Origin of the sequence: Saccharibacter floricola DSM 15669, from assembly GCF_000378165.1 — a bacterium.
GTDB lineage: Bacteria > Pseudomonadota > Alphaproteobacteria > Acetobacterales > Acetobacteraceae > Saccharibacter > Saccharibacter floricola.
In genome coordinates, this window is sequence record NZ_KB899335.1 from 1 (window position 1) to 57,671 (window position 57,671).

At 52.1% G+C, this 57,671-nt stretch carries 52 protein-coding genes, 1 other RNA gene and 1 pseudogene (1 of these 54 running past the window's edge); 24 read left to right on the plus strand and 30 right to left on the minus strand.

The annotated features are described in order from the left end of the window. Positions 1-20: 20 nt before the first annotated feature. A pseudogene (locus tag F457_RS14195) lies at positions 21-226 on the minus strand (transposase); the annotation flags it as partial. A gap of 181 nt (positions 227-407) precedes the next feature. Beyond that, on the minus strand, positions 408-719 hold the full coding sequence (locus tag F457_RS0103330) for a hypothetical protein (protein WP_018979715.1): 312 nt from the start codon (positions 717-719) through the stop codon (positions 408-410). A 66-nt stretch (positions 720-785) separates the two neighbouring features. Between F457_RS0103330 and F457_RS0103335 the strand changes: the two genes are divergently transcribed. Further along, complete coding sequence (locus F457_RS0103335; protein ID WP_018979716.1) at positions 786-1,457, plus strand: tyrosine-protein phosphatase; 672 nt, start codon at positions 786-788, stop codon at positions 1,455-1,457. Here F457_RS0103335 and F457_RS12060 read toward each other — a convergent pair. From F457_RS12060 to F457_RS0103380, 9 genes are all read right to left on the minus strand, one after another. Beyond that, positions 1,454-1,900, minus strand: a complete 447-nt coding sequence (locus F457_RS12060; protein ID WP_018979717.1) for a helix-turn-helix domain-containing protein — start codon at positions 1,898-1,900, stop codon at positions 1,454-1,456. The two genes, F457_RS0103335 and F457_RS12060, sit on opposite strands and share 4 nt — an antisense overlap. Before the next feature lie 99 nt (positions 1,901-1,999). Continuing rightward, positions 2,000-3,532 (minus strand): apolipoprotein N-acyltransferase, encoded by a 1,533-nt coding sequence (gene lnt / locus F457_RS0103345; protein WP_018979718.1) that lies wholly within the window; start codon positions 3,530-3,532, stop codon positions 2,000-2,002. Positions 3,533-3,541: 9 nt separating this feature from the next. Beyond that, the gene (locus F457_RS0103350; protein WP_026294142.1) at positions 3,542-4,372 is read right to left on the minus strand and encodes a GNAT family N-acetyltransferase; all 831 of its coding nucleotides are present in this window, start codon (positions 4,370-4,372) and stop codon (positions 3,542-3,544) included. 138 nt (positions 4,373-4,510) lie between these two features. Then, entirely contained in the window at positions 4,511-5,029 is a 519-nt protein-coding gene (locus F457_RS0103355) for a Fur family transcriptional regulator (protein WP_018979720.1), read from the minus strand. Positions 5,030-5,126: 97 nt separating this feature from the next. Continuing rightward, positions 5,127-5,534 (minus strand): MucR family transcriptional regulator, encoded by a 408-nt coding sequence (locus tag F457_RS0103360; RefSeq protein ID WP_018979721.1) that lies wholly within the window; start codon positions 5,532-5,534, stop codon positions 5,127-5,129. A gap of 330 nt (positions 5,535-5,864) precedes the next feature. Next, complete coding sequence (gene rimI / locus F457_RS0103365; RefSeq protein ID WP_018979722.1) at positions 5,865-6,329, minus strand: ribosomal protein S18-alanine N-acetyltransferase; 465 nt, start codon at positions 6,327-6,329, stop codon at positions 5,865-5,867. After that, positions 6,326-6,988, minus strand: a complete 663-nt coding sequence (gene tsaB, locus F457_RS0103370; protein WP_018979723.1) for a tRNA (adenosine(37)-N6)-threonylcarbamoyltransferase complex dimerization subunit type 1 TsaB — start codon at positions 6,986-6,988, stop codon at positions 6,326-6,328. The genes rimI and tsaB overlap by 4 nt, the downstream gene beginning before the upstream one ends. Then, a complete protein-coding gene (locus F457_RS0103375; RefSeq protein WP_026294145.1) occupies positions 6,988-7,578 on the minus strand; it encodes a malonic semialdehyde reductase in 591 nt (196 codons plus the stop codon). Before F457_RS0103375 ends, tsaB begins: the two co-directional genes overlap by 1 nt. 10 nt (positions 7,579-7,588) lie before the next feature. Then, the gene (locus tag F457_RS0103380) at positions 7,589-8,152 is read right to left on the minus strand and encodes a NifU family protein (protein WP_018979725.1); all 564 of its coding nucleotides are present in this window, start codon (positions 8,150-8,152) and stop codon (positions 7,589-7,591) included. 280 nt (positions 8,153-8,432) lie between these two features. Between F457_RS0103380 and fbaA the strand changes: the two genes are divergently transcribed. Beyond that, a complete protein-coding gene (gene fbaA / locus F457_RS0103385) occupies positions 8,433-9,533 on the plus strand; it encodes a class II fructose-bisphosphate aldolase (RefSeq protein WP_026294146.1) in 1,101 nt (366 codons plus the stop codon). Here the strand turns inward: fbaA and F457_RS12065 are convergent. Both F457_RS12065 and thyX read right to left on the minus strand, forming a co-directional pair. Further along, entirely contained in the window at positions 9,530-9,823 is a 294-nt protein-coding gene (locus F457_RS12065; RefSeq protein ID WP_156809337.1) for a hypothetical protein, read from the minus strand. The genes fbaA and F457_RS12065 overlap by 4 nt on opposite strands. 28 nt (positions 9,824-9,851) lie before the next feature. Then, positions 9,852-10,766, minus strand: a complete 915-nt coding sequence (thyX, locus tag F457_RS0103395; RefSeq protein ID WP_018979728.1) for an FAD-dependent thymidylate synthase — start codon at positions 10,764-10,766, stop codon at positions 9,852-9,854. 82 nt (positions 10,767-10,848) lie between these two features. Here thyX and ssrA point away from each other — a divergent pair. From ssrA to F457_RS0103405, 3 genes are all read left to right on the plus strand, one after another. Beyond that, positions 10,849-11,166, plus strand: a transfer-messenger RNA (tmRNA) gene (ssrA, locus tag F457_RS13505). 124 nt (positions 11,167-11,290) lie between these two features. Further along, positions 11,291-11,866 (plus strand): SspB family protein, encoded by a 576-nt coding sequence (locus tag F457_RS0103400; RefSeq protein WP_018979729.1) that lies wholly within the window; start codon positions 11,291-11,293, stop codon positions 11,864-11,866. A gap of 12 nt (positions 11,867-11,878) precedes the next feature. Next, the gene (locus F457_RS0103405) at positions 11,879-12,973 is read left to right on the plus strand and encodes an AbrB family transcriptional regulator (RefSeq protein ID WP_018979730.1); all 1,095 of its coding nucleotides are present in this window, start codon (positions 11,879-11,881) and stop codon (positions 12,971-12,973) included. 50 nt (positions 12,974-13,023) lie between these two features. On the opposite strand, the gene F457_RS0103410 is transcribed toward F457_RS0103405, so the two are convergent. Then, a complete protein-coding gene (locus F457_RS0103410; RefSeq protein ID WP_018979731.1) occupies positions 13,024-13,890 on the minus strand; it encodes a glycosyltransferase family protein in 867 nt (288 codons plus the stop codon). 88 nt (positions 13,891-13,978) lie between these two features. Further along, positions 13,979-14,197 carry a hypothetical protein gene (locus F457_RS0103415; RefSeq protein ID WP_018979732.1) on the minus strand — a complete coding sequence of 73 codons (219 nt, stop codon included), beginning with the start codon at positions 14,195-14,197 and terminating at the stop codon, positions 13,979-13,981. A gap of 521 nt (positions 14,198-14,718) precedes the next feature. Between F457_RS0103415 and F457_RS0103425 the strand changes: the two genes are divergently transcribed. After that, positions 14,719-15,864, plus strand: coding sequence for a transglycosylase SLT domain-containing protein (locus F457_RS0103425; RefSeq protein ID WP_018979734.1), 1,146 nt, complete (start codon positions 14,719-14,721; stop codon positions 15,862-15,864). A gap of 55 nt (positions 15,865-15,919) precedes the next feature. Next, positions 15,920-16,486, plus strand: a complete 567-nt coding sequence (locus tag F457_RS0103430) for a DUF1643 domain-containing protein (protein WP_018979735.1) — start codon at positions 15,920-15,922, stop codon at positions 16,484-16,486. On the opposite strand, the gene dld is transcribed toward F457_RS0103430, so the two are convergent. The 9 genes from dld to F457_RS0103475 form a co-directional block, all read right to left on the minus strand. Beyond that, positions 16,483-18,177 carry a D-lactate dehydrogenase gene (gene dld, locus F457_RS0103435; RefSeq protein ID WP_245539100.1) on the minus strand — a complete coding sequence of 565 codons (1,695 nt, stop codon included), beginning with the start codon at positions 18,175-18,177 and terminating at the stop codon, positions 16,483-16,485. The genes F457_RS0103430 and dld overlap by 4 nt on opposite strands. A gap of 65 nt (positions 18,178-18,242) precedes the next feature. Continuing rightward, positions 18,243-20,147 (minus strand): DNA mismatch repair endonuclease MutL, encoded by a 1,905-nt coding sequence (gene mutL, locus F457_RS0103440; protein WP_018979737.1) that lies wholly within the window; start codon positions 20,145-20,147, stop codon positions 18,243-18,245. A 37-nt stretch (positions 20,148-20,184) separates the two neighbouring features. Next, on the minus strand, positions 20,185-20,736 hold the full coding sequence (locus F457_RS0103445; protein WP_018979738.1) for a DUF3035 domain-containing protein: 552 nt from the start codon (positions 20,734-20,736) through the stop codon (positions 20,185-20,187). Between the two features lie 69 nt (positions 20,737-20,805). Next, entirely contained in the window at positions 20,806-21,303 is a 498-nt protein-coding gene (lspA, locus tag F457_RS0103450; RefSeq protein ID WP_018979739.1) for a signal peptidase II, read from the minus strand. Beyond that, on the minus strand, positions 21,303-24,155 hold the full coding sequence (gene ileS, locus F457_RS0103455; protein ID WP_018979740.1) for an isoleucine--tRNA ligase: 2,853 nt from the start codon (positions 24,153-24,155) through the stop codon (positions 21,303-21,305). The genes lspA and ileS overlap by 1 nt, the downstream gene beginning before the upstream one ends. A 75-nt stretch (positions 24,156-24,230) precedes the next feature. Then, on the minus strand, positions 24,231-25,166 hold the full coding sequence (locus tag F457_RS0103460; protein WP_018979741.1) for a bifunctional riboflavin kinase/FAD synthetase: 936 nt from the start codon (positions 25,164-25,166) through the stop codon (positions 24,231-24,233). A 29-nt stretch (positions 25,167-25,195) separates the two neighbouring features. Next, positions 25,196-25,459 (minus strand): twin-arginine translocase TatA/TatE family subunit, encoded by a 264-nt coding sequence (locus F457_RS0103465; protein ID WP_018979742.1) that lies wholly within the window; start codon positions 25,457-25,459, stop codon positions 25,196-25,198. Positions 25,460-25,546: 87 nt separating this feature from the next. Beyond that, positions 25,547-26,014: a CHAP domain-containing protein gene (locus tag F457_RS0103470; protein ID WP_245539101.1), complete on the minus strand. Its 468-nt coding sequence runs from the start codon at positions 26,012-26,014 to the stop codon at positions 25,547-25,549. 300 nt (positions 26,015-26,314) lie between these two features. After that, positions 26,315-26,920 carry a regulatory protein RecX gene (locus F457_RS0103475; protein WP_018979744.1) on the minus strand — a complete coding sequence of 202 codons (606 nt, stop codon included), beginning with the start codon at positions 26,918-26,920 and terminating at the stop codon, positions 26,315-26,317. A 64-nt stretch (positions 26,921-26,984) separates the two neighbouring features. Between F457_RS0103475 and F457_RS0103480 the strand changes: the two genes are divergently transcribed. The 15 genes from F457_RS0103480 (at position 26,985) to F457_RS0103555 (ending at position 48,688) form a co-directional block, all read left to right on the plus strand. Then, the gene (locus F457_RS0103480) at positions 26,985-28,583 is read left to right on the plus strand and encodes a D-aminopeptidase (RefSeq protein WP_018979745.1); all 1,599 of its coding nucleotides are present in this window, start codon (positions 26,985-26,987) and stop codon (positions 28,581-28,583) included. Positions 28,584-28,768: 185 nt separating this feature from the next. Next, on the plus strand, positions 28,769-29,959 hold the full coding sequence (locus tag F457_RS12070; protein WP_018979747.1) for an aspartate aminotransferase family protein: 1,191 nt from the start codon (positions 28,769-28,771) through the stop codon (positions 29,957-29,959). Beyond that, a complete protein-coding gene (argF, locus tag F457_RS0103495) occupies positions 29,956-30,909 on the plus strand; it encodes an ornithine carbamoyltransferase (RefSeq protein WP_018979748.1) in 954 nt (317 codons plus the stop codon). Before F457_RS12070 ends, argF begins: the two co-directional genes overlap by 4 nt. 112 nt (positions 30,910-31,021) lie before the next feature. Beyond that, the gene (gene hslO / locus F457_RS0103500; protein ID WP_026294150.1) at positions 31,022-31,978 is read left to right on the plus strand and encodes an Hsp33 family molecular chaperone HslO; all 957 of its coding nucleotides are present in this window, start codon (positions 31,022-31,024) and stop codon (positions 31,976-31,978) included. Further along, on the plus strand, positions 31,975-33,132 hold the full coding sequence (locus F457_RS14070) for a hypothetical protein (RefSeq protein WP_018979750.1): 1,158 nt from the start codon (positions 31,975-31,977) through the stop codon (positions 33,130-33,132). Before hslO ends, F457_RS14070 begins: the two co-directional genes overlap by 4 nt. Next, positions 33,129-33,905 carry a hypothetical protein gene (locus tag F457_RS12075; protein ID WP_018979751.1) on the plus strand — a complete coding sequence of 259 codons (777 nt, stop codon included), beginning with the start codon at positions 33,129-33,131 and terminating at the stop codon, positions 33,903-33,905. Before F457_RS14070 ends, F457_RS12075 begins: the two co-directional genes overlap by 4 nt. 120 nt (positions 33,906-34,025) lie before the next feature. After that, complete coding sequence (locus tag F457_RS0103515; RefSeq protein WP_051081288.1) at positions 34,026-34,748, plus strand: gluconate 2-dehydrogenase subunit 3 family protein; 723 nt, start codon at positions 34,026-34,028, stop codon at positions 34,746-34,748. 1 nt (position 34,749) lies between these two features. Beyond that, on the plus strand, positions 34,750-36,546 hold the full coding sequence (locus F457_RS0103520; RefSeq protein WP_018979753.1) for a GMC family oxidoreductase: 1,797 nt from the start codon (positions 34,750-34,752) through the stop codon (positions 36,544-36,546). Then, the gene (locus F457_RS0103525) at positions 36,546-37,850 is read left to right on the plus strand and encodes a c-type cytochrome (RefSeq protein ID WP_018979754.1); all 1,305 of its coding nucleotides are present in this window, start codon (positions 36,546-36,548) and stop codon (positions 37,848-37,850) included. Before F457_RS0103520 ends, F457_RS0103525 begins: the two co-directional genes overlap by 1 nt. A gap of 158 nt (positions 37,851-38,008) precedes the next feature. After that, on the plus strand, positions 38,009-41,182 hold the full coding sequence (locus F457_RS0103530) for an efflux RND transporter permease subunit (RefSeq protein ID WP_018979755.1): 3,174 nt from the start codon (positions 38,009-38,011) through the stop codon (positions 41,180-41,182). Further along, on the plus strand, positions 41,182-42,381 hold the full coding sequence (locus tag F457_RS0103535) for an efflux RND transporter periplasmic adaptor subunit (RefSeq protein ID WP_018979756.1): 1,200 nt from the start codon (positions 41,182-41,184) through the stop codon (positions 42,379-42,381). The genes F457_RS0103530 and F457_RS0103535 overlap by 1 nt, the downstream gene beginning before the upstream one ends. A 3-nt stretch (positions 42,382-42,384) precedes the next feature. Then, positions 42,385-44,010, plus strand: a complete 1,626-nt coding sequence (locus tag F457_RS0103540; RefSeq protein WP_018979757.1) for an efflux transporter outer membrane subunit — start codon at positions 42,385-42,387, stop codon at positions 44,008-44,010. Between the two features lie 123 nt (positions 44,011-44,133). Continuing rightward, positions 44,134-44,625, plus strand: coding sequence for a GNAT family N-acetyltransferase (locus F457_RS0103545; protein ID WP_026294152.1), 492 nt, complete (start codon positions 44,134-44,136; stop codon positions 44,623-44,625). An 11-nt stretch (positions 44,626-44,636) separates the two neighbouring features. Beyond that, complete coding sequence (locus F457_RS0103550; protein ID WP_018979759.1) at positions 44,637-46,100, plus strand: ArnT family glycosyltransferase; 1,464 nt, start codon at positions 44,637-44,639, stop codon at positions 46,098-46,100. A gap of 221 nt (positions 46,101-46,321) precedes the next feature. Further along, positions 46,322-48,688, plus strand: a complete 2,367-nt coding sequence (locus F457_RS0103555) for a TonB-dependent receptor (RefSeq protein ID WP_245539103.1) — start codon at positions 46,322-46,324, stop codon at positions 48,686-48,688. Between the two features lie 78 nt (positions 48,689-48,766). On the opposite strand, the gene F457_RS0103560 is transcribed toward F457_RS0103555, so the two are convergent. The 3 genes from F457_RS0103560 to F457_RS0103570 all read right to left on the minus strand — a co-directional run bounded on the left by F457_RS0103560 (position 48,767) and on the right by F457_RS0103570 (position 52,072). Beyond that, entirely contained in the window at positions 48,767-50,155 is a 1,389-nt protein-coding gene (locus F457_RS0103560; RefSeq protein ID WP_018979761.1) for an NAD-dependent succinate-semialdehyde dehydrogenase, read from the minus strand. A gap of 78 nt (positions 50,156-50,233) precedes the next feature. Next, positions 50,234-51,391 (minus strand): iron-containing alcohol dehydrogenase, encoded by a 1,158-nt coding sequence (locus F457_RS0103565; protein ID WP_018979762.1) that lies wholly within the window; start codon positions 51,389-51,391, stop codon positions 50,234-50,236. An 84-nt stretch (positions 51,392-51,475) separates the two neighbouring features. Continuing rightward, entirely contained in the window at positions 51,476-52,072 is a 597-nt protein-coding gene (locus F457_RS0103570; protein WP_018979763.1) for a TetR/AcrR family transcriptional regulator, read from the minus strand. A gap of 142 nt (positions 52,073-52,214) precedes the next feature. On the opposite strand from F457_RS0103570, the gene F457_RS0103575 reads away from it, so the two are divergent. Then, entirely contained in the window at positions 52,215-53,543 is a 1,329-nt protein-coding gene (locus F457_RS0103575; RefSeq protein WP_018979764.1) for an alpha/beta hydrolase, read from the plus strand. 66 nt (positions 53,544-53,609) lie between these two features. Here the strand turns inward: F457_RS0103575 and F457_RS0103580 are convergent, their stop codons facing one another. Together F457_RS0103580 and F457_RS0103585 are read right to left on the minus strand one after the other, a co-directional pair. Beyond that, positions 53,610-55,073, minus strand: coding sequence for a mannitol dehydrogenase family protein (locus F457_RS0103580; RefSeq protein WP_018979765.1), 1,464 nt, complete (start codon positions 55,071-55,073; stop codon positions 53,610-53,612). A 102-nt stretch (positions 55,074-55,175) separates the two neighbouring features. Continuing rightward, positions 55,176-55,913, minus strand: a complete 738-nt coding sequence (locus tag F457_RS0103585; protein WP_018979766.1) for an HAD family hydrolase — start codon at positions 55,911-55,913, stop codon at positions 55,176-55,178. Positions 55,914-56,149: 236 nt separating this feature from the next. On the opposite strand from F457_RS0103585, the gene F457_RS0103590 reads away from it, so the two are divergent. Beyond that, positions 56,150-56,827 carry a DUF421 domain-containing protein gene (locus F457_RS0103590; RefSeq protein ID WP_026294154.1) on the plus strand — a complete coding sequence of 226 codons (678 nt, stop codon included), beginning with the start codon at positions 56,150-56,152 and terminating at the stop codon, positions 56,825-56,827. Here F457_RS0103590 and F457_RS0103595 read toward each other — a convergent pair. After that, positions 56,824-57,671 carry the 3' portion of a LysR family transcriptional regulator gene (locus F457_RS0103595; RefSeq protein WP_018979768.1) on the minus strand. The gene runs 76 nt beyond the window's last position, so only the last 848 of its 924 coding nucleotides appear in the window; the start codon falls outside the window, past its right edge; its stop codon occupies positions 56,824-56,826. The two genes, F457_RS0103590 and F457_RS0103595, sit on opposite strands and share 4 nt — an antisense overlap.

Here is a 57,671-nt window from a genome sequence, read left to right on the forward strand (position 1 = left end):
AACCACCAATAGACGGCCTACCAGGGATCAAAATGAACCGAAAGCATCTCCTCCCATACACAGCCAAGGCAGACAAGAGTGCACAGCGCATTCATGATCTCAGGGGAATCGATCGGTCGTTTGCGTCCCTGCCGCTTCGCTTCAGGCATCAAGGGCGCTTACGCTCCCATTATTCATCAGTCACGTCAGACGGATAACGCTTCGTCTTGCGGGTGATTTCGACCACTCAGCCTTCCTGCTCTGGCGGCCACACCCATAACGTGAACCACGTAAGAAACAGTTTGAAAGCCCACCAAAGCGAATTCCCAAAAGGGCTCTCAGTGAATATGCCAAATCGCCTCGAAAGGCATCTTCTAAACGACGTCTTTTTAAAGAAGCAGAACGCACATCACACACACTTCCTCCCATTATTTACCGTAAGAAGCCTCTGTATCGGTAAGCGATGGATACGCTGGTGGGGGGCCATTCTCTCCACTCCCCCGGATAGGGCGCTGAACCGCTGCAGCTGCTGGCTCTGGTAACGGCGGAATACCGGGAGGCATTATAAAATGCGGCCCTTGAAGCGCGAATTCAGGATGTTTGCGCTGCACGGAAAAAGGTTTACGTGGATATTTCTCTGTCATATCCGCATGTGGCCCTTTAAAAGAAGCACTATCCATAGCACACCCTCCACCTGCCAGCGGAAGCATCATGCAGAATGTTACAACAGAGCGTTTCATAACATCGTCCTGTAGCATATTCTGCAAGAGATGAATGTCTCTAAAGCACCATGAAAAGAAAACACCATGTTCAAGGGTACTCTAACCTCTCCTCAAAAGCGCCTTCACGCTTGGTACGATAGCCTGTTTCATGATCACGCGATTTTTCGCCTTACCTGGACCAATCTCACCCCTGTGGTGGCAGGAAAGATATGGCGTTGCAATCACCCTACCCCAGCACGCCTGCGACATTTGCACAAAAAACTTCATTTAGAATCTGTCATTAATCTCCGCGGGCACCGTCAATGTGGCTCAGACGCTCTGGCGCGCCATACCTGCCAGTCCCTCAATCTTCCTTATATTGATATGGCATTTGAGAGCCGCAACGCACCGCATAAAGACCGTATTCTTCGTTTTTACGACATCTACCAAAAGCTTAATGGTCCCACCCTCCTTCATTGTAAATCAGGAGCAGACCGCACAGGGCTTGCTAGCGGTCTCATTATTCTCTTTGAGGGGGGATGTACCCAAGAAGCCCTAAAGCAGCTCCATTGGCGCTTTTTACATTTCAAAGGATCGCGTACCGGCGTACTGGACGCTTTTTTCTTGCTCTATCAACAAGAAGCAGAAGGGAAAATCCCTTTCATAGACTGGGTGCGCTCTCATTATGATGAAGACGGCCTCCGTACGGCATTCCGAAAAGACCGTGCCACGACGCTCCTCAGCTCCTTATCCACCAATGTGGGAAAGTTTGGTTAATCCCCTTTAGAAGAGACACCTGCAATCTTTTCAACCAAATCAAAAGCATCGCGGCGTACTTTCCCATCGGTAATCCGATAATAAGCCCGCACAAGACGGACCGTCTCGGGGCGCATCAATAGCTTCAAATCAGCGGCATCATACGATAAGCCGGCATCCTCCTCCGTCGCCGAAAAAGCTTCTTGCGTTTCAGATAACCCTACAGTCTCTGAAGCAACAGGGTCACCAAAACCCTCAAAGAAAAAATTAATCGGCACCTGCAAAAAACAGGCAACTTGATAGAGCCTCACCGCCGCCATACGGTTTTTACCATGCTCGTATTTCTGCACTTGCTGAAACGTAATGCCTAAAGCGGCCGCAAGCTTCTCCTGCGACAACTTCCGTGCCTTCCGCAAAAGGCGCATCCGTTTACCAATCTGAACATCAGTTAATGATGTGGGCATTCTTTATAGCCTTACTCGATAAGGATCACACACATTCCACAACCATATAACAACCTACGCTAATGGTTAATTTACTATTTATTAAATTTTAAGGCGCCATCAAGGGAAGTCTCGTTTAAAAACACCTCTACTCTTAGAAAGAAAAGAGAATGAGATCAGAAAAAAAGAAACAATCACCACGCCTACATTACTGTAACGAGAGAATAATGTGGGAGGAAGGGGGGAAGAAATGGATTGAAGAATCGTTTGCTCTCTACCCCAAACTGTTCTTTTCTCTTCATGGCCAACAGCATTATAAGTTGCTGAAACGCCACGATTATTTGCAAAAATTACAGGTAATCCCTCCTCAACAGCCCGCATTCGCCCTGTCGCCAAATGCTGACGCGGCCCCGCACTATTCCCATACCACGCATCGTTAGAGATCGTGACGAGCCAATGTGGCCGCTCCCCAGGCGCCACCACAGCTCCTGAAAAAATAATCTCATAACACACCATCGGCCCGACACGCCCAATATGGGGAAGGTCCCATGTCTTAAGCCCATCACCGGGAGTCAAAACGGCTGGAAGAATATTAAACGGAATAATCCACGGCTGATATTCCCCAAAAGGTACCAAGCGACTCTTGTCATAAATCGCTTCAAGGGCTCCACCAGCTCCCACAGCTTCTAGGCTATTATACCAATGCCCATCTGCACGACGATCAGACCCCACGAGAACAGGTGCCCCTTGGGCAGCATCTGAAATCATGCGTCGTGCAAGCTCATCCTCATCCAAAATCCCCGGGAACGCCGATTCAGGCCATACCACAACAACCGAACGTCCTTCAGCCCGCGCCTGAGGTAAGGCTTTCTGCACGCCTTCTGTTGTCTGCGTCAGATAAGATTGGAAATTATGCAGCGCGTCACCACGACCAAGTACATCGTCTTCAGAAACATTACCTTGCACTAAGACCAAATAAGGGTTGGTAACAGCCTCTGGTCGCACATGATCAAGGCGCCAAACCCCAAAGCTGCACCACAGCACTCCCCCAATACACACAACTAAAGCTGCTCGCCGTCCGTGCCATAACGCCAAAGAAGCCAAAACAAGCGCGAGGCCTAAACCATTCACCCCAACGATACTGGCCGGTTGAATAAGCACATCGCCGATAAAACCTGGCACCTCTAGAGCACTTCCTAACGGGTTCCATGGGAAACCTGAAAAAAAGAAGACGCGGCTCATATCCGCTAACGTCCAAGCCGCAGAAAATAAGAAAATGCGTGGCCAACCAGAAGGCACCAAACGACATGCCACCGCTGGAACAGCGATAAGCGGCGCGATAATAAGAGCCACCCCAGGAGCCGCAAAAGGCACCACCCACCAGAACTCATGCACCCGCGTTAAGATCGCACAGGTGAGCCAATAAAGCCCGGCTGTGTGGAACCCCATACCAAACAAAAAACCCCACAATGCTGCCCATCGCATTGTAGGGGCTTGAGACGCTGTTTTGTACAAGACAATAAGCGCGAACGGTAAAATCGGGAAAGCATAAACCGGCGGCAATGAAAGCGCCGCTGCCGCCCCTGCACACAGCACCAATAACGCCGTTTTCCAGCCTGTAGCTGAAAAAAGGCGTTTAAAATCAGCGGTCATAGGGTCGTCTTAATCCAGAGCATCTCGTAAACGACGCTCATAATGGCGATAATATTTATCGGCAAGAAGCTCACTTTTCACCAATACCGCAACATCAGTCGTGTTGAATTGCTCATCAACGACAGCGCCGTCCCCAACATAACCTCCCAACCGGAGATAGCCCTTAATGAGGGGAGGAAGTTTGCTAAGACAAGCCCGCCGATCGAGGTGCAACGGGTCAGTGCGCTGCATCTCCACATAACGTTCGGGCAAAGCCTTTACCCGTAGAGCAGGTGGCGCCAAATGATTATAATAAAGCCACGTCAGCTCATCACCCAAAGCATCTGGTGATGTGCCATGTAAGCTTGCACAGCCAAACAACACATCAATGTGATGAAGGAAGATATAAGAGGCAATCCCACGCCACAAAAGCTGCATCACCGCGCGCCCACGATATTCAGGCGCAACGCATGAGCGACCAACTTCTAAAATCCGACCCGGAAATTCAGTCAGGCACGAAATGTCATATTCCGCAGATGAATAGAAACCACCTGTTTTCGCAGCCACATCAGAACGCAACAGACGATACGTCCCTACCACACCCTCCGCACCGGATGAACGGGCATGGTCAATCACCAACAAATGATCCGCCGCCTCATCGAAAGGGTCAACGTCACGACGCGTCCTCAGGGCTTTTTCATCAGGACGCGCGCCCATTTCCTCAAAGAAGACACGGTAACGCAGAGCCTGCGCGGCATCACGCTCTGCTTCCGTCGTCGCAAGACGCACACCGAGGCTCCCTCCCCTTAACTCCTGAAATCCGCCATCACGGTTCAGAGAGAGGGTCGCCAAAGTTTCCATTTGTTTCCGCGCCGTTTCACTACTCCTGAGCTGAACACCCGCCCCTGCTTCAGGAAGAGTAGACACCACATCATTTGAAAACTTTGGCACAGTCTCACCGGTCATTCATGATCATCCTTCGTCTGGAGACGATATGGCCTATACGGACTTCTTACCCTCTGAGGAGGTATTCTTTCCTTCATCCGCGGTCGCACCTTTCTCAGCACGACCAAACAGCTCTGCTCTATGAGAAACTAGATCAAACCCCAGCTTCTTTGCAATCTGCGACAAGAGCGAGACGAGCTCTTCATTCTCAAACTCGATGACACGTCCACTATCAATGTCAATGAGATGATAATGACAGCCGTTTTCACTCGCCTCATACCGCGCGCGCCCACCGCCAAAATCGCGGCGTTCCAGAATCCCGCGTTCTTCCAGCAAACGAACCGTCCGATAAACAGTCGCCACCGAAATGCGGTTATCAAGAGCCGACGCCCGCCGATAGAGCTCCTCCACATCAGGATGATCATCGGCCTCAGAGAGAACATGGGCAATCACACGGCGCTGACCCGTCATCTTCAGCCCGCTTTTGACACAAAGACGCGCAATGGGAGAATCTCCCACCACACTCTTAGAGGAAGAGCGAGGACGCTCCGTATTTTTTGTGCTTACCACCATAGCTGAGGACTTATCCGATCAAGAACCGACTTGTCCAACCCCAAAAACACACAAGAACCATATTTTCCAGCTCAGTGGTGCTCTTGGGGCCAGATCATCAATCTTCGCGGCGACGTCCCAAACCGATTCGACGAGCCAAAGAAGAACGATGGCTTGCGTAATTTGGTGCCACCATAGGATATTCTGCTGGAAGCCCCCAGCGCTCACGGTATTCTTGTGGCGTCATGTTGTACGCTGTTTTCAAATGGCGCCGTAGAAGCTTCAACTTCTTCCCATCTTCCAGGCAGATAATGTAATCTGGGAAAACGGACTTACGCGGCGGCACCGCTGGAACAGGTTTCTCTGGTGCTGCCTCTGCAGGGGCTCCTGCACCAGAAAGGGCTGCATGCACAGACCGAACGAGTTCTGGTAGTGCATCAGAAGGGACATCATGGCTGCTCACATAAGCGGTAACGATCTGCGCTGTCAGCTGCCGTAGCCCCGGGAAGTCAGACTCTGTCGACATATAGTAACTATCTCCACATATTTTATATATTTCTCTATCCGATGTAGTTAGATAACTACAAGAAAAAAACCCTCATTCTACCTATAAAATGAAAAAATAGGTCTCTCATGACAGATAACATACTGAACTTCCTTGATATATCTCACTTATCGTGCCCTCTCAGCAGTGTTCATGTACGATTACGACTTGATAAAATCCCTAATAATAGCTTTTTAACGATCTCACTTCATGGAAAAGAAACTTATAATAGTATTAGGTCTCTCCTATCAGCACTTCATTATCCTATTATTCAAATCAAAGAGCCCTCAGAAGGACGTCAAAATTACTTTGTTACGGTGAAGAAAACCTAAGCACGCGCGCATCCTCTCCGTTAGGATAATAGCGCTTTCGAGACCCTACTTGAGTAAAACCTAGTGATGAATACAGATGAAACGCTTTGTTATTCGTCACCTTAACTTCAAGAAAAATAACGGCATTTTCTAAAAGAACCTGCGCCATAAACTCTACCATAAGCGCACGGCCTATTCCCCGCCCTCGTCTTTGTGGATGCACCCCTAATGTTAAGACCTCATACTCTCCAGCCACATAATGAACGAGCAAAAGGCCAATGAGGGCTTCGCCCATATATGCCCCCCATCCTGATGTCCCGCTCATAGACAAAAGCTGTGCAAAGGCCTCTTCACTCCACTGCTCCTCCCCTAAGAAACAGTCTTTATGAAGCTTTGCCAAACAAGACGAGGCGTCTTGCTCAAACGGTACAATATCAACATGCAGGCCTGTGACCGCGCGGCTCATCGCTGAGGGGCTGGGCGCAACCCACCAGCTGGCAACTTCGCTTCAGGAGGATCAATATAAAGCGGCATAAGAGACCTCTCTTCCGCCGATAACGCCGCTCTTAAAATACCAACAGCACTTGGCGCGACACAATCCACAATCTCAGGGCCGCTTGTGTCTTCATGCCATCGTGAAAACTCAGCCACATGATCCACACCCGACACAGCGTCCCCCGCAAGAGCAGACCATGGGCGTTCTTGTGCTTCTGTGACTGTAAGAGCATACGGCGCCCCTTCGGCAGGATCGACGAACACACGCCCACGTCGGGCCAAACACATCACCGTTACGTCAGCTCGCTGCACCGTCTCCCGCACCGCGTCACCCAAGCACACGCCAACACGCTGACAGCCCCAACCCCGGGCCAACCCAGAGGCCAAGGACAAAGACGCACGCAGACCCGTAAAAGAGCCCGGCCCAATAATGGCCGCCACGAGTTCCGGTGGCTGCTCCCAACCGGCTGTCTTTAAAAGAGCCTGCACGGCTGGAGCAAATTTTTCTGCTGCCCCACGCCCAGCCATAATCTGCGAGGAAACGCAACGCTCCCCTTCCAACAGAGCAATCAGATTACTCTGCCCGCGCCCGGCACCAGCCCCATTCATGACCAAAGAACGCGCTGGCATTACAGACACAGACACGCCTCCTCAAAGCTCAGCCGAGGCGCACGTTCAGGCAAAGGGGCAGCATCTTCAGCTGGATAACCCAAAGCGACCAAGAAATTCGCTCGCCAGCCTTGCTCACGGAAGAAACGCTCTTCCACCATCAAAGAATCGAAGCCAGACATCGGAAGAACATCAAGGCCCAGCATACGCGCGGCAAGGATGAAATATCCCCCTTGTAGAGTGCCGTTACGAAAAGCTGTTTCCTCACTCAAACCAACATCAGCAGCAAACCAATCACGTAAACCTGGCAAAGTGCCCACCCGAGGGAGCTGTTCAAAAAACATCGGGTCATGACCAATGATCGCCACGACAGGCGCACTTAAAGCACGCTCCACATTTCCAGCTGACAAAGCAGGCCGCAAAGGCTCTTTCGCATCATCTGTTGTTAAAAACGCAAAGCGCCCTGGCGTACAATTCCCAGACGTTGGCCCCATTTTCACAAGGTCATACAGACGGCGCAAAACGTCTTCCTCAACAGGACGAGATGATAAATCCCGCGGCGTGCGACGTTCCGTGAACAACGCCTCCCAAGAAGCCTCGTTTTGCGTCATCATTTCAGTCCTACTCCTCTACCGCCTCCACGCCTTCAACTTCAGGCACGTAGTGGCGCAACATGTTTTCAACACCATGACGTAAGGTCGCCCGAGATGACGGGCACCCCGAACATGCGCCCTGCATGGCAAGATAGACAATACCATCACGATAACCACGGAAGGCAATATCACCACCATCACCAGCTACAGCAGGACGCACCCGTGTATCTAAAAGCTCACGCACACGAGAGACAACCTCTTCGTCCTCGGGAGCGATCTGAATGGAAGGTTCCACATCTGGACGTGTTAACGCCTCTTTCCCAGAAGCGAAAAACTCTGTGAGCACGGTCAGCACAAGCGGGCGAACCTCTGGCCATGATTGATCCTCAACCTTGGTCACAGACACAAAGTCCTCACCAAGGAAGACACGCTGCACTTCAGGGAGAGCAAACAGCATTTCAGCTAAAGGGGACACCCCTTTCGCGGCATCGGCATGAGCAAAGTCAACAGGCTCCTGAGCCCCTGTCACATCACGACCCGGCAAAAACTTTAATGTTGCCGGATTTGGCGTGTCTTCCGTCTCAATTAACATTACGATCCCACCCTCTGTTGAACACACATTCGTGCTAGATATGCCTTCACCTATGGATCATCCTTCCATAGTGCAAGGTTTGCGGACTATAATAGTCCTACTTCATGTGCATCTATACCCTATAGTGTCATCACGCTATCATGCCGCAATAACCTGACACATGACGATCAATCTCTGTTACTGTGCCATAATCGTGGCACACCCCCAATGACAGAGCCGACAGGCTGTAATAGACAAGGCGCTCTCGCAAACATCATGCGCGATCTCAATGGAGACAGTCATGCCCCGCTCTTTCTCTACCACAGCTGTTCCTCCTGGTGTTGTCACGGGCCGCGATTACCGCACCCTTTTAGCAGCGTGCCAACATGGGCGCTACGCCCTACCGGCTGTCAATGTTACGAATACGAACACGGTTAACGCGGTTTTGGAAGCTGCAGCACGCAATCACTCTGATGTTATTATACAAATCTCTCACGGTGGGGCGCGTTTTTTTGGCGGGAACGGCTTACAGGACTCTCATCGCGCGCGCATATTAGGCGCTGTTTCTATGGCGCGTCATGTGCATCTTACGGCCAAGGAATACGGTATTGCTGTCATTGTCCATACCGACCACGCTAATCGCCCTCTCATTCCGTGGCTTAATGCGCTGATTGAATTCAGTGAGGTCAACTACGCTCAGACAGGGCGGCCTCTTTTCTCCTCCCATATGCTCGACCTCTCAGCTGAACCACTAGATCATAACCTTGATGAGGCAGACGCTATGCTACGCCGCCTCACCCCCCTGGGCATGGGGCTGGAGATTGAGCTCGGGATCACCGGTGGGGAAGAAGATGGTATCGGCACTGAACTGGGAGAGGATCACACTGCAAACCCCTCTTTTTATACCCAACCGGTAGAAGTTCTTACCGCATGGGAGCGTCTCTCTCCGCTCGGAATCGTTACAATTGCTGCTTCTTTTGGCAATGTACATGGTGTGTATAAGCCTGGAAACGTGACCCTCCGTCCCGAGATTTTAAAAAGCTCTCAAGAGCTCGTATCCTCTCAATGCGGAGGAGACCCTAACCCACTCCCCTTGGTTTTCCATGGCGGTTCTGGGTCTGATCCCGCCATCATTCACGAAGCCCTCTCTTACGGCGTCATCAAGGTCAATCTGGATACCGATATCCAATTTGCATTCGCGCGCGGCGTCGGGGCTTATGTGCAGCAGCACGAAACCGCCTTTCAACATCAGCTATGCCCCAAAACAGGGCGCCCCCTCAAAAAACAATACGACCCACGCACATGGCTCCGCGCTGGGGAACAACACTGCATTGAACGCCTCAACGAAGCCTTCACGATCCTCGGCTCTCGCGGAAAAAGCGTGGCATCCCCACGCCCCTAAGAGGCGTTGTGCCCCGCCTCATCATGCCCCGGTTTTTCAGAAGAACGAGACGCTTCATCCTGCTTTTGGCATGATGAGGCCGATGCCATATGCCCAGGCTGGCAGACCGGCAAAGGGCCATGATGAGAAGGCAGCGGCCAGAAAAGCTCAATGCCAAGAGAGGTCAACACCAACAACACAGCCAGCACAACCCACGGCACCATAGAGGGTGGCCGCCGCTTGGGAGGAAGTAGCCCTTCCTCATACTGATAAGCTCGCCCTTCGCTCAGAAGTCGATCCCAATCACTCATACGGCGTCCACCTCCTTCCGTCATTTTATCATGAAGCGTCTGCCTCAAGCACAGCCATCATCTCTGCCCATTCACGCTTCGTAATGCCGGAATTTTCTTGCGTCACATCCTCACCTGCGAGGCGACGACGAAGCACGTTTAACATTCCTGCCGAGAAACTATGCGCTCCAAGACGATATTCCTCAAACGCTGCGGCCGTTTGAGGCACCCATGCTTTGAGGATCTCAATCATCTTCTGCGCATAAACGCGAATTTCATATTGAGCATGAGGATCCGAACGCAAGGCAAGGAAATGCATCAAATTATGAAGGTCAATTTTCCAATACCACTGCGTATAGGTGTTGAGTGTCAGGTTCACACGCGCCAATTCACGCGCAACACCCATCCCCTCTGAGTCTAGCATCTGCTCATAATCATCATAACATTGCAGCGCATCACGCTGTAGAATGGACAGCACCTCTTGGGCTGCCTCCGCACTCAACGCATCCCCGCGGCCTTGTTTGTTCGACCGGCTTTGAGCCGCAATTTGCTCGGCTGCAGGCAGATAAAACTCTTTATCCAAGACAGAATAACGCGCTGAATACTCATTCACATTCGCCATACGATGACGAATCCACTGCCGTGCAACAAAGAGTGGAAGTTTCACGTGAAACTTAATCTCACACATTTCAAACGGTGTGGAATGACGATGACGCATCAGATAGCGAATCAACCCCGCATCTTCAGACGTACGACGCGTCCCCTTCCCGTAAGAAACACGCGCCGCTTGCACGACAGCCGAATCGTCTCCCATATAGTCCACAACGCGCAAAAAGCCGTGATCAAGAAGCTCAAATGGCTCAAAGAGAAGCGCTTCCATCGCCGGAACTGTTGGACGCATTGTTTGCGCCGGCGCATGACGCTGCGCTGTGATTTCAGCGCGCTGTTCATCTGTCAGAGCCATGGGCTTTCTCCTACCATACCAAGCTAAAACGTATTCTCTGCCTTCTAACCTTTTCCCACTCACTCGTCACGTGAGCCTTTCACCACTTGCCAAAAATATGTACACGCCCTATCTTAACTCTTGCCGGGGTTCGCTCCGGCTATGGCGATAAACGGTAGATGGAATAGGTGTAGTGGACCCGGGGGCAGTGCCCGGCGTCTCCACCAAGACCCTTCTCAGAAGGGCTATGGGGACGAAACAGGCTCGACACGCATAGTAAAGATCTATTTTTTGCCCGGCATGGTACCGCCGTTATCGGGCTAAATTTTACAAGTGCCAACGATAACTCAGAGGTGCTCGCTGTTGCTGCATAAGCGATAAGCGCGGTTCGGGAGGCACCGGGCAACAGAAGCCTCCCACTCACGCTTACTTGATGGTTCCCAATACACTCTAGTAAGAAAAAAACACCTTCTTCTCTTGCTATCTGTGGCATTCTAGCCCAGAAATTGAGAACCATTCACACTCAACCGTGTAGCAAGCTATCCATGAGCGACGATCCAAACGACCCGACTTTCCCTACGAGCCTTTTACCCTATGACACATGGTTAGAAGACGCACATCGGGGCGTTGTTCTAAAGGCTTTGGATTATTTATGCCATCACGGCTTGCCGGGGGAACATCATTTCTACATGACGTTCCTCACAGACTATCCCGGCGTTGACATCCCTGCACGCCTAAAGGATCGCTACCCTGATGAGATGACCATCGTCCTTCAGCATCAATTCCTTAATCCAACTGTGAGCGAGGATCGTAGCGTTTTTTCTGTAGGCCTGTCCTTTGGCGGAACACCTTGTACGTTGCGTATTCCCCTTAAAGCAATTACGGCCTTTGCTGACCCACATATCCAAATTGCGCTCCGCTTCAACCCCGAAGGGACGACCCCAGAGGTTGAGCAGGATAATGGTGGCCCAGAACTCTATCAGGATGAACCTGACAGTGCTTCGAACACCCCCCAGCATGAGGAAAAAGAAACGCAAGAAGCAGAAGTTGTCAGCCTTGCTGCTTTCCGCAAACGTCACAATAAGTCAGAAAGCTCCACAGACACGGAAGATCCCTCTTAAGCAACAGGTTTCATGGCGCACGGTGCACTTTCGCCCTACCAGTACGGGAAACGCTGGCTTTTACTGATAGGGCTGTCGGCCGTGCTTACGGCTGCCTTCTTGGGCGTCCATCTCGCAGCGGGCACCATGTTAGGCCCCATGATCGCCGGGATCATTATGGCGGTCAGCGGTCGTCAATTAACGATTAAACGACCCATTTTTTGTCTCGCACAAGCCATCCTTGCCTGCGTTATTGTAAAATCCCTCTCAATAGACATTCTTCAAAATTGCCTCCATCACTGGGTTCTCATGCTGTTCAGCGTGATATCGGTGATTGTTGCCAGTTTTTTCACCGGAGCTGTGCTGGCTCGGTTCGGCAATATGCCTGGAACTACTGCACTATGGGGAGCTTCTCCCGGCGGCGCTTCGACCATGACCCTCATGTGTGAATCTTTTGGAGCAGACCCACGACTTGCAGCTTTTATGCTGTATTTCCGTGTGATTATGGTGGCCCTCTCAACGTCGCTCGTTGCCTGGTATGTTGGCGGCCCCCCTGCACAATCTCACTCCCTTCCACCGCTATCAATTCTCCATCCAGGCGATATGATTCCTACCCTGGCTCTTATTATAGGCTCAACGATTATTGGAATGCGCCTGCCTTTATCTGCTGCGCCGCTGCTTCTCACTTTATTTCTTGGTGGGATCGCTCAGCTGACAGGCCTCTTCGCTATTAGCACCCCTTTATGGCTCTGCGTTCCTGCTTATATGTCGATCGGATGGGCTATTGGCCTACGATTTACCAAAGCTGTGTTATGCTATGCTCTTCATACCCTCCCTGCCGTATGCTTCTCTTCTGTTATTCTCATCTGTGTTTGTGCTCTTTTAGCCATCCCCGTTGCGCGCCTCGCTCAAATCGACCTTTTTAGCGCCTATCTGGCGACAAGTCCGGGCGGGTTAGACACCATCGTCATTATCAGCACATCAATCCCTGTAGCACTCCCCTTTATTGTTGCCCTTCAGACTGCCCGTATGCTCGCCGTCGTTATCCTCGGCCCCCTCATTGCACGCCCAATCGGCACATGGCTTGAGCGCCACAAACCAAAGAATCAACAAACACCACAGTCATAAAAAAAGCCCGAGGGAGTTCCCCGGGCTTTGCCATTCTCACCTTCCTGAATTTATGCGTTACCTTCTCGCATCGCATCAAATTCATCCGCTGTATCAGCCGGTGGAGAAGTGGACATCCGCAAGAATTCTTCCCACCGTGGCACGTAATGTGCATAGCCAGCTGGATTTTGGAAAAACCAATGACGCCATGTGTGAAAAACTGGGTCATGCTCACGATATGCAGGATCATCAAGCAAATGACGCGCCGCTGGTGGTTTGCCAGCATGGAAATGCACGATGACCGCATCATCATTCACTCCCCAATAAGGCTTCCAGTTAAAGCGAGCGGACAGCGGGCTCCATTGAGCGTTATAGAAAACGCGCAACAGCTCCTGATCATAACCAGAAATGTAATACAGATTGTCGCATAGGAAATCGATCATCGCCGGCAAGTCATTACGCAGGCGCTCAAGGTTCATCACCATGACCCCTGAGTTCATATCTGTGTAATAATCCTGCATACCAAACTGACCACAAGCCGCAAAAATAGCAGGACGACAGAACTCAACTTGCGGATCACGCATGAACAAAACGTCACAATCTGTATAAAGGACGTATTGATCTTCTTTTTCCAACAGCGGCAGATCAAGGCGCATAAAGGCCCCTGCAGCCGTCTGCATGTAATTAGGCCATTCAGGCTTCTGACGGCGTTGCGCCTCATGCAAACGATCGTAAAAATGGATGCGGTGGAAAATAACCGTCACACCAAGCTCACGCATCTCGCGCGTGAAATCGCATTCCTGCCCGTCAAAAACCATATGCGGCTTCAACGTTGTATTCTCTCGTGCAGAACGTACTGCCACACGGATGCAATCAATAAACCCATGATCTGGATCATTGGAGAGCGTCTGCTCTGTAATTGCAAAAAACCACTTCATGCCAAACGTCCCTAATGCCCCAAATCTAACAGACAGCCGTGCTGCATCATATCCGTCTGCCCTAACAATATCACCTTAAAAATATGCTCTACCAATTTTTGGAAATGAGCCAAAACTCTTCAGATGTTAGAGTAATCACACCCGTCTTTTGCGTCTGTGACGCAGCCAGAGCCAACGCATGAATGCGTTCGATCATCGCCGTTTTACGTTGATGAACTTCAGAATCACTTGACGTCATCTGAAGGGTCTTCAACGCATTTTCGGCCGCTTTTGCAACACGTTCTGCATCAATCGCAGCGTAAGACAAGACCTCTCTCCTCAAAATATCAAGCTAGCTTTCCTACAAACAGAGCGCCACCTACTATAAAATCTACAGAAGCACCCGTTCCACGAAAGAGCTCAATGCCATATTAGCATGCTTCACATGCTTTGATAACTCATCGAGTCGCCATAAAGACGTTTCTTTGTATATAGCCAAAATAATCCACTCCCCCAAGAGGGGTTTTCTTTTTTCATGAAAAATTATTTACTTAAAAAATATCACAATGTTACCTTATTTTTCATGTATTTAAATTTACCTTTTTTATTTTCACTTAGGATGGTGAAATTATTTTTGAATGATGTTATCATATTTTTTGCATTTTGTAGTTTTTTGTTAATTCAATACTTTAAAAATATGACATCTCACATTTTTGAATTTATTTTTTCTCTTATCGTTGTTTCTTCTTACTCTTATAATAAGAATATCTTGTTATAATGATAGATATATTATGTTAGATTGGCAAATAGTAAATTTGTCCATTGCTACAGGCGGAGCCTCTTCTTTCCATGTCTCTTTATATTTGCTCACCTCGCTCTGCCGCTGCCGTGGGGTGTCTTGGCCTGCTCACCGCCTGCGCAAATACACCATCTTCATCCATGTCTCCGCAAGCACTTGTGGATGAGCAGGAGCAATACCAAGCACACGCCAAAAGTTCTTATACCCCCCCTGGCCCCGCTCATGATCCCTGGGGGCCTTATATTCGTGAAGCGTCCGAGCGTTTTGACATCCCAACGGCCTGGATTCGTGCCGTCATGCACCAAGAATCAGGCGGACATATTTACGACAGTCACGGGCGTTTCATCACATCCCTCCCGGGTGCAATGGGACTGATGCAAATTATGCCCCCTGCTTATGACGACCTGCGCACGCGGTATGGTCTAGGCCCTGATGCCTATAACCCACATGACAATATCTTAGCGGGCACCGCCTACATGCGGGAAATGTACGAAATTTATGGCTCCCCGGGCTTTTTAGCCGCTTATAATTATGGCCCAGGGAGCCTTGACCGCTATCTTCGCCACAACAGAGCCCTACCTTTAGAAACACGGCACTATGTAGCTGCCATCGCCCCACATATTGTCGGGATTTGGCCACGGCACCGTTCTCATAACGACCTCATGGTTGCCCGTCACGATCCAACCGCACGAACACAAGATAATGCCGCGATCGAAGACACACAGCCCCCACCGATAACATCCAACCCCGCTCAACAATCCATTAGTGCCGCATGGGCCGCACGAGGCTTCTCAAGCCCCCCTGCAGAGCCGCGCAGCACTGCTCCACATAAGGTCTCCCAACCTGAGCAATCCCCTGAAGAGACCATCCATGTTCAATCCATCCCGCTAGCACACATGCCCTACCGTAGCGGATCGGCAAGCGATATGTTGAAAAAGGGTTCCGCCCAATGGGCTGTTCAACTAGGGAGCTACTCAACCCGCGCCCAAGCCTCGGCAGTCTCTACACAAGTCCGCCATCTTACCGGGCTCACACCAAAACGCGTATCTGTCCTCGTTAACCCAGTCCATTCAGGCCAGCATAGGCTTTATCGCGCCCGATTAACGGGGCTCTCGCACGATCAAGCTCTAGCAACATGCCGCAGACTTACCCATAGCATTCCCTGTATGCCCCTCTCACCTCAATCCCATTTCTAAGAACACGTAAATGAGGGGCTTAAAAAGACCTGCGCTGCACGCTACATCTCTCCCTATGACAGAGAAGACACATCACGTCGGGTCATCGACCCCCCTTCGGTTAGCTGATGATATCGTCAGCACCGCCATATATGATGGCCCACAAGACTGCTATCGCTACAGCTTAAAACGCGTTTGGGACGCAACACGCCCTCTTATCATGTGGGTTATGATGAACCCCTCTGTCGCTACAGAAGTGGGCGATGACCGCACCGTTGCCAAATGCCAGCGCTATGCCCGCGCTTGGGGATATGGGGGCATTTATGTGGGCAACAGCTTCGCCTATCGCTGCACAGACCAAAAGCGCCTTCTGGAAATACCAGACCCTATTGGCCCTCAAAACGATGCTTCTCTTTTAGAAATGGCCGCAGACGCCCACACCATCGTGCTGGCCTACGGCACACCTCAAGCAAAAGCCCTCCGCTCTCGCGGGACGGCTGTCGCCCAGCTCCTAAGCCAAGCTGGACACGAGATCACAGCCCTTCGGCTCAGTCGTAAAGGAGGGCGGCCAGAGCACCCGCTCTATTTGCCGGCTTCTCTGACCCCTCAACCTCTTGATCCTACGACATTAAGCGACCATTAAACGCTTTCTGCGACCCAGTTTTTCCGCTTGGTCGAACGACCAATCCCCGGATTCATGCAGTTGCATGGATCCAAGCTCCGATAATGATCCAGCATTGATTGGGGGGCGTTATAGAGGTGGCCGACATTATGCTCCGCCGGGTAACGCGCCCCGCGTTTATCGAGCAATGGCCACATTTCATGCTCCACCGCCACAGGGTCTTGACCCTGCTTCACCACATAATCTTGATGCATCACATGACAGAAAAAATGGCCGTAATAGAGCTTCACGACCAGCTTATTATCCACCTCGGGGGGTAATTTTTCAAACCACTCACGGTCATTGCGGCGCAATCCAACGTCAAGGGCCATCATCCCTCCTGTTGTTTTGCGATTAACCGCCGCATATCGACCCGCAGCGCCTGCTGCTGCAAAACGGTGGAGGAAGGCTAGCTTGCCTTCATCTGCTGTGCATTCAAAGGATGCCATGTCGCCGTCTTTACAGAACTCTTGCAGCCACGGACGTAATGTATCCGCAAATTGTCCTGATACTTTCAACATCAGATGGTGCTCAAAACGCTTATGATAGGCCATAATCCGCTTAGGCACTTGCGAGGGGAACAGCCGGCTCATCGCCTGCAAAACGCGATCTCCCAACGCATCTGGGAAGAAGGAGACTTTTTGCGATAGAAGGTCGATCTTCTCTTTCATCGCAAAGAAAAAAGGAAGATGCTTCGTGCCCAAATAGCGAATAGCTACGACCGTATCACGCCCATAATGGTCTGCAATCTCAAACGTATCACGATGGAGATACTCACCGGCAATCGGCATCTCATCAAACTGACTTAAGACCGCACGGCGCAGATCTTCTAGTTTACCTGTGCTGTTGGTGCCCAGATAGAAGACAGCCGTGTCCTTTTCCGCTGGGAACGTATCAAGCCGCACCGCAAACACGACCAGCTTCCCCGCACAGCCAGAGGCTTCATAGAGACGACCCGGATCCGCATTAAAGCGAGCGGGTGTGTCCGCGTCCACATCACGCACACGATCAATATAATCAGCATCATGCCCGCGTCCGGCAGACCATTCCACATCATCAGGTGAGAAGGTGCCTTTTTCTACCGCAGCAAGCACCTGTTCTGGGTCACCCTTTAAGCGAAGCCCAAGATGATTCACGAGATGCAGCTCGCCTTTTTCATCCACTTGGCCAAAAAGCGCCATTTCCGTAAAAGCTGGGCCACGCTGCACGAGTGATCCACCGGAATTATTGCTCACACCCCCTAAAATGGAGGCCCCAATACAAGACGACCCAATCAAAGAATGCGGTTCACGCCCGATCGGGCTTAAAATTTCTTCAAGCTCATACAAGGTAGCACCAGGCAGGCACACGACCTGCTTGCCACCACCAACGAGATGAATGCCTTTTAAATGACGCGTGCTGACAAGAATAATGGGCCGATCATACGCATTACCATCGGGCGAGGACCCACCCGTTAGCCCCGTATTGGACGCCTGCATGATGAGGATCCGATCCTCTTGCACGCAGGACTGCGCAACATGCCACAACTCCACAAGAGAATGCGGCATAACTACAGCCTCTACACGGCCAAGTCCAAACCGAAACCCCTTACGAAAAGGATAAGTTGCACTTTCTGATGTTAGAACGTGTCGCTGGCCTACAATACCCTCAAGCTTGTTAAGCAGCCCCGACATCGTGTCCTCTCTTTCATTCATTTTTCTTTTACGGGACATTCCGTAAAATCTTTACTGAAAGAGTCTTATTTTACACGCCCAAAAAGCTTTTCCAATGCGTCTTTACTGAGACGCAGCCATGTCGGACGCCCATGGGGACAGGTATTTACACGCGGATTTTGCGCCATATCTCGCAGTAAAATCTCCATTTCCTCGCGCTTAAGTTTCCGCCCAGCACGGATGCTGCCATGGCATGCCATCCGCGCAACAACAGCTTCAAAACGACGGTCTAGGCTTTCTGTTTGTCGTGCGGACAGGTCAGGGTCTTGAGCCAACTCCTCAGCAATATCGCGCACAAGTGCGCCCACATCCCCGCCACTCAACGGAGCGGGAAGCGTGCGCACCATCACACTGCCTTCCCCAAAAGATTCCAGCTCCAATCCAAATTGCGCCAATTCCTCAACACAGGCCATGATGGCATCCGCTTCATCACGTGAGAGATCAACGACTTCGGGTAAAAGCAGTGCTTGCGCCTTGATCACACCGCCTTCAAACCGTGCAAACAAACGCTCATGGGTCAGCCGTTCATGAGCGGCATGTTGGTCAACGATAATGAGATCACCATCTGCTGCAATAGCGAGGATATATGTGGCGTGGATCTGACCAATCGGCACCCCAAGCGTTTGCTTAGAAGAAGGCGATGCCTCATACGCTCCCCTTTCATCCTCACCCGCCATTGCACAAGACGGCGTCGCACGATCAAATAAAGCAGCGGCTTCCGACAGTCCGGCCTCTTTTTCTGACATCGGCGAACGCGCGACCTGACGCACAGAGGGAGCGAAGCCGAAATCTCTGTCCTGCCGCCAATCCCGTGCAACAGCCGGGCGTCGATCATTCCACAACGCAGGCGACGAAGGCTGTGAAGAGCGCGAGGCCATTTCCGGGGGCGTTGGCTCTGGCGTGATCACCCGCTCTAAATCGGCATGCACGCCCCCACCATCCCCCGCACCACGGGCGAGAGCACGACCAACAGCACCAATGACAAAAGCACGTACCTCGGCTTCATCAGCAAAACGCAACTCTGTTTTAGCGGGGTGAACATTTACATCCACCCGCTCATACGGCACGTGGAGGTGCAACATCAGTACCGGGAAGCGGCCACGTTCAATCACAGGACGATAGGCCACACGTACAGCCGTCCGCAATACGGGGTCTGTCACGGGGCGATCATTAACCAACAGAAACTGCCCTGCCCCTGTTGCACGCGTATGCGCTGGCCCACAGATAAAACCTGAAAGATGCATACGCCCACGCTGCTCATCCACCGCGAGCAAACTATCATGCACCACCCCCAGCACCGCAGCCACACGTTCCTGAACGCTTTGGACGGGAAGGCGCAAGACCTCCCGCCCCTCAAGGTTAAAGGAGATCGCACAATGGGGCGAGCTTAACGCCATACGCCGCATCACCGCTTCCGCATGGCTTCCTTCCACGCGCGGACTTTTCAGAAACTTGCGCCGTGCCGGTGTTGCAAAGAACAAATCACGCACGACAACGCGCGTTCCGACAGCCCCCGCTGCTGGTGTTGCAGGCTCTACAACACCACCCTCAACGCGCAAGCACCAAGCCGTATCCGCTTCTGCCGTGCGAGAGGTTACGCTTAAGCGCGCACTGGCCCCAATGGACGGGAGCGCTTCGCCACGAAATCCAAGCGTGCGGATATGCACCAAATCATCATCAGGCAGTTTAGACGTGCAGTGACGTTCGATCGCTAACGGCAATTCCTGCGGCGTCATGCCTCGCCCGTTATCGGTCACCTCGATGCTGTCACAGCCGCCACCACGCAGCACCACCTCAATAGAGGTCGCACCCGCATCAAGAGCATTTTCCACAAGCTCCTTCAGCGCAGCCGCGGGGCGTTCCACCACCTCGCCGGCTGCAATCAAATCAACAACATGATTTGAAAGCCGACGGATCGTCGCGTGAGGCATGACTGTACCGTCTCTAACTTAAAAGAAAATACCGCTCTTAGCGGCTTTTCATGGTGGGTGTCGCCCCGTGGTTCAGGGGCTTTCCTAAGGCACTATTATGCTGGATACGCTGATTTTCAGAATCACCATCCACCACATCGCCCGCACGGCCACCTTGCCAGAACATCAGGCTATCAACGAACCCGGCATCCGAATCACCAAGTTCGGAATTCTCTGGGCTATGAGCCGCTTTCGAAGCATCACTCACAAGGGCGCTCTGACCAGCACTGGGGCTCCCATCAAGCGGATGGAGCGCAACATCAGGTGCCAGCGTTTCCAGCGCTTGCATACGCGGGCTTTCATCAGGGCGGTTCGCATTCGCAGCCCCCGGCAGCACCAGCTTTTCAGAAGGTGGCATAGACAGCGGTGCACGTGTGGTCACCGTATATTCATCAGGCATTGGCCGCTTGAGGCCAAAACTACGTACCACATCGCTCCCCGAGCATCCAACAAGGGTGAGACCAATAGAAGCTGCAACTCCAGCTTGTATCCCCCAACGAATAACGGAAGGAGCAAAACGCCGCATGACAGGTTCCCGCACTGCACTCATGATGTTCTTAGTCCTATCGTTCCCACAGAAAATGGGCAAGCATTCCAGACATGTTCCCGGAGGAACGATCTACCGCCGATCCGCTATAAATGAGTCGAGGATCCATAATCCCACACCACACACAATCGCTGAATCAGCACCGTTGAAAACATACCATGACCAACCAGCAACATGGAAATGGAGGAAATCCACCACCGCTCCATAATGCACACGATCAATCACATTGCCGATCGCCCCACCGATAATACCACCGCAGGCTACACTCACAGCTTTACGACGGCTTCGTGCGAGGACGACTAAAAGCGCCAGCACAGCGAACACAGAGATCGCAACAAAGACCCAAGCGCTATGCCCGCCAAACATGCCAAATGTTACGGCATGATTCCAGACCATGGTAAAATTCAACCATGGCAAAACTGGAACACTTCCCTTCTCCGGCAAGTTTAGCCCATAGAGAATCCATAGCTTGCTCGCTTGGTCTCCCAGCAACACGAGCAACGCGACGACCAAGCCAACGCCTCGCCAACTTGACGGTCGATGAACATGAAAGGTGCGCCGTGCCGCCATCAGCCCTCCACCACGCTAACGCAGCGGCGGCAAAGATGTGAATGGTCTTTATTTTCCCCAACATCAGGCAGCACACGCCAACAGCGTGCACATTTTTCTCCCTCAGCAGGCTCCACCGTCACGGGGGCATCAGCGCTTCCGTCAACCGTGTAAAGCTGTGACGCAATGCACAATTCTGCCCAATCTATACCGTCTGTTTGGCGTTTCTCGTCTTCTGAAAGAGGCAGCTGAACACGCGCTTCCAGAGAGCTACGGATAGCCCCATCACGACGTGCCCCTTCCAACGCTGTCGTGACACGGCGGCGTATCTGGCGAAGAGCCTCCCAACGCGCACCCAACTCTGGGTTATGCCACGCTTGGTCAGGCGTGAAGAGACGTTGCAGATGCACACTCTCGCCCTCACCAAAACGGGCCTGCCACGATTCTTCAGCGGTAAAGACCAAAGCAGGGGCCAACCATGTTGCTAAAGCCCGGTGCAAGATATCCAGTACCGTCCGTGCCGCACGCCGTGTTATGGATGCAGCCCCATCGCAATAGATCGAATCTTTACGGATATCGAAATAAAAGGCCGACAGGTCATTATTACAAAAGCCATGTAAAAGCGGATAAACCCCATTCCATTGATGGGTCTTTACCGCTTCCATCACGCGCTGATGCAGCTCTGTCAGGCGGTGGAGGATATAATGTTCCAAAGGTGGCAGCTCCGCATAGGGCAGCACTTCTTCCTCTGAGAAACCATCCAAAGCCCCCAAAAGCCAACGCAGCGTATTGCGCACGCGGCGATAAAGCTCGCCTTGCTGTTTGAGAATATCGTGGCTGATGCGCAAATCTTCATTCGTGTCAGAATTCAACACCCAAAGGCGCAACACATCGGCACCGAGCTTCTTGGTCACATCCTCAGGGAGAATGACATTACCAAAAGATTTAGACATCTTGCGGCCTTGGCCATCCAGCACAAAACCATTTGTTACGACCGCCTTATACGGTGCCCAGCCTTGCGTCCCAACACTTTCAAGCAAGGACGATTGGAACCAACCACGATGCTGATCTGACCCTTCCAGATAAAGGTCAGCTGGGTAGTTCATCCCTTCTTGTTGCAAGACGAAACGATGGCTACAGCCACTTTCAAACCAGACATCGACAATATCGAAAACCTGCTCGTAATCCGCCGGGTCACGCCCCTCCCCTAAGAACACGGCTGGATCGGTATCATACCACGCATCCGCCCCACGCTCTTGGAAGGTTGTGACTACACGCTCCATCACGGCAGGATCACGCAGCACAGTGCCTGTGCGTTTTTCCACAAACACAGCAATGGGCACACCCCATGAACGCTGGCGTGAAATGCACCAATCTGGGCGCTGCGCCACCATCGTCGTCAGACGACGGCGCGCGCTTGCCGGCACAAAAGACACGTTTTCCAAAGCATCGAGGGCTTTGGCACGCAGACCATCGCCGTCTGCAGACTCCATCGCAATGAACCATTGCGGCGTTGCGCGATAAATCACCGGTTTTTTAGAACGCCATGAATGCGGATAGGAGTGCTCAATCACGCGCTGGCCCATCAGCCCAACGGCACGCCCCTGCGCCGCCGCTTTATCGCGCTCTTCTTCCAACAACGCACAGACAGGCGCAGTCGCTTTAAAGACATGCACCCCTGCAAGCTCTGGCATCCACGGCACATAAGTGCCGTTATCTTGAACCAGCTCAGTGACTTCAACACCATGCTCACGGCAGAGCTGGAAGTCGTCCTGACCATGAGCCGGCGCCATATGCACCAGCCCCGTCCCCGCTTCAGTCGTAACAAAATCACCTAAAAAGAGCGGTACATCATGGTCATAACCACGCTCATGCAGAGGATGGGCAAAAACAGCCCCCTCTAATGCGCTCCCCGGCAAAGTATGCAGCACCGTCCATTCGGTCAGCCCAACGTCAGACGCGAAAAGCTCTAACCGCTCCTGGGCAATCAGCAACTTACTGCCAACAGGCACCACGCTATCGTCATTAACCCCGGTGACCTCAATGACCTGATACGTAATCTCAGGCCCCGCGGCTAACGCGCGGTTAACAGGGATCGTCCACGGGGTGGTCGTCCAAATAACAGCCGATACATCACGCAACAGCCCTTCAGGGGTTGGGTCATGCGCAATGGGGAAAGCTACCTGAAGGGTTGTGGATTTAATATCGTGATATTCCACTTCCGCTTCAGCAAGCGCTGTTTTCTCAACCGGGCTCCACATAATAGGGCGCAACCCACGATAGAGACGGCCATTGAGAAGAAATTTACCAATCTCCTCAACAATCTGCGCTTCAGAGGAAAAGTCCATCGTCACATAACGATGATCCCATTCCGCCTGAATCCCTAAACGCTTAAAGTCCTCACGTTGTGCATCCACCCAACGCGCGGCGTATTCACGGCATTCCGCACGAAATTTCAGAACAGGAACAACGTCCTTATCCTTCCCTTTTTTGCGGTATTCTTCTTCAACTTTCCACTCAATCGGCAAGCCGTGGCAGTCCCAGCCCGGCATATAGCGCACCTCAGCCCCGTTCATCCGCTGAGCCCGATTAATGACGTCTTTCATCACCTTATTGAGTGCATGCCCAATATGGATGTGACCATTCGCGTAAGGAGGGCCATCATGAAGCGTAAAAATACGCTCCGCCTGCTGCCCAGCCTCACGAATCGCGCCATCTAGGCCCATCTCCGCCCAGCGCTTAAGCGTCTCAGGCTCACGCTTTGGGAGGTTCCCCCGCATAGGGAAGGATGTTTTGGGGAGGAAAACACTCTCGCGATAACGCTCTTGTTGGTCACGAAAAGCTGAATCGGTCTTTTCTACGGGGTCAGACATGAAATAAGCGCGCCGGTTTTAAGAAAACAAAAAAGGTCTGACCATATGGGGAGACGGACCCCTTCGGGTCAAGACCTAGCAGGCAGAATGACGCTCTAAACACGCACGAGCTTGCACAACATCGCACGCAATATGCGCTTTCAGTTCGTCCAAACCCTTAAAGCGCTTCTCTTCACGCAGCAACGCCACGAGGGCTACGCTCAGTGTCTGGCCATAAAGGTCTTCATCAAAATCAAAAAGATGCGCTTCTAAGCGGCTTTCTTTGCCATCATTAATGGTGGGACGCCGCCCAACATTGGCTACACCCGGCACATCACGCCCATCCGGCAAGCGAACCCGCACCGCATAAACCCCACGAGCAGGCTCAATATAATCTCCAAGCGCAATATTCGCCGTCGGGAATCCTAACAATCGCCCGCGCTGGTCTCCTTGCACAACTTCCCCCGTGATACTCCAAGTGCGCCCTAGCAACTCAGCAGCGCGTTCGGGATAGCCTTCTTGAATGAGACGACGGATACGGCTGGAGGAAATAGGGCCTGACGCATCAGAAAGCTGTGGAACGATGCTTACCCCAACGCCATGCTGGCCTAGCAAGCTTTCGAGGAGCACCACATCACCCGTGCGACGGTGACCAAACGCAAAGTCAGCCCCGCACGCCACATGCGCAACATCAAGGCCACCAATCAACACGTCACGCACAAAGTCGCGTGGCCCGCTGTGAGAAAAAGTCGCATCAAACGGGATCTGCACCACATGATCCACGCCCTGCTCACTCAGAGCCTGAGCACGCATATCCGCACGCATGAGGCGAAAAGGCGGGTCTTGAGGACGAAAAAACGCACGCGGATGCGGTTCAAACGTCACCACAGCTGGGGGGCAGTCAGGACGCGCCATCTTGAGGCTTTCTAACAAATGCACATGCCCACGATGCACACCGTCAAAATTCCCCAACGCAACAGCGTTTCCCCGCACAGCCTGAGGCAGTGTGCGCCAATCTGTATAGAGTGTCATAAACGTCTAATACCGCTCCGCTCTCCCACTTATCGTGGAGAATGCGCCGATTCTTCTTCAGCCATACGTGCATCACGCTGTGATGTTGCCTGACCGTCCTTCTTCGGGGGATTGAGACGTTCATCGGGTTTTTGCTCGGATGAAGGCTGATCTTCTTCAGCCATACCCTTCTTGAAGGACTTAATGCCCTTCGCAAAATCCCCCATGAGGCCGCTGATTTTACCACCGCCGCCAAACAAGACTAGAACGACAATGCCAAAAATTACCCAGTGCGTAATACTCATGCTGCCCATAGGGTCATACTCCGAAAAGCCAAAAGCTCCTCCAGCATGTGGCAAGGGTTGACCAATTGTGCAACCCCTTCTCTGCACAGAACTGCTCTACCGTGACATCAGAAGAAAACCATAGGTTGGGTAAAAGCGTGTTCCCCAATGCCCTGTTGGCGACCACCACACTCGCACGCGCGACCAGTTTGCTTTGGGCGAAACATCCTCAACCAGCACATTATGCTCAATCTCGCCCGGCACCCAATTAGCCTGATCAACCGTGATACGCCGCTCCGTCAGCACGCGCCTCACGACCGCCACATGCCCATCTGGCACGCGTGACGTTGCACGAAACACCAGCACCGCACCTTGGGCAGGGCGATGAACCCGCGCATAATGCCCGCGCGCTTGCCACCACCAACCCGCCGCAGAGCCATGCAAGTTCACCCCTGTGAGACGGCGCGCATAAGGCGCACATTGCACCGAACCATGATACCCGCTGCACCCCGCACAGCCTAAAAGGACGAGCAAAAATACGTAAGAAAAATGCTTTATCATAACTGAGGAACGAAGGGTCATCATGATCAATATCTGGGGCACCACGCGATCTTCTAGAGGCGCTATTGGGGGTAAAAGACGAAGGAAAAACTACACATAAGACAGACGCTAGAAAGCACGTTATCCGTGTGAAAATTCATGACATCTTTATATCTGTCCACAAAAAAGCGTCTTCCACTCAGCTTTTGACGGTTTTTGCGACCTCTCAACGACTGTCACACACCCCAATCTTCTCCCTAAGATGCCCCCATCAGTGATCGCCTGCTCCCCCAAGCCTTTTTCAGCAAAAGCAGAAAATAAGCGCGATAGAGCGCCATTCTTGGTTCACAAAGAACGAAAAGCGAAGATCCTCTCCTCCGCCTCATCAAGATCCATCGCCAAGGCAGACTGCGCGACATCTTGCGAAAAGCCATTTCGGGCAAAAATAGCCAAAACCTTATGATGCTCCTTCTCTGGTCGATCAGGGCGGGCAAAAGGGCCAACGCGACGTTTGCGCGCCAAAACAAGCGCGGCTCCAAGCTCCGCCTCTCGTCCAGATTCGTCTGAGCGCTCCCCCAAGCTCTCATCTATCGCCTGATCCAGCGTGTCTTGCTCCACCCCCTTGGTGCGTAAATGCGCTTTGACTGCCCGGCGTGAGCGCCCTGTGCGCGTCATGCTCCGCGCTCGCGCCCGCGCATAACCCGCATCATCAACAGCTCCCAGCCCTTCCATGGAAGCCACAATTTCATCAATCCACGGCTGGCACTGCTGCTCATGCGCAACAGCCTGCTCCTCTTCCAGCCCAGCCCGCACAGCCCTGCCAGCCCAGCGACGAATACGCCGCTGCAAAACCAACCGTAACCCCTGCCGGGTGGTGGCAAAACGCGCCAAATGAGCCAAAGCAGCCTCACGAAGCTGCGTTTGTGTCGGAGCGGGGGGGATTTCTGACATCGTATCTCCTATACTCGCCTCTACTGGTTCCTTACATATCCTTTTTCAGAGACGGCTTTTACCCATGTCCTCTTCAGACACTCTCCATACCGCCCTCTTAGAGATTGCCCAACGCTACCCCGGGCCCGGCGGAGCTGTCGCCATCCTCCGTGAAGGAGAGATCATCGCGCGCCATAGTTGGGGCTATGCGTCTCTTGAACGCCGAATACCCTTCACGCCGTCTTCTCTTTTCCGCATCTGTTCTATCACAAAACAATTTACCTGCGCTGTGATGTTGGATCGTTACCGCGACCCAGAAAAGCTCACCCCCTTCGTGCGGCAAGCACTCCCTCATTTAGCAACACACCACCCGACCATCCATCACCTCGCTCATAATCAATCCGGCCTACGGGACTATTGGGCTGTCGCGATGCTCCATGGCGCGGCCATTGAAGGCCAGTTTAACGAAGGCGATGCACGCCGTGTGATGGCAGGCACACGCTCGCTTCAGTTTGAGCCCGGCACATCTTATTCTTACGTTAATCAGAATTTCCGCCTCCTTTCCAACGCAATGGAAGCAGAAAGTGGCGAAAGCTTTGCAGCGCTCCTTAAGCGCCATATCTTCACCCCCGCACGTATGCACACCGCCCTTCTCGCCCCCGAAACACGCGCTCTACCTGACGGCACGACCGGCTATGAAGGCACGACGGAAAGCGGCTTCCGCCCTGCCGTGAATCGTATTTACTGGACAGGGGACGCCGGCATGGCCGCGTCACTTGATGATATGATCGCATGGGAACGCTGTATTGATGCCACACGCAATGACCCCAACAGCCTCTATCAACGCCTCAGCGCCCCCGTCACTTTCCGCGATGGCACGCCGGCCTCTTACGGCTTCGGCCTCCAACGTAGCCGCTTGGCTGGATACGAGGTCACGGGTCATGGTGGTGCGCTGCGCGGCTGGCGCTCCCATCGCCTTTATTGCCCAGAAAAACGTCTTTCTGTTGTCGTGCTGTTTAACCATATGTCCGCCGCCCAAGCCGCCGCGAGCGACCTCTTTCATCACGCTCTCGGCCTAACGGCACCACGCTCCACCCAGTCCAATACAGCACCAACCATCGCTCATGACTTTAACGGTGTTTGGCTGGATAAAGAAACAGGGCTCTCTGCGCGTATTGAGACCGTGAATGCCTCTTCCCTCCGCCTTCGTTACCTTATGGTGCCCGAGGACATCCCCCTCCATAGTGCCACAGAAGCAGGCAATGCAGGGGTACAGCTTGAACGCACCGCGGAGGGAATCGTCATGACACGCCCCGCTGAAAATCGGCGCTGTCTGCTCGTCCCCCACAACACATCCCCAACACCAGAGCGCCGTGCGCTTGTCGGACAATATCGTTGTGACGAGCTGGACGGTTCTGAACTGACCATCACCGAACAGGGGGGCCTTCTTTATGGAGGGTTTAACGGCCTTTTAGGGGAAGGACGCATGGAACGCCTGACCAATATTGGTGAAGATCTATGGACATTCCCTTGCCCGCGTGCTCTCGACCATACTGCCCCCGGTGATTGGACGCTCAAAATTGAACGCACCCAAGGGTCTGTACAGCAGGTGCGCGTTGGATGTTGGTTGGCACGAAACCTCGTCTATGAGCGTCTTTCCCCTCGTCCATCTGGAGACGCTTAACCCTTTATGTTAAGGTTGGATTTGACGTCTTCTCTCTCCTTGAGCACTATGTTGGGGTGGGTTTGCACCCTGCTCTTTCTTTTTACCAAGGGGAGCGGGGCTTTCTGCTTTGGGAAAACCATCGAAGGAAGTGATGCCTTCCCCGTCCGTTATTGTCTGTTTCACCCTAATAGGATCGCGCACTCATGATCCCCACCGTTATGCCGAACTATAAACGCTTCGACCTTGCTTTCGAGCATGGGGAAGGCCTCTGGCTTACGGGGACAGATGGACGACGTTATCTCGATTTCGGGGCTGGCATTGCCGTAACCTCCCTGGGGCATTCACACCCCCAGCTCGTCAAAGCCATTACCGAGCAGGCCGGGCGGGTCATGCATGTCTCTAACCTCTATCAGGTGCCTCAAGCACAAGCCCTTGCCGACCGACTCGTTGCGCATTCTGCTGCAGATTCGGTCCTTTTCTGCAATTCTGGTGCAGAGGCGAATGAGGGGCTCGTCAAGCTGATCCGTCGTGCTCAGTATAAAAACGGCCATCCCGAGCGGAACCGGATCATCTGCTTTGAACATGCCTTCCACGGACGCACCTTGGCGATGATCTCCGCTACAGGGAACCCTGCCTATCTTGAGGGATTCGGCCCGACGGTGGAGGGGTTTGACCATGTGCCGTTTAACGATCTTGACGCCGTCAAAGCAGCCATCACCCCCCAAACAGCCGGTATTCTTGTCGAGCCTATCCAAGGAGAGAGCGGGATCCGTCCAGCCACTCCAGAGTTCCTGCAAGGGTTGCGAACCCTCTGCGACGAATACGGGCTTTACCTTGGAATTGATGAGGTTCAGTCTGGAATGGGTCGCACTGGGACACTTTTTGCCCATGAACATGCTGGGATTGCCCCTGATGTTATCTCGGCAGCAAAAGGCATTGGTGGCGGCTTCCCTCTTGGTGCTGTTCTCGCCCGTGAAGAACTGGCCAAACATCTAACGCCCGGAACGCACGGCACAACATATGGTGGGAATCCACTCGCCTGTGCTGCTGGGCTTGCCGTTACGGATGTGCTTCTTGCTCCCGGTATGTTGGAGCAAATTGCTCGCGTTGGGCACGCCTTTGGCACCATGCTTGATGCTTTGGTTGCTGAAATGCCCGAAATTTTCGACGAGGTGCGCGGTGTTGGGCTTATGCGTGGCCTACATTGTCGCGTTCCCGTCGGTTCCCTTGTTAGTGCAGCCCTTGGTGAGGGTCTCCTTGCCGTTGCAGCAGGTGATAATGTGATGCGTCTCATGCCACCCTTGATCGCTACAGAAGAGGACTGCCAAGAGGCTTGCACGCGCTTACAACGTGCTGCCCACGCCCTTACCAACAATCAGGAGAAGAACGCGTGACCGCGCCCCACTCTTCCACCCCCCGTCATTTTCTTGACATTAAAGACCTTACAGGCGACGAAATTCGCGCCATTCTCAACATGGCTTCACGGGTCAAAGCCAAACAAGATGGACGCCGCTTCCCTCTTCATCCTGACAGCCCACTTTCTGGACGGGCCCTAGGCCTCATGATGGCCCGCCCCTCCACGCGCACACGTGTGTCTTTTGAAGTCGGCATGAAGCAGCTAGGCGGGAATGTGAGCGTTCTTTCCCCTTCTGACATGCAGCTTGGCCGTGGAGAGAGCATTGCCGATACGGCCCGTGTCCTCTCGCGCTTTTTGGATGTCATCGTGCTCCGCACTGGTGAGGATGAATCGCTGCGTGAGCTTGCCCGTTGGAGCAGCGTTCCCGTCATTAACGGGCTCACCCCAATCTCTCACCCGATTCAGATCCTCGCGGATGTGATGACGTTTGAAGAGCATCGCGGGCCTATTGAAGGCCGTACCATAGCGTGGATCGGTGATGGCAATAATGTCGCGACCTCTCTGATTGAAGCCTCAGCGCTTCTGGGCTTTCACCTACGCCTCGCGACACCCGATGAATTTGATCCTTCTGAGGAAGCCATCGTCTGGGCACGCAGCAATGGGGCTAATATCATCACCACACGTGATCCTCATGAGGCTGCTGAAGGCGCTGATGCCGTCATCACGGATACATGGGTCAGTATGGGCGATGACGATGCTGAAGAGCGTCAGCGCGCTTTCCGCCCGTATCAGATCACTGAAGAGCTGATGGAAAATGCCGCCTCTGATGCTCTCTTCATGCATTGCCTCCCCGCTCATGTTGGTGAAGAAGTCACTGAAGGCGTCTTTGAGAGTGACGCCTCTGTTGTCTTTGACGAAGCAGAGAATCGCCTACACAGCCAAAAAGGCTTGCTGCTCTGGTGTTTCGGGTTTGACGAGATTTTCTAAGTCCGGCGCTCTTTTCCTCCCTCTATAAGGGGAATATTTTCGACGCACCACTCTGCCTCCTCATGGGGAGCAGAGTGTCGTCGCCCTCACCCAGACAGAAATGACCTTTGTGATGACTGACACTTCTTCTCCTGCACATTCCTCCCCAAGCACCGGCCTGACCGTCGCTCACGCTGTGCAGCCTTTCTATCTTGACCGTGCGCCTGTGCGTGGCCGCCTCATTCGCCTTGGCCCGCTCGCACAGGACATTCTCTCCCGTCATGATACGCTGCCAGATGCCGTCAAAACACTTGGCGGGGAAGGTTTAGCTCTGGTCGCTGCGATGGCCACGGCCTTGAAGTTCAGTGGCACTTTATCACTCCAAATTAAGGGAGATGGGCCGATTTCCCTCTTCCTTGTCGATTGTACTGACAAAGGCGAGTTGCGCTTTATGGCGCAAATGAGCGAAAAACATACCGGCCCTTTACCCGATACCGCAAAAGGCCTTTTTGGCGACGGCTACTTTGCCTTCACCATCGACCAAGGCCCTAACACAGAACGCCATCAGGGCATTACTAGCCTTGAAGGCAAGACCCTAGCGGACATGGCAACGCGCTATTTCACCGATAGTGAGCAGCATCCATGCTCCATCCACCTCTTCGCACGACCGAGCGAGCAAGGCTGGCAGGCCGGTGCCCTCGTCTTAGAGCGTCTCGCTGGAGAAGGCAGCGACGCTCATAACGACAATGTTGCGGCTCAAGCCACAGCCGAAGAAAAAGATGTGTGGGAAACAGCCTGCACATTTGCAGGCACGCTCAATGCGGACGAGCTGTTCAACCCTGAACTCTCCGCCGTCACGCTCATCAATCGCCTGTTTGGCACACTGAGCGTGCAGTGCGCGGCGTCACGCCCGCTTTCCTTTGGGTGCCGCTGCGATAAAGAGCGTATGCGCAGCTTCCTCACGCGCTTTAGTGATGAAGAGCTTGATGAGATGGCCCAAAATGGCGTGATCTCAATGAATTGTGGTTTTTGTAATACCCGTTTCGACTTTAACCGTGATGACCTCCCCAAGGAAGATCATCACGCATGATGAGCAGCGTCCTTCTGGCACAGCTGACGATGAACGATGAGCCAGTTGAGCACCTCTATCCAGGCTGGGAGGCCATTGCCCGCTATGAGGCACCGGCTCAGCTGAATGTCGTTCTCTTTCGTCAACGTGACACAGGACGCGAAGCATGTTGGTGGGTTACTCCTGAGGGGAACTATCTCGCAAGCCATACTCTAGCCCTTCAGCCAGACCGCAAAACAGAGCTGATTGAGTGCCTCAGCCCTCTCCTGTACCCCTTGCTGGATCAATCACTGATTAACACACCGCATCAACCGTTACCGGTGCATGATCCTGTTTTTCGCTGTCTGGCAAACTTGCCCACCATCGCCCTCACCGAGATCGTCGGCTTATGGTACCATCATGTCGCGCAAGGCACCCTCATCATCTCTCCTCATGAACTGCTTGAAGACGCCTCGCAGGAAGAAGAGCAAAGCACAGATAGTGACGATGGCCCATCAGAGCCTTCACCTTTCTCCGCTGGGCGCATTCGTCAGGTTCTGAGCAGCCGCTATCATGAAGAACAACCGCCAACGGCACTATCACCCTTCTCACTGTTACCCCTAAAACCACAGCTTGTGATGAAAAATAGAGCAGGGATGGCTTGTCGTTTTTTTGATCCCGTTGAAGAGCTTACGTTTTACCTCTTCTGGGCGGCTCCTTCCTCTTCCAGCCCTTCCCCTCATGAAGAGCCACTCTTTTATTATCCCCAAGGCCCGCTGATTTTAGGCGATGGTATTGAGGCAAACCTTCTGCCCACACGACTGCTCGTTTGGTTTATTCAACATCCCGACCATCCCGACACAATCCGTCAGGCGCCCTCCTTCCGGCTTGAAGACTATGGCGTGGGGCAAATTTCTGGTATTTGGAAAGACTTCGCTCGTTCTGAGAAGGAACCCACCACGCCACCACAAGCGCCCCTTGCCGCCCACTCTCCTGCTTGGGAAAGCTGGTTTACGAACTCACCTGCCATCCGTACGCCTTCCCTAGAGCCAGAGCCAGAGCCAGAGCCAGAGCCAGAGCCAGAGCCAGAGCCAGAGCCAGAGCCAGAGCCAGAGCCAAGCGCTAATCCGTCTTCACCCGTTCCACAACCCTCATCACGCCGTAAAAACCGCAAAAAGAAAGGCCGCCGGACATGAAACGCTTTCACCTCCTTTCTCCCCGTTTTGCTCAATCAATCAAAACACTCAGCACGACTGCACTGTGCGCCGCCGGCCTTAGCCTTTCCTTGGCTGTCACCGGATGCAGTGGCGACCAACCAGAAGAAACATTCCCAACACCAAGCTATAGCTATTTGCCAATTTTCCACCTGAATGTCGGGCAAATTGACATCAGCAATCGCGTCACATTTGATAAACACGATATCGCTGCACAAAGCCCAACCTCACCGGTAACGAACTTAGAGCGTATGGCCCAAGACCGCCTTAAAACAACAGGCGTGACGGGGAATGCTCACTTTACGGTGCTGAAGGCCGACATCACGAAAACACATGGTTGGCGCCAACTGAGCGGCACATTCTCCGTGCAGCTCACACTGGATGACCCCGCCCAACAACATCATGGACAGATCATCGCGACGGTGCATCAAAGTCGTAGTTTTTCAAGCAAAACGTCTCATCAAAACAACCTATACACCCTTAATCAGGCTTTGATGGATGATATGAATGTTGAGCTAGAATATCAGCTTCGCAAACATTGTTCCGAATGGTTGACCGATGCCACGGGAACCCCACTCAATGCGAAAGTGCAAAGCCAAGACCTAGATGCCTCACAAACGGGCTCCGTCTCGGGAAGCACGCTCACACCGCCATCTAGCCCCAATAACGCCCTTCCTGCACCGGGCAAAGCAGCAGCACAAAGCCTTCCAGCTCATACCTCCCATGCAGGTGAGCTCCACCTGCCGCAGCGCTAACGCATATAGTGCCGAAAGGGGAGAGCGTTTTGAGCACGGGCGCGCCCGTTGCCAATACGGTCTTTCCTTTCCTATGATGACGCGTCTTTTGTCATTTTCGCTAGGGCGGGCTGTTCTCTCATGACGCATCACCACGCCACGATCCCCTCAAGGCCCTCTTTGGCACGACGCCAGTTCATCAAAGGTGCCACCGCCCTCGCCTCGGCCCCTTTTTGGCGAGATGCAGCCGCACGCACACCCCCAGCGCGCTCACCAGATCTGTCACGTTTTTTTACCTCTGATGAATTCCACTTTGTTGAGAGTGCCAGCGAATGCATTCTCCCCCATGATGAAAACGGGCCCGGCGCACAAGAGCTTGGCGTTGCAGGCTTTATTGACCAGCAAATGCAGACCCCTTACGGCCACGGGGAGTTATGGTATCGCAAACCACCTTTCGTCTCTGGGCCGCCTGAACTGGGTTATCAACTACCCTACACGCCACGGCAGCTTTACCGAAATGGGATCTATAGCCTCACCCAACAGTGCCTGCGCCATTATCACGCCCCCTTTCATCAGCTTCCTCAAGACACGCAACAGCTGGTACTGTCACACTTAGAAACAGGCGCGCTGACGTTAGAGGATATTCCAGGCCCGACTTTCTTTGAACAACTCCGTAACAATACGTTAGAGGGAGCATTTTCCGACCCGATCTATGGTGGGAACCGTGATATGAAAGGTTGGATCATGATGGGTTTCCCCGGAGCACGGGCTGATTTTATGGATTGGATCAACCAGAATGGTGCACCCTATCCCTTTGGCCCTGTCTCCATCTCTCCTTCTCTGTCTATGACGATACGTGAGTAATATGAACGCTTCCTCCACAACAGCCCCACGCCATAGCGATGTCCTCATCGTCGGCGCGGGATGGGCTGGATGCATCATGGCTAAAGAGCTGACTGAAGCTGGGCTTTCCGTCACCATTTTAGAGCGCGGAGAGGATCGCCATACAGCTGAAACCGGCGCCTATCCGAACTCCATTGATGAGCTTCGCGGCAGTGTGCGCAAGCGCCTGTTTCAAAAACTTTCCCGCAACTCTTTAACCATCCGCAATAGGATCGACCAAACAGCACTGCCATACCGCCAGCTTGCCGCATTCCTCCCGGGGGAAGGTGTGGGCGGGGCGGGACTTCATTGGTCTGGCTGCCATTTTCGCGTCATGCCTGATGATTTACGTCTGCGAAGTGCAACGATTGAGCGGTATGGGAAGAAGTTCATTCCCGACGACATGACGCTGCAAGATTTCGACGTCACCTATGATGAACTTGAGCCGTTCTTTGATAAAGCAGAGAAAATCTTCGGCACCTCAGGGGAAGCCCATATGGTGCAAGGGAAGCCAACGGGAAAAGGCAATATCTTCGCCCCCAACCGTTCATCCCCCTTCCCTCTTCCGCCTATGGAAGACACTTTCTCAGCCGCGCAATTTCGCGCAGCAACGCAAGAGCTCGGCTATCATCCCTACAGTATGCCCGCCGCCAATGCCTCCCGCCCTTACACCAACCCCTATGGGTGTCAGATGGGTCCTTGTAACTTCTGTGGCTATTGCAGCGGTTATGACTGCTTCCTTTATTCAAAAGCCTCTCCCAACATCAATATCCTCCCCGCATTGCGCCGCGACCCAGGCTTTACCCTTGTAACACAGGCACAAGTGCTCCGTATTACGCTGGATCAAAGCAAAAAACGCGCCACCGGGGCCGTCTATGTTGACTTGAACGATCACCATGAAAAAACCATCTCAGCCGATCTTGTGATCCTTGGCGCGTTCCAACTCTATAACGTGCATCTCATGCTACTATCGGGTATCGGCACTCCTTACGATCCACACACAAACACGGGGACGATTGGCCGAAACTTCTTTTATCAAACCATTACAACCTCGCGCTTTTGGCTCCCCAAAAACCGCCACACCAACCAGTTCGTCGGCGCAGGTGGTGCTGGTGTGGCCATTGATGACTTTAACCAGCCCGACTTTGACCGCGGCCCGCATGGATTTATTGGTGGCTCTCCGCTTTGGGTTAATCAAGCCGGCGTTAAGCCGATTGCAGCTGCTTCTGCCGGAGGAGGAAAAGACCGTCCGCGCTGGGGGGCACAGTATAAAAGCGATATGATCGAGACCTATAAACACTCCCTCAATATTGATGCCCATGGCAGCAATATGACCTACCGCGATGTGTATCTCGATCTCGATCCCACTTGGACAAATGCCTATGATCAACCGCTCCTGCGCATGACCTTTACGTGGAAAGATAACGATGTCCGTATGAATCGTTATGTCGTCGATCAGCTCAAACCGATCGCCCGTGCTATGGGAGCAACCCGCACCGAATTAAACATGCTAGACTATAATCAACCCTTCGATAGCCGGCTTTATCAAACCACCCATTTAGGCGGCGGTGCCATTATGGGAAGCAATCCCCGCACAAGCGCACTCAACCGGTATCTGCAAAGCTGGGACGTGCCCAACGTCTTCGTGATTGGGGCCAATGCCTTCCCCCACGGGCTTGGTTATAATCCTACGGGACTGCTGGCCGCCTTAGCCTATTGGTCTGCCCATCATATTCGCACAACCTATCTCACATCCCCCGGCCCGTTGGTACCGTCATGATGCGACGGTACGTTTCCATCCTCGGCCTTTGTGCGCTTATTGGCGGGCTCGCCTTTTCACCCGCACAAGCAGAGGACACTCCATCGGTTGCCCATACCGTTCCCCCATCTTTAATGGAGCAAGGCCATTATCAAGCCATCTTAGGGGATTGCATGGCATGCCATAGCGCCCCGGGACGCCCTGCTTATAGCGGAGGCGTGCCCTTCGCTTTGCCGATCGGCACAATTTACGCGACCAATATTACACCCGACCCCATTCATGGAATCGGCACCTATACAGAGGCAGACTTTGCCCGCGCCATACGGCAAGGGATCCGCAAAGATGGCCGCACGCTTTACCCGGCCATGCCTTATCCGTCTTATGCTCGGCTCAGTGACAGCGATATTCACGCCCTTTATGTGTATTTCCATCATGGCGTCACCCCACAGCCTGTCTCTCCCCCGCCCAACCGCCTGACATGGCCGTTATCTATGCGCTGGCCTCTGACTTTCTGGCGCTGGTTTTTTGCACCAAACGTCACGAAAGCCCAGCAACGCACAGCCGCGGAATTTACCGACCCAGTGCTGGCACGCGGTGCTTATCTCGTCGAGGGAGCTGGGCATTGCGGCGCCTGCCATACGCCACGCGGCCTCACTATGGCAGAAAAAACGCAAACAGCGCAGGGCGGCTCCTCTTTTCTCTCCGGTGGGGGTGTTCTGGAGCAATGGGTTGTCCCCTCCTTACGCCAAGAAAATCGCACAGGCCTAGGGCGATGGCATGAAGACGATATTGTCGCTTTTCTTAAAACCGGTCGTGCGCCCACAGGGATCAGTTTTGGCGGTATGACCCCTGTGATTGAACACAGCACACACGCCTATAGCGACAGCGACCTCCACGCGATTGCCCGTTTTTTGCAAACGCTCACGCCCGCCGCTCTTCATGAAAAAGAATGGCAGTATGACCCGTCAAGCCGCGATGCTTTGCAGCGCGCCGACCTCTCAGAGCGTGGCGCCCAGCTTTATATTGACCGATGCGCGGCCTGCCACCGCACCGATGGTCGCGGTTATGGCACTGTTTTCCCTCCTCTTGCAGGGAACCCTATCGTGCTCACCAAAGACCCGACATCGCTTATCCATATCATCAAAGAAGGAGATACCATCCCAAGCCTATCAACGGCACCGTCTTCTTTCTCCATGCCAGGCTTTAAACAGACATTAAGCGATCAAGATATCGCTGATATTACACGTTTTATTCGCCATGCTTGGGGCAATGATGAATCTTCTGTAAAAAAAGAGAATGTTAAAAATATTCGCAGTAAAAAATAATATTTACACAATAAAATGATAAATATAGAAATCTTAAAAAGATTTTACATAAATGATATTTAATATATGAATGATGATTTAATACGCTTTCTAAAAATAATTCTCTAGGTTGGGAAAACTGTTTCTAAGACTGTAGCACTACAGGAACACGCACCACCATGAATGCCATTGTCATTACCGCACTAAGGCGACCACTGACCTTCGTGGTCTTGTCGATCCTTATCCTGATGTTCGGTATCATGTCTGTCTTTAAAACCCCGACAGATGTGTTCCCAAATATCAAGATTCCGGTCGTTGCCGTCGTTTGGACCTATGGGGGCATGCTCCCTGAAGAGTTTGCCGGCCGTATTATCTATAACTACGAGCTTATGGTGACCTCCACCGTCGAGGGCATCGAACATATGGAGTCCAACTCCTATTATGGTCGCGGGATCGTCACGATCTTCTTCCAACCAGGCTCTGAGATCGGGGAGGCTGAAGCCGAAGTCACCGCTATTTCCCAAACGGTGATCAAACAGCTCCCGGTCAATATCCCCGCCCCCATGATTATGCGCCTTGATGCATCGTCTGTTCCGGTGATTTCGCTTCAGATTACCTCTGATAAGCAAACACCGTCAGACCTGTACAAACTGGCTATGATTCGTGTGCGACCACTCCTTGTGACGGTCAGCGGCTCTGTGGTGCCCCACCCTTATGGTGGGATGGACAGCTTCGTCATGGTCACCCTCAATCAGCAGCAGCTTCGCGCCCATCATCTTTCAGCGATGGATGTGCAAAATGCTATGCACGACCAAAATATTGTGCTCCCAGCAGGGGATCAAAAGATCGATTCTGTGGACTGGATGGTGCAAACAAACGCTACACCGAAATCAATGAAAGCACTGGGTAATATTCCCGTTAAGCGCGTTGGTAATGCGGTCATTTACGTTCATGATGTTGCTGATGTGTATCGTGGCGGGCATCCACAAACCAACCTGGTGCTCGTGAAAGGCCACCAAGGGGTGGAAGTTGTCGTCATGAAAAGTGGTGATGCCTCCACACTGGATGTCGTCGCCGGGGTGAAACAAACCCTGCCACGCTTGCGCGCTGTCTTGCCTAGCGACGTCAAGGTGAGCATTCTTTCCGATGCCTCCACCTTCGTGAAAGACGCCATCCATGATGTGGTGCGTGAAATGAGCACAGCGGCCTTGCTGACCGGTGTTGTCGTGTTGCTCTTCCTTGGGTCGTGGCGCTCCACAGTTATTATCGCCACCGCTATCCCACTCTCTATTCTATGCTCTGTTATTGGGCTCGGCTGGGCGGGGCAGTCCATCAATGTCATGACCTTAGGGGGCCTCGCCCTCGCCGTTGGGATCTTGGTGGATGATGCGACAGTCATGATCGAAAATATCGACACCCATCTGGAGATGGGCAAAGACCTTGAAACCGCCATCATTGATGCGGCCAATCAGATCGTTGTTGCGACGTTTGTCTCGACCTCCTGCATTTGCATTGTGTGGCTTCCACTCTTTGAGCTTGATGGGGTTGCGGGCTTTTTGTTCCGCCCGATGGCAGAAGCCATTATCTTCGCCATGATCGCCTCCTTTATTTTGTCTCGGACACTCGTCCCAACGATGGCAAAATATCTCCTCTCTGCTCATAATACTGAAGAGCATGATCATGCGGCTGCCCATCCCAAACGCGGGATCATGGGCTTCTTTATCCGGTTCCAAAAAGGGTTCGAAGAAAAGTTTGAAGCCTTCCGCAATGGCTATAATGACTTTCTGAGCCGTTGCGTGGCCGCGCGTGGCCTGTTCGTTGGCGTCTTCTTAGGGCTCTCCGTGCTCTCTCTTGGGCTTTACTTCGCAGCTGGACGCGACTTTTTCCCAGAAGTGAAATCCGGTGCTCTGCAAATGCACATGCGCACACCTTTGGGCACACGTATTGAAGTCGCTGGGCGTATTGCCGCACTAACAACCGACCGCATCCGACACGATCTTCCTGGTCAGGTGGAAGAAGTGGTCAGTAATTGCGGTTTGCCTGAAGGGCCCCATAACCAAGCCTTCATCCCAACGCCTTCTATTGGTACGCAAGATTGCGACCTCACGATTGCGCTCAAAAATGAAGCCTCACCGGTCTGGGATTACCGCTCTATTTTACGCAAAGATCTTTCCGCACAATTCCCCGGCACGGTCTTTACCTTCCAGCCGGCCGACCTCACAGCGAAGATCTTAAACTTCGGCTCACCAGCCCCCATTGATATTCAAATCAACGGGCCTGACATTGGCGATAACTATGCCTATGCGCGTCGTATCGTTGGCCGTTTGCGTCATATCCCCGGTGCCGCTGATGTCGTTATTCAGCAAACCATGAAGACCCCGACCCTTATGATTAAGGGCAACCGAACCTTCAGTCAGGCAACAGGCCTAACCGAAGCAGACTTAGCCAATAACCAGCTCATGACCCTATCGGGCTCCAGCACGGTTGACCCACAATTCTGGCTAGACCCGGCCAATAACGTCACCTTCCCGCTCAATACCTATGTCTCTCAAGATCAGCTCACTCATCTTAATGATCTGCTGACCGTTCCAGTCGATAAAGGAGACGGGAACCCAACAGGGAAAGGTGATCAGCTCCTTGGAAGCATCAGCACGATTGTTCCTGCTGGAACACCAGGAGAGGTTTCTCACTTCAATTCCATGCCAGAGATTGACGTGTATGTGTCCACAGAAGGATCAGATCTCGGCTCTGTTCTCAAAAATGTTCAGCAAGTCATTAAGGATACGAAGCAGCTTCTCCCCAAGACCGCTGCAACCGAAATTCATGGGGCGGCCGTCACCATGTATAGCGCGTATTCACAGCTCATCTTAGGCCTGATGGTCTCTGTTTTTCTGATCTATTTGCTGATCGTGGTGAATTTCCAATCTTGGCTGGATCCCTTCATCATTATTACCGCCCTCCCAGGCGCGTTGGCAGGGATTGCATGGTCTCTCTTCCTCACAGGCACGCAGCTGTCTGTGCCTGCCCTCACAGGAGCCATCATGTGCATGGGTACAGCTACAGCAAACTCCATCTTGGTGGTCTCGTTTGCGAGTGAACGTCGGGAAATCCACGGCAATGCTCTCAAAGCCGCGATTGAAGCGGGGCATGGCCGTATCCGCCCCGTGCTCATGACGGCGCTTGCCATGGTCGTGGGGATGGTCCCAATGGCTATCTCCAACTCCACCAACGCTCCCCTCGGACGCGCGGTCATTGGTGGGCTGCTCATGGCAACTCTGTCTACTCTTCTCTTCGTCCCTTGCGTTTACGCCATCATCCATAACCGCTCTGCGCGTCATCAGGAGACTGTCTAATGGCTATCACGGCTCGCACACGTAACGTTCTTATCGGCGCGGGTGTCTGCGTCCTTGGCCTCTATGTTGGCAGCCTCGTGGTGGGAAAAATTCATCACGCCACCACGCTTCATACTGTAGCTGAAGAAAGCGCTGTCCCTGATGTCGCCATCATCATGCCGCATCATGCCAAGTCAAAGGTTGAGCTCACGCTTCCTGGCACGATCGACGCGTGGTATCGCGCCCCGATCTACCCGCAGGTCTCTGGTTATGTGAAGATGTGGTATAAAGATTACGGCGCCACCGTTCATAAAGGCGATGTTTTGGCGGAAATTAACGCCCCCGCTTTGGACGCCCAATATGCCCAAGCGAAGGCGGACTTAGACGCTGTCACCGCGAAATACCATCTCGCCGTTGTCACCGCGAACCGCTGGCGGGCAATGGGGCAATCACAGTCCGTTTCTGGCCAGTCTGTCTCCGTTGCTGAAGCCAATGAACAAGCTGCCGAAGCTAAAATGCAAGCTGCTCAACGAAATGTGGATCATTTTGAGGCACTAGAGAAATTTAAAACCATCGTCGCCCCTTTCGATGGGGTCGTGACATCCCGCTCTATCAGTGTTGGGGACTACGTCAATAACGGCGGTGGTGAGCTTAGTGCTACTGGCGCTGCGTCCGAACTCTTTACGGTGGCAGATACCCATAAGCTGCGCCTGTTTATCTCTGTTCCAGAAATCTTCTCTTACATCTTACAAGATGGGCTCCAAGCCGAGGTCAGTGTGCCGCAATATGCCGGGCAAACCTTCAAGGCCACCTATCTTACCACATCTCGTGGATATGACCTCAATACCCGGACAGCCGTTGCTGAGTTCACGATGGACAATGATCAGCAAAAACTCTGGCCGGGAACATTCGCCTCCGTGTCTTTGAAGGCTCATAATACAGCGGCCAATCAGCTTGACGTGCCAACAGGCACATTGGTTTTCCAAGAGAAAGGCATGCAGGTCGTTGTCGTAGATGACCACAACCATGCTCATTACCATAATGTTAAAATTGGTCGGATGGCTGATAGCTCTACAGAAATTGACGCTGGGTTGAACGCAACAGACCATATCATCAACAACCCGCCTGCCGATTTATTAGAAAATGATGTGGTTCATGTGGTCTCGCCAGCGCGTGGGTATAATGAAAGCGGCTGGCAAGAATCCGGTGACGAGGACTAATTCATGGCATTGACATCATTTTTTGGCCATCGCACGGCTCTTAAAGGCGTCTCTTTGCTGGCCATGATTGGGCTGGGGGCTTGCGACTTAGCCCCCGCCTATAAGCCCCCTCATTTCGTGGTGCCTGATAGCTGGCATGGGCAAGCACCTTTCGCGCCAGCCGCACCAGCAGACGCGACGCTACCAACCAATTGGTGGACTCTTTTCCACGACCCGCTCCTCGACAAACTTGAAGACCGCGCCATCGCTGAAAATGGCGACCTTCAGGCTGCAGGAGAACGCTTTCTCCAAGCGCGCTCTCTCGTTGCCCGTGCCCGCGCTGATCTTCTGCCTCATCTCAGTTTAGAAGCAGGTGGGTCGGACAATAAACAATCTGAAGACCGCCTCTTCCGTAATGGTGCCACCTTGGTGCAAACGCAGGAAGAATATGGAGGCCTAGCTACATGGGAGCCCGACCTCTGGTCGTCTATCCGCAACCGTGTAAGGATTAATCGCCAAGCCGCTCAAGATAGTGCCGCTCAATTCGCCATGGCTCGGCTAAGCCTACAAGCAGAATTAGCCTATGACTATATCCAGCTCCGCGGCTATGATGCGCAAATTGCGATCTATCAACAATCCATCGCCTATTATCAGCGCGCATTACGCATCACCCAAAACCAACTGCAAAATAAAGCAGCTCCTAGGCTCGATCTTGCGCGTGCTCAAGCACAGCTCTACAGCACGCAAGCAGCACTTTATGACATTCAAGCGGCACGCCAAGTCACGGAACATGCTCTCGCAGTTCTAACCAATTCAGCACCCTCAAGCTTCCAGATTGACCCTGTTCAGGCGCTCGACTTTAAGCAGCCCTCCATCCCAACCGGAATTCCATCCGGGTTGCTCCAACGACGTCCTGATATTGCAAGTTCCGAACGTCGTATGGCCGAGGCCAACCGCGCCATCGGGATTGCACGCGCCGCTTTCTACCCCCACTTCTCCCTCAATGCTGATGGTGGGTTTGAGGCAAACGGGTTTAAGCTGGCTAAACTTGCCAATTCACTTTGGACGTATGGCGCACGCATGAACTTACCTCTCTTTGATGGCGGCATCCGGCGGGCCGAGCTCCAACGCACATGGTCGTCTTACCGTGAAATGCGCGACAGCTACCGTGCGACTGTTCTCTCCGCCTTCCGAGAAGTGGAAGACGGCCTATCACGCACGAACCGTCTCAATGTCGAAAACCAAGCGCTTGAAAAAGCCGTTGAAGCTAACCTCGCCTCTCAGAACATGACCATGACCCTCTATCAGGGCGGTGTCGGAACCTATCTTGATGCCATCTTCAGTCAGGAAAATACGCTGCGTTCACGCATTACGCAGGTTGAGGTCGCAACACGCCTTTACCAAGCCGATATCGGTTTAGTTCGTAGCCTTGGTGGCGGATGGAACGTCACGGCCCTACCAACAATGGGAGAAACCAACTCCGTTGGTCCATTCCAATATGGAGGCCTCCACCACGCACGTAGTGTTGGAGATATACATAGCTCAGAACATCCTGAAAATTCTGAAAACCTCACCACTCCAGCACCAGATATTGACGGTCGTGGTACCAACGCTGCTCTACGTCCTCTACCAACTGGTGCATTTCACTAAAGCTCCCTTTCACACTCATGGCACATTCCTCTCTGTGTCATGAGTGCCTTTCTTCTCAAGACATGCTACAGCTCAATCCCACGGTCATATTTTGTCATTCCCACAGCGGCATTGGATGTAGCCATGGTCATACGCCCCGCCTTGCCTCACGATATTGAGGCGATTACAGCCATCTATAATGATGCCGTGCTCACAACGACCGCCATCTGGAATGACAAACCCGTTACAGTTAAAAACCGATCAGATTGGTTACATGCCCATCAGGAAGCCAACCTTCCTGTTCTGGTTGCCGTTGACCAAGACCAAACTGTCATGGGTTACGCCACTTTTGGGCCATGGCGCGATTTCGAAGGGTTTCGGCACACGGTAGAACATTCCGTTTATGTTGAAAAAACGAAACGTGGACACGGTATAGGCCGCAAACTTCTCGAGGCTCTCATTGATCAAGCGCGTTCGAGCCATAAGCATGTCATGGTTGCCGCGATTGAGTCGCGTAATACGGCCTCTATCCAGCTTCATAAAAAATTAGGGTTCATACAGACAGGCCATATGCCCGAGGTGGGCGAAAAATTTGGTCGCTGGCTTGATCTTACCTTCCTACAACTCACCCTGTAACAAGAGGCTTTATGCACCGCTTATTCCCCCGCCTCACGACGTCTGTAAAGCAGCATCCAGTTCTTTTATACGCCCTCCTTTTCTTTGCCGCCTTTGCCCTACGTGCTGCGTCCTTTGGAACGCCCTTTTTTTCTTCTGATGAAGAATTTTATCTTTTTGTTGGGGGGCGTATTCTCTCAGGAGACCTGCCGTTTGTTGATGTGTGGGACCGAAAACCGATCGGTATTTTTCTCCTTTATACCGTCTTTCATCTTTTTGGTGAGTGGCGCTTCTGGGCTTATCAAATTGGGGCAACACTCAGTGCCGCTTTAACGGCCATTTTTATTATGCGCTCCGCACGCATCATTGCCCCTCTTGGTGGCGCTTTCATCGCTGGCCTTCTTTATCTCGGCTGGATTAATGTTGCGCATGGCGGTGGAGGGCAAACACCCATCTTTTATAATGCTCTTATCGCCTATGCTCTCTATTTAATGATGAGCAATATCGATAGTTTTGACAAAAAAACCATAAATACTGTTGGTATTAAAGTAATGGCTCTTTTTGGAATTGCCATTCAGATAAAATATACGGTTGTTTTTGAAGGCATTTTTGCCGGCCTCTACCTTATCTATGCGTTATACCGCCATACAGGGCGTATATCTGACCTCGCTAAGTCTATTCCACTATGGGTTGGCACGGCTCTTCTGCCTACACTTATTGTTTTTCTCTTTTATGTTTCACTAGGGTACGGTCATCAATGGTGGTTTGCAAATGTTGAATCTATTTTCCTGAGAGAAAAAATAGAAGCACGGCCTAATGAAATATATATGGCTTCTATCTCAGCCTTCCTGATTACTCCACTTGTTTTGCATATTATTTTTGAAAGAAAACGGGATAAGAAAGAATATTTTATTCTTTTATGGTCTCTCTCATCATGGTTTGGTGTTTTTATTGTTGGAGACTACTTCAAACATTACGTTCTTCCCCTCTTTGTTCCATTTTTTATTGCCTTTGCACCATTATGGACATCACGTATCGGAAAGATCTATCTCTCTCTATCAACACTTATTGGCTTTATCACCGGCGAAAAAATCATTTATCATTCCAGCCATAAAGAAAGAGCTGAAGTGATGTATGATATCCATCATATTATCATACAGAATCCAGGATGTTCTTTTGAGTATAATGGCCCCTCTTCTCTGCAAGATGTACGCCCTTACTGTCACATAACGCCTTTTCTTTTCCCCGGCCACTTAAATGCTACACATGAAAGAAACGCGATTGGTGTTAATCAAACATTTGAATTAAAACGCGTCTTTTCTCAAAATCCACTTTATATCATAGATACTATTTCTCATAATTCTGACCCAGATATAACTGTACAAAACACAGAACTCTTTAAAGAAGAGATCTCCCAAAAATATACTCCTGTATATATAAGCAAGCCTTATAAAAAAGAGGATCAGATTATTCTTTATCGACTAAAAAAGCCGTAAATTTATTATACCCTTGATTTTATTACAGTCTTAAAATGAGTGTGCTGTTAAAAGCACACTCATTTTTTTATGTCTTATATCTCTCTTAAACAGTTTATCCCAAGCAAAATTTGTAGTTTAATTAATTTACTATATAATATAGTTTATATATGAAAGTTTGATTCACTATGCGTTCCCGCTTTCCTCTCATATGGCTCAGCTTATCAAGCATATCTCTCGCAATGGCATCATCTGCCTGTGCAGACACACCACATCATCACACCTATTCCTCTCATAAAAAACACCATCACTCTGCCATCCCAGCAGGTCATGAGACCCTCTCCGTCCGTGCACGCCCTGCCCGCCGTGGCACGCAAGAAGTCTTGTCTCATAAATTGATGGAACAACAAGTACCCGGAACCAACCCTCTCAAAACCCTCGCTCAACTTCCCGGGGTGCAATTTCAATCGGATGATCCTCAAGGGCTCGATACCTATTCAAACCAGCTTTACATGCATGGTTTTACACAAAACGATATCGGTATGACCCTTGATGGCATCCCACTTGGAGAACCTACATTCCGTAATTATAATGGCCTAAGTGCATTGCAAGCGATCTCATCTGAAAATGTAGGACAGCTTGATGTCACCCAAAGTGCTGGGGCTGAAAGTACACCGAGCACCAATAATCTCGGGGGCTCTATCAACTATATTTCAGCCAATCCGAAAGAAAAACCCGGCGGGACGATCTCCCAAACCTTTGGCAGCAACGCTCTATTTCATTCCTTCTTCCGTTTTGATTCGGGCCGCCTTAATGATACAGGGACGAAATTTTTCGTCTCTTATATGCGCAATCAAGGGGAGAAATGGAAAGGCGGTGGGGATCAATTTGTTCAACAGGTCAACACCAAGCTTGTTCAGCCCATTAATCAACACAGCCAAATTAGTGCATTCTTTGATTGGGATGCCCTACAAATGGTCAACTACCAAGACTACACCCCTAATTGGCTTAAAAATAACGGAACAAAACTCGATAATTTTTACGGCACACCAAACGCATGGCGCAATGCATATAACGCCTCACAAGGGATCTTCCCTGCCTCTTATAAAGGGATTAGCGACCCCAAAGACGTTTCATATTACGATAGCACCGCCTCTTCGAGCGACATCTTTGGAGGCATCACCGCTGACCTTGCTCTGACCAACAAACTCCGTTGGAAGACGACCTTTTACGGTCATGAAGAAACAGGCCACGGCACCTATGCAAACCCTTATGCATGCCGCGATGCTTCTGCCTCACCATGCCCTGCACAGGCTGATACCATACAGCTCAACGGAAGCCGTATTTTCGAGCAAGTACGCAAACCAGCCATTGAACGTTTTGGCGGGATAACCTCGCTCAATTATCGCATCGCCCATCATGCACTATCTGCAGGGCTATGGTATGAAAACAACCATTATACATCTTATGCCTACGCATATCAGCAACCCCTCCCAGGGGAAGGCGCACCGCTGAACCCTTTTGGCAGTTTTAAAGGCGTGCCAAGCCGTACGCTTTGGGGGCAAGAGTACAACACCAACAGCTTCACCGCTTTTGTAGGGGACACCTATCACCCACTCCCCTCTCTTGAAATCCACGCGGGGTTTAAGTCGCTCCTCAACACAACACGGGTCGGTCATGCAACGAACTGGGCACTACGCTTCCCCAGTTTGGCGAACGGAGAGAGCCTGACAACAGCCAAAGCCTTTCTGCCCCATATCAGCCTTGATTGGCATTTCCTCCACCATCATGAGCTTTTTGTTGATATTTCAGAGAATGTGCACGCCTATCCACAATCAGGCTATAACTCCAGCAATTCCCCCTTTGCTGTGTCACAAGCGGCCTATAACGCCACCCGCAATACCCTCAAGCCAGAAACCGCATGGACATTCGCAGGAGGCTATCGCTATACCTCCCCACAGTTACAGGGAAGTTTGTATCTCTACCGCACCAACTTTAATAATCGCCTCCAGCAAATCTTAGCCAATACAGGGGCCGGTGCGCTGCTCACCAACAACACCACAACAGTGCAAAATGTGGGCGGTGTGACGATGAATGGTGTGGATGCTTCCGTGACAGTCTCGCCAATTGAAGGGCTCTCACTCTTTAATAGCGTCAGCTATAGCCATTCCACCTATGATCAGAACATCCGCAGTGGTTCCACAACCTATACAACACGTGGACAGCAAGTGGTGGCTTATCCTCGCTTTATGTATAAAGCGCGCCTCGCTTATGAATGGCATAATTGGCAGGCTTTTGTGGATGCTCAATATTACGGCCGCCGCAGCTTTTCTTATACAGGAGACTTCAAACTCCCCTCTTATTGGATGAGCGATCTTGGGCTTTCTTACACGCTCCATGATGTTAGCTTAGGAGCCTTAAAAACAGTGTCTGTTCATCGCCTCGTCTTCTCGTTCAATATTTACAACCTCGCCAACGTCAAATACGCGTCCACCATGGGCCAAAATGGCTTCACGATGAATAATGCTGGCGGAGCGGCCCTGAACAATCAGTCGATCCTCTTGGGAAACCCACGGCAATTCTTTGGCTCTGTTCGGGCTGAATTCTAATCCCCCATAGAAAAAGGGCCTCCCCACTATCGTGGGAAGGCCCTGTCCTATCACCGAGTTCCACCACAGGAGATAGGATTAAGGAGCGACATCGCTAGAAACGACATTAATCAGCTTCTGATTAACAAACTCCTTAATACCCAAGCCAACAAGCTCACGCCCAAACCCGGAACGCGCGACCCCACCAAAAGGCAGATCTGCTGATGGCACGACAGGACGATTCACATACATCATCCCTGTACGAACCTTAGAGGCCACGCGCACGCCGCGCTGCTCGTCTCGTGTAAAGACAGAACCGCCTAGACCAAAGGGTGAGTCATTGGCGATACGGATCGCGTCGTCCTCGTCCTTTGCACGATAAAGCTGCGTAACAGGGCCGAAGAACTCCCAATGCCGGGCTTCTGAGTTTTCTAAATTCGTCAGCAGAACAGGCTGGAAGAAAGCACCTTCTTTAGGAACAGGAGCGCCGATAACCTCGACCTTAGCACCTTCTTCTTGAGCTTTACGCACCTGCTCAGCCAAGTCATCAGCTGCCCCTTGAGAGGAAAGCGGCGCCAATGTCGTTGCAGGATCCATCGGGTCTCCCGCTTTAAGAGCCGCAACGCCTTCTTTATACAGCTCGACAAAGCGATCATAGAGCGCATCGGCAACGATCATACGCTTGGCCGATACGCAGACTTGGCCTGCGTTCCAATGACGACCGAACACCGCCCATTGCACCGCTTTTTCAAGGTCAGCATCATCAAGCACGATAAAGGCATCGGCACCGCCAAGCTCCATCGTTGCTTTCTTGAGTGACTTACCAGCAATGCCAGCCACAATCGCGCCGGCCCCTTCAGACCCTGTCAGCGCCACACCGCATACGCGGGCATCGCTCAAGATCATCTCGGTATGAGGGCGCGCAGTGTAGAGATTTTGGAACAAGCCTTTAGGAGCGCCTGCTTCCAGCATCAGCTCTTCCATAATCGCAGCGCATTGCGGCAAATTGCTCGCATGCTTCAAAATAACCGCATTCCCAGCGGAAAGCTGAGGAGCGACAATGCGGACCACCTGATAAAAGGGGAAGTTCCACGGTTCAATCGCCAGCACAATGCCTTGTGGTTCATGCACCATCGTCGCCTTGCCATCTTCAGGCTTCGCGACCTCAAGAGGTTCATCCTTGAGCAAAGCCTCTGCATGTTTGGCGTAATATTCCAAAATTTCAGCAGATAGGATGACTTCCGCCTTCGCTTCAGCAAAAAGCTTGCCCATCTCCAGCGTGGCAAGACGTGCATATTTATCAATATCACGGCGCAAAATCGCACCGGCTTTGCTCATCAGCTCAGAGCGCTGTGCAAAGGACGTCTCACGCCAATTTTCGTAAGCGCTATGGCCTGCAGTCAAAGCAGCTTGTACGTCCTGATCTGTGGCTTCAGGAAATGTTTTGACGATATCATTGGTAAACGGGTTGGTTGTTGCGTAAGCCATAAGTGACCTCATGAGCCTTTCAAGAAAAAGGAGCTGTGGCAGATCCCGCCTCTGCCACAGACATAAGATATGTGATGATTAAGCAGCGGTTTCTAGGATCTGACGGCTGATTTCTAACGTGATGTCTTTATGCTCACCCAAAGCCGTCATGCCGTGCTGTTCAAGCTGCCCGACAATAGCTGTGATCCCCTCTTGCCCGATATCATAACCGGACAGGCGCGTTGGCATACCAAGGCTTTCAAAGAATGCTTCTGTCTGGGCGATCACCGCATCAATGCGCTCATCATCGGTGCCTTCTGTCAGGTGAAGAACCCGTGATGCATATTGCAGCAGCTTTTCACGCTTGCTGTCACGACGCACCTTCAGCAGAGCTGGGAAGACAACTGCGAGCGTGCGTGCATGGTCAATATGATATTTCGCCGTCAGCTCATGGCCGATCATGTGCGTCGTCCAATCTTCAGGCACACCCGCACCGACAAGGCCATTGAGCGCCTGTGTGGCCACCCACATCATATTAGCCCGCACATCATAATCTTCTGGTGCATCAACGATTTTACCGCCAATTTCCAAAATGCTGGACAGAAGTCCTTCAGCGTAACGATCCTGCACCATGCCTTGGGCTGGGTACGTCATATACTGTTCCATGACATGAACGAACGAATCCGCCACCCCATTGACCACCTGACGCATCGGCAAGCTGTAGGTACGTGTTGGATCCAAGATCGAAAAACGTGGGAAAACCTTGGGATTTCCAAAGAGAAGCTTGTCACCCGTTGATTGACGAGAGATCACGCTGAGGGAATTCATCTCAGAACCCGTGGCCGGCAAGGTCACAACGGTTCCCAAAGGCACAACCTCTTGTACAGCCTCGCCTTGGCTGGTCAAAATATCCCAAGGTTCCCCGTCATATTTCGCAGCGGCAGACACAAATTTTGTGCCATCCATGACAGAGCCACCACCAACAGCTAAGAGAAAGTCGATCCCCTCACTGCGCACGACTTCAACGGCTTTCATAAGCGTTTCGTAGGTCGGGTTCGCTTCGATCCCACCAAACTCCTTGAAGTTGCGTTGCCCCAGAGCCTGCCTGACTTCTGGCAAGGTTCCGCTTTTTTCAGCGCTCGCACCACCATAAAGCACCAAGACTTTAGCACTTGGAGAGAGTTGCTCATCAAGCTTCGCAATCATGCCTCGCCCGAAGAGAATCTTCGTCGGGTTGTAAAATTCAAAGTTCAGCATTCTTTCCCTCTTTATTCTTTAATAGACCGGTCGTCTTGAAGACTCTCTCACAAGAGCCCTCTCCCTGCGTCTTCATCTCGATTTCTATGAACGCTGCAACAAGCTCTGCGTCGCGCTCAAGGCCACGTCAAAAGGCTGCGACGTATGAGTCATCTTCATCATCAACGTCGCCCCAAGCCACATCTGGTACATCGTAGCCGCCAATACAAAGGCGGATGTCGCCTGTGTGATGGAACCATCTTTCTGCCCTTCAGAGATCACAGCTTCTAACCGCTTGATCACCTCTGACGTTCCGACTTCTAGAATCGCCCGCATCCGTTCAGAAAGGTCACACACCTCAGCAGCAAGCTTCACGATCAGGCATTTATTCCCAATCTGACCATTAACATGGGTCTCCTGCCACCATTGGCAATAGGTCAGCATCTTTGCATAGCCATTCCCCTCTTCTCGACGGAAAAGCGCTTCTGTGTGCTGTAGATACTCTTCAATATACATCTCCAGCAATGCTTCACCGAAATGCTCTTTCGACGAGAAATAATGATAGAAAGACCCTTTAGGAATCGCGGCCGCTTCTAGGATTTGCGACAATCCAACGGCCGAAAACCCGCGTGCCCCAATAAGGGGACGTGCTGATCGTAAGATCGCTTGCTTTACCTGAAGATGTCTTTCTGTCTGGCTCATGGGGGCTGTCTAACCTGTTCTAGACCGATTGTCTAGTAAAAATTAGACCGGTCGTCTCAAAAAAGAAAAAGCGGCCTTTCCGTGCATTAATCCACGCAATTCGTTAGCGTGCCCGCTTTCATACCGTGTTAAATGGATCATTATGAACCTCTCTTTTTCAACGCCTCTTGCTCTCCTCTCCCTTGGGGCGGCCGCATGGTTAGGGCCTCTACCGTCTCGTGCTTTAGCCGATTCTCCTGCGCCTGATTGTCTGCCCCTGCAAACACTCACGCCCCCTAACCCCAATACGGCCAACTCACAGGCCCCATTTTTTATTGATACAACCGGGCTCAATGTTGCCACGCCCATGATGCCCCAACGTGACCCCCATAATCCGCTCTATCCCAAAGCGACCGACCTTCCCGATGAGCAACTTCCCCCGGCAAATCGCATCGGCAATTTTATTTTAGGCCCCACCCATACGCCACCGCGCATTTGGGATACGGCCCAAACCACACCCCATGGGCGCATTGTTTCCTTCACGCTTTCCTCACAGGAAAGTCACGGCTATAGCCCCGGCATCACCCGCACAGACCCATTTGCATGCCCACAAGGAAGCGGAAGTGAGCCTTACAGCCAACCGGGCGACCCGTCTCACCTCATCCTCCCCCATACAGGTTCGACAGACTGGACACGTCCCGTCGATTTATACATCCCCCAAAATCTTCCTCGTGGAAAACCGGTTCCGTTCCTGATCTTTGGTGATGGCGGGGAAAATGGGATCTATCCAGGACGCGATCTTTTCGCTCTGGTTGATGTGCTCATCAGCCAACATCGCCTCCCTCCCATGGTCATTATTGGCGTTGGCTCCGGCGGAGGCGATGCACAAGGCAGTGAGCGTGGACGCGAATATGATACCTTCTCAGGCGCTTATGCCGATTGGGTTGAGCATGAGGTGCTTCCACGCGTCGAAAAGCACGGCCATATCACACTCAGCCATAACCCCGATGACCGAGCCACCATGGGCTTTAGCTCTAGCGGGGCCGCCGCTTTTGCAATGGCTTGGTTCCGCCCCAACCTCTACCATCGCGTGCTTGCCTACTCTCCCACCTTGGTCAATCAACAATGGCCTCATGACCCAGCCCTTCCCGGTGGCGCATGGCAGCTTCACTCCCCTTGGGCTGGCGCTCCTCACGCACAGCCACCGCAAAGCGGTGCGGCTTTAGCCCCTAATACCGACCGGAAACCGCTGCGCGTATGGTATGAAATGGGCGATCAAGACCTCTTCTACCCCGTCCGTGCCCTTCCCGATGGGATGCATGATTGGGTACTCGCTGGGGAAAATATGGCCCGCGTTTTTCAAAATAAACATTATGATTATCAGTTCGTTCTCTCACGCAACGCCAACCATGTAGATGGCCCCACAATCGAACAAACCTTACCAGAAGCACTGGAATGGCTTTGGGCGCCTAGCCACGGCAACACGCACTAACATTACCGTCCATAAAAAAGGGGCTCTCAAAAGAGCCCCTTTTCCCACTCATTGCAGCGCAATACGTCAGAGCGGTAAGCTCTCCAGCACGCCTTTTTCACGAATGGCCTGACGGAAGGCAACAATATCGTCTTCCACTTTGGACGTCAGCAGGTCACGCCAGCTATCAAAACCCGGCAATGCTAACGAAGCCCGATAGTCATCAGACCGTGCAATGTTCCGTTGCTCGTCCGTTAAAACAGGCTCTGGCAGATCAAAAGACTGACCATCTTCCTGACGACCCCGCATAAGTTCCAGCTGTAGAGCGAGGAAATAGGCAACACGCGTATGGTCATGGTCGCGGCTCAGCACGCTCCGCACCGTTTCCGTCCAGAACACTTGTGCTTTAGAGGTCGAATCTGCAGCAATACGCGCTACTTGATCGGCTAAAGCTGGGTTAGCAAAACGGTTAAGAATCGTCTGCTTATACTCACGCAGATCAACCCCTTCAGGAGCATGTAAGGTCGGGATCACGTCACGATCAAGCACCTCATCCACAAACTGACGCACCTTCGGCTCAGCCAGTACCTGATCCACCAACGGCACGTTCTGCAACATTCCCGCAGCGCTGATAATCAGATGAGACGCGTTGAGCATACGGATCTTCGCATGTTCATAATCCGCCACCGCATCAGAAAATTGCACGCCTACTTTTTCCAAAGCGGGACGACCCGCTGCGAATTTATCTTCCACCACCCATTGCGTGAAATCTTCCGCTAATAACGGCTTCAGATCATCAAGACCACTTTGCTTATTCAGCTTCGCCGCTGTTTCAGCAGAGACACTTGGCGTAATGCGATCAACCATCGCATTAGGAAACGTGACGTTCGCCTCAATCCACTCAGCCAGCTCTCCATCAACAGCGCGCGCATAACCCAAGAATGCCTTACGCGACACTTCACCATTTTGACGCAAATTATCGCATGACAGAATCGTCAACCCACCATGCCCCGCATCACGACGACGGCGCAGCCCTTCAACGATAAAACCAAACACCGTTTTCGGATGGGTAGGATCTGCTAAGTCCTCCTGCACAGGCGGGAAAGACAAGCGGAACTGACCTGTTGTCTCGTCAATATTATACCCACCCTCTGTAATGGTCAGAGAAGCGATCTTCGTGCTCGGTGCCGCCAGAAGATCCAACACCGTTTCCGGCTCACGAGGGGCCAAGAGATAGTCGCGCAACGCCCCCATAACACGGGTATGACGTGTGCCATCTGTTGCTGTTTCTGTCAGAGAATACAGCCCATGCTGTGCCGCGAAATCTTTCTCTTTCTTCTCAGACCGCTCTCCAGCACGCAGCCCAACACCAATAATTCCCCAGTGTTGGGAATCTGGAAGCGCTAGGGCACGATCAATATAATACGCTAAATGAGCGCGAAAAAAATTCCCAACACCGAAATGGATGATCCCCGGCGTAACGGCATCAAGCGCATAGGATGGCCCTGCAACATCAGCAGGAAGAGACGTAAGAGTGTCGTAAGTCAGCACAGCATCACCTCATAACAGTCAGACAGGCGAGATATAGGGAATAGCCAACATAACCCGGTGCTCTCCCCCTGTTTAAGAGAGCACCGGAAAACAGCACTTACATTAATGCGCTGTCTGTTGAGCGGCAATAATCTTCTTGAGCAATGGCACAAGCTCATCAAGATGTTGAATACGGAACAAACCAGGCCATGACGGCGCAGGCTTATCAAGATCACGCAACAGCACACAGGCCATGCCTGCACGTCGTGCAGCCTCCACCCCTGCATCAGAATCTTCAATCACAATGCAGTTCTCTGGTGGAATACCCTCTTGCTTGGCCCCATACAGATAAATATCTGGGCGTGGCTTCGGCATGCTCAGGTCACGGCCTGAATGAATACGCTCTACGGGTAAGAGCTTATCAAGCCCTGTGCAGGAGAATTTCGCTTCCATCTCCGCCATAGAGGAGTTCGACCCCACACGGACTGGCAGCTTAAGCTCCTCTTTCACCGCACGCACCATACGCTCAGCCCCATCAATAGCAGGCGCTTTAGCACGCATCATATCGACGATGCGCTTCTGCATGATCATATCCCAGTCAGCAGGCAGCTTGTCGCCCGTTTTCTCGGCGATCATCTCACCGATTTTTGCGAGTTCACCACCACCGAAAAGCTTATTGCCTTCTTCATCGGAGATATCCCACCCATGACTACGGGCATCTTCGGACATAAGAGCGGTTGAAAAATGCTCACCACCGACCAAAACGCCATCGCAGTCAAAAAGCACCATACGAAGTTCGCCCTTAGGCTGAACAGCAAGCGGCGCATCTGCAGGGATTGGGAAGTTAACGTGTTCACTCATAGTACGCTCTCCTTCTTACCTTTATATGAGGCAGCTAGATGTGTTTTTTACGTCTTTTGGGAAGCCTATCAAGAAGACATAAAGAGCGTCGTTCTTGAAATCTTCACAACGTTTCCTATACCTTGGGGCTCATTGAGAACCCCGCAAGATACAGGCGGAGTACGGCAAAAAATGGATCGGGGGCTTTATCGACCAACCGATAAAAAGCTCTCCATTCATTGATGGAGCAAATGACGATGATGTTCTACGTCTGGATGGTGATCAAGCTTGTAACAGGCTTTGCCTTCATTATCACCTACCTCAATGTCTCAGGACGCAGCCAATTCTCCCAAATGAACGCCATTGATCTTGTGGGCAACTTCATCTTGGGCGGGCTCGTCGGCGGCGTCATCTACACCACGGCAATCCCATTTTATAAATATGTGCTCGCACTCCTCATCGGTATTTCCATTCTCCTTACGCTAAACGTCTTCTGCCGAAAATTCAATCTCTTCCGCAATGTGACCATCGGCCGCCAGATTCCGATCATCAAAAATGGCCGTTTTATTATGAAAAATATCCTTAATAAAAATAATAAAATTGACATGATTAATATTTCTTCACAAATCAACCTTCAGGGCATTTATTCATTTGACGAAATCCAGTTTGCACAGATCGAGCCCAACGGTTCGGTGACCGCTATTTGCGATAAAAATAAGTTGCCATCGGTTATCGTTTGCTATCAAGGCACCATCCGTGAGGACGACCTTGAAGACACCAACCATAGCCGAGACGACCTCATCAACGATATGAAAGCCCACGGGATCGAAGACGTTGATGACGTCTTTTTAGGCGAATTCCACCAAGGTCATTTTAAATATGTCTGCAAAGATGGCACCATTCGCCCAACACGTGCAGCCCTCAATAAACGTTAGGTCTTAGCAAGGCAGTTTTTCTTCATCTGCCGCGCCAGCCATTCCACAAACACCGAGACACGCATTGGCCGTCGCGTATTCGGTGGTGTTAAAATATGCAACGCAGTTGACGCCGCTTGCCATTGAGGAAGAATGATTTCAAGGCGCTTCTGCTCTAGGGCGTGGTGGATCATAAAAGAGGGCATCACGCCCACACCGCCACCACTCTCCAACAGCGGCAAAAATGCCTCTGCATTATTGCTCACAAGACGCACATGACGCGGCGTAATGGTCACCGTCTCCTCTTCTCCACGATAGAGAGTAAGACGAGACGGCCGCACATTCCCGGCCCCATACAGCACACTCATATGGGCTTCTATATCCCGCGGCGTGTGTACGTTCTCCCCATACTGCGCAATCCAATCTGGGCTCGCCACGAGACAGCATGGAATGGTGGCAATGCGCCGCGCCCTCAAGGACGAATCCGCCATAGCCGAAACACGCAGCGCTACATCATACCCATCGGCGACCACATCCACGGCGCGATCACTGAAGTCTATATCGAGCGTTATCTCAGGATATTGCTCCATAAAAAGCGGCAAAAATGGTGCCACATGCTGGATGCCAAAGGTCACAGGCATCGTGATGCGAATGCGCCCATGCGGCGGGCCTGCCGTTTCCTGCAATGCCGCTTCCGCTGCGCGCCCTTCACTGAGCACGCGCCGTGCATGTTCAAGCACGGCCTCCCCGGCCGCTGTGAGGGAAAGCTGACGTGAGGTGCGTTGAAAAAGCGCAATATTAAGCGTCTCCTCCAACCGTGCCACAGCGCGCGACACCGTAGGGCGAGACACAGAGAGATGCTCTG

Excerpts from the sequence above, each read along its gene's own strand:
- F457_RS0103330 (WP_018979715.1), bottom strand. The coding sequence starts at position 719 with ATGAAACGCTCTGTTGTAACATTCTGCATGATGCTTCCGCTGGCAGGT.
- F457_RS0103335 (WP_018979716.1), top strand. The coding sequence starts at position 786 with ATGTTCAAGGGTACTCTAACCTCTCCTCAAAAGCGCCTTCACGCTTGG.
- F457_RS12060 (WP_018979717.1), bottom strand. The coding sequence starts at position 1,900 with ATGCCCACATCATTAACTGATGTTCAGATTGGTAAACGGATGCGCCTT.
- lnt (WP_018979718.1), bottom strand. The coding sequence starts at position 3,532 with ATGACCGCTGATTTTAAACGCCTTTTTTCAGCTACAGGCTGGAAAACG.
- F457_RS0103350 (WP_026294142.1), bottom strand. The coding sequence starts at position 4,372 with ATGGAAACTTTGGCGACCCTCTCTCTGAACCGTGATGGCGGATTTCAG.
- F457_RS0103355 (WP_018979720.1), bottom strand. The coding sequence starts at position 5,029 with ATGGTGGTAAGCACAAAAAATACGGAGCGTCCTCGCTCTTCCTCTAAG.
- F457_RS0103360 (WP_018979721.1), bottom strand. The coding sequence starts at position 5,534 with ATGTCGACAGAGTCTGACTTCCCGGGGCTACGGCAGCTGACAGCGCAG.
- rimI (WP_018979722.1), bottom strand. The coding sequence starts at position 6,329 with ATGAGCCGCGCGGTCACAGGCCTGCATGTTGATATTGTACCGTTTGAG.
- tsaB (WP_018979723.1), bottom strand. The coding sequence starts at position 6,988 with ATGCCAGCGCGTTCTTTGGTCATGAATGGGGCTGGTGCCGGGCGCGGG.
- F457_RS0103375 (WP_026294145.1), bottom strand. The coding sequence starts at position 7,578 with ATGACGCAAAACGAGGCTTCTTGGGAGGCGTTGTTCACGGAACGTCGC.
- F457_RS0103380 (WP_018979725.1), bottom strand. The coding sequence starts at position 8,152 with ATGTTAATTGAGACGGAAGACACGCCAAATCCGGCAACATTAAAGTTT.
- fbaA (WP_026294146.1), top strand. The coding sequence starts at position 8,433 with ATGCCCCGCTCTTTCTCTACCACAGCTGTTCCTCCTGGTGTTGTCACG.
- F457_RS12065 (WP_156809337.1), bottom strand. The coding sequence starts at position 9,823 with ATGAGTGATTGGGATCGACTTCTGAGCGAAGGGCGAGCTTATCAGTAT.
- thyX (WP_018979728.1), bottom strand. The coding sequence starts at position 10,766 with ATGGCTCTGACAGATGAACAGCGCGCTGAAATCACAGCGCAGCGTCAT.
- F457_RS0103400 (WP_018979729.1), top strand. The coding sequence starts at position 11,291 with ATGAGCGACGATCCAAACGACCCGACTTTCCCTACGAGCCTTTTACCC.
- F457_RS0103405 (WP_018979730.1), top strand. The coding sequence starts at position 11,879 with ATGGCGCACGGTGCACTTTCGCCCTACCAGTACGGGAAACGCTGGCTT.
- F457_RS0103410 (WP_018979731.1), bottom strand. The coding sequence starts at position 13,890 with ATGAAGTGGTTTTTTGCAATTACAGAGCAGACGCTCTCCAATGATCCA.
- F457_RS0103425 (WP_018979734.1), top strand. The coding sequence starts at position 14,719 with ATGTCTCTTTATATTTGCTCACCTCGCTCTGCCGCTGCCGTGGGGTGT.
- F457_RS0103430 (WP_018979735.1), top strand. The coding sequence starts at position 15,920 with ATGACAGAGAAGACACATCACGTCGGGTCATCGACCCCCCTTCGGTTA.
- dld (WP_245539100.1), bottom strand. The coding sequence starts at position 18,177 with ATGTCGGGGCTGCTTAACAAGCTTGAGGGTATTGTAGGCCAGCGACAC.
- mutL (WP_018979737.1), bottom strand. The coding sequence starts at position 20,147 with ATGCCTCACGCGACGATCCGTCGGCTTTCAAATCATGTTGTTGATTTG.
- F457_RS0103445 (WP_018979738.1), bottom strand. The coding sequence starts at position 20,736 with ATGAGTGCAGTGCGGGAACCTGTCATGCGGCGTTTTGCTCCTTCCGTT.
- lspA (WP_018979739.1), bottom strand. The coding sequence starts at position 21,303 with ATGGCGGCACGGCGCACCTTTCATGTTCATCGACCGTCAAGTTGGCGA.
- ileS (WP_018979740.1), bottom strand. The coding sequence starts at position 24,155 with ATGTCTGACCCCGTAGAAAAGACCGATTCAGCTTTTCGTGACCAACAA.
- F457_RS0103460 (WP_018979741.1), bottom strand. The coding sequence starts at position 25,166 with ATGACACTCTATACAGATTGGCGCACACTGCCTCAGGCTGTGCGGGGA.
- F457_RS0103465 (WP_018979742.1), bottom strand. The coding sequence starts at position 25,459 with ATGGGCAGCATGAGTATTACGCACTGGGTAATTTTTGGCATTGTCGTT.
- F457_RS0103470 (WP_245539101.1), bottom strand. The coding sequence starts at position 26,014 with ATGATGACCCTTCGTTCCTCAGTTATGATAAAGCATTTTTCTTACGTA.
- F457_RS0103475 (WP_018979744.1), bottom strand. The coding sequence starts at position 26,920 with ATGTCAGAAATCCCCCCCGCTCCGACACAAACGCAGCTTCGTGAGGCT.
- F457_RS0103480 (WP_018979745.1), top strand. The coding sequence starts at position 26,985 with ATGTCCTCTTCAGACACTCTCCATACCGCCCTCTTAGAGATTGCCCAA.
- F457_RS12070 (WP_018979747.1), top strand. The coding sequence starts at position 28,769 with ATGATCCCCACCGTTATGCCGAACTATAAACGCTTCGACCTTGCTTTC.
- hslO (WP_026294150.1), top strand. The coding sequence starts at position 31,022 with ATGACTGACACTTCTTCTCCTGCACATTCCTCCCCAAGCACCGGCCTG.
- F457_RS14070 (WP_018979750.1), top strand. The coding sequence starts at position 31,975 with ATGATGAGCAGCGTCCTTCTGGCACAGCTGACGATGAACGATGAGCCA.
- F457_RS12075 (WP_018979751.1), top strand. The coding sequence starts at position 33,129 with ATGAAACGCTTTCACCTCCTTTCTCCCCGTTTTGCTCAATCAATCAAA.
- F457_RS0103515 (WP_051081288.1), top strand. The coding sequence starts at position 34,026 with ATGACGCATCACCACGCCACGATCCCCTCAAGGCCCTCTTTGGCACGA.
- F457_RS0103520 (WP_018979753.1), top strand. The coding sequence starts at position 34,750 with ATGAACGCTTCCTCCACAACAGCCCCACGCCATAGCGATGTCCTCATC.
- F457_RS0103525 (WP_018979754.1), top strand. The coding sequence starts at position 36,546 with ATGCGACGGTACGTTTCCATCCTCGGCCTTTGTGCGCTTATTGGCGGG.
- F457_RS0103530 (WP_018979755.1), top strand. The coding sequence starts at position 38,009 with ATGAATGCCATTGTCATTACCGCACTAAGGCGACCACTGACCTTCGTG.
- F457_RS0103535 (WP_018979756.1), top strand. The coding sequence starts at position 41,182 with ATGGCTATCACGGCTCGCACACGTAACGTTCTTATCGGCGCGGGTGTC.
- F457_RS0103540 (WP_018979757.1), top strand. The coding sequence starts at position 42,385 with ATGGCATTGACATCATTTTTTGGCCATCGCACGGCTCTTAAAGGCGTC.
- F457_RS0103545 (WP_026294152.1), top strand. The coding sequence starts at position 44,134 with ATGGTCATACGCCCCGCCTTGCCTCACGATATTGAGGCGATTACAGCC.
- F457_RS0103550 (WP_018979759.1), top strand. The coding sequence starts at position 44,637 with ATGCACCGCTTATTCCCCCGCCTCACGACGTCTGTAAAGCAGCATCCA.
- F457_RS0103555 (WP_245539103.1), top strand. The coding sequence starts at position 46,322 with ATGGCATCATCTGCCTGTGCAGACACACCACATCATCACACCTATTCC.
- F457_RS0103560 (WP_018979761.1), bottom strand. The coding sequence starts at position 50,155 with ATGGCTTACGCAACAACCAACCCGTTTACCAATGATATCGTCAAAACA.
- F457_RS0103565 (WP_018979762.1), bottom strand. The coding sequence starts at position 51,391 with ATGCTGAACTTTGAATTTTACAACCCGACGAAGATTCTCTTCGGGCGA.
- F457_RS0103570 (WP_018979763.1), bottom strand. The coding sequence starts at position 52,072 with ATGAGCCAGACAGAAAGACATCTTCAGGTAAAGCAAGCGATCTTACGA.
- F457_RS0103575 (WP_018979764.1), top strand. The coding sequence starts at position 52,215 with ATGAACCTCTCTTTTTCAACGCCTCTTGCTCTCCTCTCCCTTGGGGCG.
- F457_RS0103585 (WP_018979766.1), bottom strand. The coding sequence starts at position 55,913 with ATGAGTGAACACGTTAACTTCCCAATCCCTGCAGATGCGCCGCTTGCT.
- F457_RS0103590 (WP_026294154.1), top strand. The coding sequence starts at position 56,150 with ATGATGTTCTACGTCTGGATGGTGATCAAGCTTGTAACAGGCTTTGCC.